Here is a 56,695-nt window from a genome sequence, read left to right on the forward strand (position 1 = left end):
TATTACTTGAAAGTGTACTAGAGCATTTTGTAAGTAGAATTTTCAAAGGTTTTAAAGTGAAATCAACCAATATTTTTAGAATTACACGCAATGCGGATTTAACGATTCATGAAGAAGGAGCTCGTGATCTTCTACTTGAAATCGAAAAAGAATTAAAAAAGCGTAAATGGGGAGCGGCTGTTCGCTTAGAGATAAAGGGAGAAGATTTAGATCAAGAGGGCCTTGATTATTTACTAAATGAGCTAGAAATCCATCATAAAGATGTATACAAAATTGATGGTCCACTCGATTTAACATTCTTATTTTCATTTGTGAAGAAGCTGCAGGATATTCGTGAAGATCTTTCTTATGAAACATTTATTCCACAGCCACCATTTGATTTACACTCTGGAGAGGATATGTTCGAGAAAGCGTTGCAACAGGATTTGCTTTTCTATCATCCGTATGAATCCTTCGAGCCAATTGTTGAATTTGTTTCACAGGCAGCGGATGATCCAGCAGTGTTAGCGATTAAACAAACGCTATATCGTGTGAGTGGAGATTCACCTGTGATCGAAGCATTAAAACGAGCGGCAGAACAAGGGAAGCAAGTTACGGTGCTTGTTGAATTAAAAGCGCGTTTCGATGAAGAAAATAATGTTCATTGGGCGAAAGAGCTTGAAAAAGCGGGTTGCCATGTCATTTACGGTATGCATAACTTGAAAACTCACAGCAAAATTACACTTGTTGTTCGTAAGCGTAATGGCAAAATTGAGCGATTCGTTCATTTAGGAACAGGGAATTATAATGATCAAACAGCTAAGCTATACACTGATCATGGTTTAATTACATCGAAAAAGAAATTCGGTATAGATGCAACGAACTTCTTTAATTATTTAAGTGGTTATACAGAAAAGCCAACTTATAATCACCTTGTAGTGGCTCCTTACAATATCCAAGAGGAATTTATTCGTTTAATTGATGAGGAGATTGCTTGTCATAAAAAGCATGGAAATGGGCATATTATGGCTAAAATGAATTCTTTAACAGATAAAACGCTAATCATGAAATTGTATGAAGCGTCTTGTGCTGGTGTAAAAGTAGAATGTATTATTCGCGGTATTTGCTGTCTTCGCCCAGGAATTCCAGGTGTTAGTGAAAATATTCGCGTGACAAGTATTGTCGGTCGCTTTTTAGAGCATAGTCGGATTTACTATTTCCACCACAATGGAGAAGGTAAAATGTATTTATCTTCAGCCGATATGATGACGCGAAATATGATTAAACGCGTGGAAATATTATTCCCGATTTTTGATGGTGTGTTAAAGCATCGTATCGTTCAATTTTTAAATTTACAGCTGAGCGACAATTCGAAAGCTCGCTATCAAGATAATGAAGGTAATTATCATTATGTTGAACGTACAGCAGGAGACGCAGTGATTGACAGTCAAACGGAATGTTTAAATGCAGCTTATCGTCTTCGTGAGGACGAAGAATAAACAGTTGTTACTAGTATAATTGACAAGAGCCAGATTCCTCACTAAACATCGTGTTTAGAGATGGGGGAATGTGGCTCTTTTAATATAGAGGGAGCTTATATGAATATTTTATTTGTCGCTGCTGGTGGGGCGATCGGAGCTGTGTTTCGTTATTTGCTAAGTGGATGGAATGAAAGCTATTTTCCCTTTGGAACCTTGTTTGTTAACATTGTAGGCAGTTTTGTTTTAGGGATGATTACCGCTCGTTTTATGAGCAGAAAAATGAACAAAAAGGATTCGCTTTTTTACGGAACAGGGTTGTGTGGCGGCTTTACGACAATGTCCACTTTTTCTGAAGAAGCCGTAGAGTTATGGCAAGCTAATCTGTTGTTAAGCGTATCTTACGTAACGATGACTGTAGCTGTCGGTATACTAGCTAGTCTAGCTGGATTAAAAGTAGGGAGGGGAGGATAATGGATCTTTTTTTAGTAGCGATTGGTGGAGCGCTTGGAGCGGCTGGCCGTTATTTGATTAGCTTGCTAGTTGTCAATGCGACTAGTTCTTTTCCGTTTGGTGCTCTTATTGTTAATTTCATAGGTAGTTTTTTACTTGGATTTGTCGTTTCTCTTTCAATAAATGATCAATGGCTCCTTGGGACTGGTGTGCTAGGAGGGTTTACAACGTTTTCAACATTTAGTGTAGAAGCAGCGATATTATACAAGGAAAGTATATCTCTTTTTGTCGTGTATGTATTGCTGACGATCGTTGGTTCGATGCTGTTATTTACCTTAGCCTTCTCGTTATGAAAGAGAAGGCAGGCACGTAAAAAGTGAATAATAATTGAATGTAACATTGTCTGAATATTCAGATGTGTGTTAATATATAAATGAGTGATTATTCATTCATTAAATGAAGGATGGGGGAATGACATTGAAAGATAAAGTGGTGATCGTCACTGGTGGATCTAGTGGGATGGGAAAATACATGGCAAAGAGATTTCTAGAAGAGGGAGCAAAAGTGGTGATTTCTGGCCGCAGTGAAGACAAGCTCCAGGCTACTAAAGGAGAGATCGATACAGGAGATGGACATTTGTTAACGGTCTCGATGGATGTGCGTAACCCAGAAGATGTACAGCGACTAGTAGAAACGACTAGTCAGCATTTTGGAACCATCGATCATCTAGTGAACAATGCGGCTGGAAACTTTATTGTTCCTGCCGAAAAACTATCAGTAAATGGGTGGAATTCGGTCATTGATATTGTGTTGAATGGAACATTTTATTGTTCTAGCGCGGTAGGGAATTACTGGATTCAACATGGAATTAAAGGGAGTATAATTAACATCGTTGCTACGTATGCGTGGAATGCCGGAGCTGGTGTGATTCATTCAGCGGCTGCAAAAGCAGGTGTTTTATCTATGACGAGAACGCTCGCAGTTGAGTGGGGGCATAAGTACGGTATTCGAACGAATGCGATTGCTCCAGGTCCAATTGAACGCACAGGGGGAGCGGACAAGCTATGGGAGTCAGAAGAAGCGGCGAAACGAACGCTTCAAAGCGTCCCTCTTCAGCGATTAGGGACACCAGAGGAAATTGCCGGCTTAGCTCTTTATTTATTTTCTAACGAGGCGGCTTATATAAATGGTGAATGTGTAATCATGGATGGTGGGCAATGGTTAAATCCCTATCCATTTTGATCGTGAGTAAGAGCCATCGTTAAAGGTGGTTCTTTTTTTGATTTTGGTATATTATCAAAAATATAAACTGTTTTACTTTTAAGTATAATATAAAGATAATCCTAGGTTAAAGGTTGAATAAATACTCGATTATATGTATAATTAAAAGGATTATTGAGTTGGAGGAAGAGTGGATGGATGCATTAGAAATTATGTCACAGCTTGATCATGTCACGCCTTTTTTTCAACCGATTTTTAGTGCGGATGAGCATAAAATCATTGGATATGAAGTGTTAGGGCGTTTTTTAGTAGGTAATGAAGCAAGAAGTTTAGGCCCTTTTTTTCATGATCAAGAAGTGCCCGATGAATACTTAATTGAGGTAGAGGATCTCATATTAAAGAAAGCGTTATCATTATATTTGCATTCAGGTATTGAAGCGAAGTTGTTTATTAATAGAAATGCTCGATTATTGAAAGAGGACTATGGAGAGCATTTATTAATTCTTTTGCAGGAATATGAAGAGAAAGGCTTGCAGTTAAGCAATATTGTCCTAGAAATTTCTGAATCAGAGTATAGTAAAGAGCTAGAACATGTACTAAGGTATTATAAAACATTTGGTATTCAAATTGCGATTGATCATATTGGTGAAAAGAGCGGAGATGTTTATAAATATACGGGTTACGCACCTAATATTTTAAAGGTGAGTTTGCAAGCATTGCGAAAAAATTCTTCTGGTCAAACGTATAAAGATATTCTATATTCGATCTCGATGCTTGCTCGAAAAATTGGTGCTTCCTTGCTGTTTGAGAGCATCGAAATGGAATATCAGCTACAATATGCGTGGAAGCACGGAGGAAGGTATTATCAAGGGTATTATTTACATGAGCCTTGTGGACATTTTCTTCAAGAGGACATCCAAAAAGAAACGCTAAAAAGAAAATGCCAGGAATTTATTCTTCATGAAAAGCGCTCGCTTGAGAGAGTATATTTATTAGCAGAATCGATTCAAACGGCTTTACAAGATGTTGTCTCAAAGTATACGAAACAAGCGATCACGAAGGAACAATTGTTAGTTGAAATTGGCGAAAAGTTTGAAGAGATGTGTTTTCGCTTATATATATGTGATGAAAATGGATTTGAACTAACTCCGAATTATTTCAAGAAGGAAGAAAATTGGATTTTTCAACCGGAGTATTTCGGTAAAAATTGGAGCTGGCGACCGTATTTTTTAGAAAATATTTTACGAATGCGGAAAAATCGGGTCGGTTTAATTTCTGATTTATATAGCGATATCGAAAAAGGTGAAATGATTCGAACATTTTCTTATGCTTTAAATGAACAGGAATATTTATTCATGGATATTTCCTATGACTTTTTATTTGAACAAGACGGCTTACTTTATTAATTTTGAATAAAATCACGAGACTAACTAATACTACCGATAAGAAGCTCGATAGGGAGTGGTGAAGTTGAGTGATTTTTTCGTTGTCTTAATCTTTGTTGGGTGCGTAGCAGTCCTTTTTTCTGTATTTTACACTGTTCGAGTATTTAAGCAGCAAGAGACAGCAAAGGAAGGATTAGATTCGTCGATCCCAGAAACTGTACAGCAACATCCATATATGAAGAATCCTATTTTTTGGTCCTATATTATCGGGTTTGGTGCTTTATTGATTTTCGTATTTTATTTAGTAGCCAATAGGTAAGCGGAGGAAAAGGAGGCTCAAGGTTGAACCTCCTTTTGACTTAAAGGTTATGTTTACTTAAGAGTTCGTTTAACCTATCCATGTCAAATCCCCGTACGATTTCGTTTTCTACAATAATGGTTGGGGTAGACAAAGATTCCCACTTGATTTGTAGCTCCTCCTTAAATATTGGATTAGACGCAATATTTCTTTCTTCATAGCGCACTCCACGGTCGTTGAAAAATAATTTGATAATATTGCATGGCGGACATTCTGGTTGGGTATACAGAATAATAGAAGCCAATACTTTCCCCTCCTATCAACTTATAAAATCCTTATTTTCAATATAAAATAAAATAAAATAGTTGGATATGAAATAGATGTATGGTATATTTCATTTGCCTATTTATTTTATAACAAAAGGATTATGTACGGTCAAAAACAAAATAAATATTTGGAAAGACAGATGAAAGGGGTCAACCGATACTATGTCACAATTAATGGGAATCGTTCAACGTTTGAAATCATTGCAAGAAGGTGGAGAAGCAGGCGAGGTTCAACAACGACTGTTCGAAGTGAACGGCAAAACTTTATGCCAGGTAAAATATTTTCCAGGAAAAGATACATTTGAACTAGAAGTATACGATAAAGATGGTAAAGGAAGTAAATATCCTTTTGATGATATCGATATGACGGCAATTGAGATCTTTGATTTATTACAAGAAGAAAAACAACAATGATTTATATGATGCCCTGCTTCATTTAATGAGCAGGGATTATTTATGTTTAATAATGGAACGAAAGTGGGTAACTTTGATATAATGAAAAAAGGGTGGAATGAATTATTTGAGGAGTAAAGCGCTTACAAAAAGAATAAAGGGGTAGTTCAATGATTTCTTTTCAAAGCAAAGATGTATTAAATACAAATATAATGGATTACATAATCCCGTCAGAAAAAGTCGCTCATGTTCAGCCGAGGAATAATCTGGAGCATGCGCTCTTAGTGCTGACAAAAAGCGGTTATACATCCATTCCGGTGTTAGATGCTAAATACCGACTGCAAGGATTAATTAGTATTCCAATGATTACAGAGGCTATTTTAGGTTTGGAAAGAATTGAATTTGAGAAGCTAGAACATATGAAAGTGGAAGAAGTTATGGCAATCGACAAACCATCGTTAACGGTCCACGATCATTTCCGCAAAGCACTTGGATTATTAATCAATCACCCTTTTTTGTGCGTTACGAATGAAGAAGAAGAGTTTCAAGGCATTTTAACGAGAAGGGTTATTTTAAAGCAATTGAATTATCATGTTGACCAGTTGAAATAAAAACTTATAAAATGATCTAATAGAGTCAGATCCCTCTTACATTATATCAAGGGGTTTGGCTTTTTGTATTTAGCCGGAGGGGATATCGATGTTATTTTCAGAGGCTCAGCTGCTAACTGTATTAGCAGAAGAAATGAATATGAGAAAAGCTGCCGAGCGTTTATTTGTCTCTCAACCTGCGCTGTCGCAACGATTACAGACGATTGAGAAGGGGTGGGGAACGAGAATATTTAATCGAACGACAAAGGGATTAACGTTGACACCAGCGGGAGAAATGATCATCCAGTTTTCAAAAGAAGTAGTGGAGAAAAGAGAAAAGGTAGTTGAAAACATCCAATCACTAGAATCGGAAGTTCATGGAACATTAAAAATCGCTTGTGCATCCATTGTTGGGCAAAACTGGCTCCCACAAGTATTGAAACGCTTTGTTGAACGATATCCTCATGCTAAAATTTCTTTAATGACTGGCTGGAGCAGTGAAATTTCTAAAGCATTATATGAAGGAGACGTACATATAGGAATCATTCGCGGCACACCAGATTGGAAAGGGAGAAAAATTCATTTATTTGAGGATAGTCTATTTTTAGTTGATCGAGAAATTAAATATGTGGATGAAATATTAACGACAGATAAGCCGTTTATTCAATTTAAAAGCGACTCAACCTATTTTCAGGAAATACAAGAATGGTGGCACCGTCACTTTCAAAGTGCGCCAAAACAATCGATTATTGTCGATCAAATTGAGACGTGTCGACAAATGGCGTTTAACGGGATCGGCTACGCGATATTGCCTGAAATTACGTTAAATGGCACATCGAGTGAAGTGTATAAAATCCCGTTGCTTGATCAAGATCAATGTCCTCTACGTCGAGATACGTGGCTTTTAGGGTACGACTCAGCCTTTGAGCTAAGACAAGTCCAAGCGTTTATTGAAGTGATTGAAGAGTTTAAACAGTAACGATGTGATCTAGTTAAAATTGCTTGTGAAATTTACTTCACTCTGTTAAATTAATAAGAAATGCAGACGAAATCGTCGGCAATACATAAGTTGTTAGAGGAGGAATACATAACATGAAAATGATGGACGCACACGAGATTATTTCCTTTATTGGAAACAGCAAAAAATCAACACCAGTAAAAGTATACGTAAAAGGTGATGTAGCAGGAATCGACTTCGGCTCATCTGCTCAAACATTCCTTGAGGGAAAATCAGGAGTTGTCTTCGGTGAATGGTCTGAAATTTCTGAAGCCATCCAACAAAATCAAGATAAAATTGAAGATTATGTCGTTGAAAATGACCGTCGCAACTCAGCGATTCCGTTGCTAGATCTTAAAGGGATTAATGCTAGAATTGAACCGGGAGCTATTATTCGTGATCAAGTAGAAATCGGTAATAATGTCGTGATCATGATGGGAGCGTCTATTAATATCGGCTCTGTCATTGGGGACGGAACAATGATTGATATGAACGCAGTTCTTGGTGGTCGTGCGACTGTCGGGAAAAACTGTCACGTAGGAGCAGGAGCTGTTATTGCTGGCGTTATTGAGCCGCCATCTGCTAAGCCAGTTGTGTTAGAAGATGATGTATTAATCGGAGCGAATGCCGTTATTTTAGAAGGTGTGACGGTAGGAAAAGGTTCTGTTGTTGGGGCAGGAGCGATCGTCACGACAGACATTCCTCCATACTCTGTGGCAGCAGGTGCACCAGCAAAAGTCATTAAGCAAATCGATGACAAAACAAAGTCTAAAACAGAAATTATGCAAGAGCTTCGTAAACTATAAGAGGCTAAGAATCGATCAGGCGTGGGCTTTTTAGCTCACGCCTGTTTTTAAATAAAGAGAGGGATCAATATGACAATTAATCAATTTATTCAAATTAGAAGAGATCTTCATCAAATACCAGAGCTTGGATTTCAAGAAGTAAAAACTCAGCGTTACTTATTAGATTATTTGCAAGCTTTGCCCCAAGACCGATTGGAAATTAACACATGGAAAACAGGAATATTAGTGAAAATCAAAGGGAAAAACCCTTCACGTACGATTGGATATCGAGCGGATATCGATGGGTTACCGATTACTGAGCAAACGGAATTGTCGTTTAGCTCCACACATGAAGGAGCGATGCATGCATGTGGTCATGATCTGCATATGAGTATCGGGCTCGGTGTGTTAACTCATTTTGTGGAAACAGAAATCAATGATGATCTAGTGTTTATATTTCAGCCGGCCGAGGAGGGTCCTGGTGGTGCGGCACCAATGATGGAAAGCGAGATGATGCAGCAATGGATGCCAGATGAAATCTATGCACTTCATATTGCGCCTGAATACCCAGTTGGTTCGATTGCTACGAAACCTGGTCTGTTGTTTGCTAATACATCAGAACTATATATTGATTTAAAAGGAAAAGGTGGTCATGCGGCGTATCCTCATGAAACGAAGGATATGGTTATTGCGGCGGCTCATTTAACAACCCAGCTGCAAACGATTGTCGCAAGAAATATCGACCCGCTCGATAGCGCTGTAGTGACAATAGGAAAGATTACTAGTGGAACGGTTCAAAATATTATTGCAGAGACCGCTAGAATGGAAGGTACGATTCGCACCCTTTCTGCTGAAGCGATGCAGAAGGTGAAGAAACGGATAGAATCGTTAGTAAAAGGCATCGAATATGGATTTGATTGTGAAGCTACGATCGATTATGGAAGCAATTATTATCAAGTAAATAATGATCAAGCAGTTGCGGATCGTTTCATAAGTTTTATGGAAGAAAAAGAAGGGGTTCAATTAGTTATTTGCAAAGAAGCAATGACAGGTGAGGACTTCGGTTACATGCTGAAGGAGATACCGGGGCTGATGTTCTGGCTCGGAGTCGGCTCAGAATATGGTTTGCATCATGCAAAGTTAAACCCAAATGAAGAGGCGATTACCTTTGCAATAGAAGCAATCACAAGCTATTTTCACTATTTGTCCGATCAAGGTTAAGTCGAGCATTTTTATTTTGCTCGTTACATCGATCATGATACACTAATAACTTAAAGGATTCGGTAAAATAAGTGGTGTTATGCTTCTATTCAATGGATTTCACTTTCGTGTATCCAACAGAAATCCTATTGTGATCAGATCGCTATGATTTAATTTTTTATTAGTGGAGGAATTTTTGTGAAAAAAGAGTTTGTTGTCATTGGTTTAGGTCGTTTCGGTGGAAGCATTTGTCGAGCTTTAGCAGAACAAGGGATGGAAGTGATGGCCATTGATGTCGATGAGGATCGGGTCAATGAATTTGCTTCGATTGCTTCTCATGCCGTCGTAGCGGATACAACAGATGAATCCGTTTTAAAAAGTTTAGGGATTAGAAACTTTGATCATGTAATTGTTGCTATTGGAGAAGATATTCAGTCCAGTATTTTAACTACGCTTATATTAAAGGAAGTAGGCGTGCAGCAAGTTACAGCAAAAGCACAAAATGACTACCATGAAAAAGTATTAAGAAAAATTGGTGCTGACCAAGTGGTGCATCCGGAACGCGATATGGGCAAACGAATTGCCAATAATATGATTTCAAATAATGTATTAGATTACTTAGAGTTATCCGACGAACATTCCATCGTAGAAATTGTTGCCAATGAATTATTGGCAGGTAACTCGATTATAGGTTTGGATATTCGGGCGCGATATGGCATTAATATTGTGGCGATTAAAAGAGGGCGAGAAGTGATTGTTTCTCCTGATCCGGCAGAACCTATTCAAAAAGGCGACTTATTAATTGTAATTGGGGCCGATTCAGATATTGGTCGTTTTGAGAAGAAAGTAATGAATGGATAATAAGCAAAAAGGATGCATGTTTCTTTGCATCCTTTTTGTCGATTTATTTTATACTTCCATAATAATTGGTAAGATCATTGGGCGACGCTTCGTTTTTTCATAAAGAAACGGAGCTAACGTATCAATGATTTCATTTTTGATCTCGGACCATTGAGATGTTTTCTTGTTTAGTACTTTATGAATATGTTTATTGAGCATACTTTGTGCCTCATAAATTAAGTCACCTGACTCCCGCATATAAACAAATCCACGAGAAATAATATCTGGGCCTGCTTCTACTTTGTAGTCCTTCATATTGATGCTGACGACAACAATCACAAGTCCTTCTTCAGATAAAATTCGGCGGTCACGCAAGACAATATTTCCAATATCGCCGATTCCACTACCATCAATGTAGACAGAGCCAGAAGGAATTTTCCCTGAGATTTCAGCAGAATCCTTACTCAACGCTAAGACATCCCCATTATCCATAATAAAACAATGATCTTCTGGTACTTCACAGTCAACCGCATGTTGAATATGAACCTTCTGCATGCGATATTCCCCGTGAATCGGCATAAAGAATTTAGGCTTAATTAAGCGGAGCATTAGCTTTTGTTCTTCTTGTCCCCCATGACCAGAAGTGTGAATATCACTTAATGGTCCGTGAATGACTTCAGCTCCTGCACGGTAAAGCATATTGATCGTTCGGTTCACGCTAATCGTATTTCCAGGGATAGGGGAGGAAGAAAAGACGACCGTATCTCCAGGCTGTATTTGTATTTGACGATGCGTACCATTGGCAATTCTAGATAAAGCAGCCATAGGCTCCCCTTGGCTTCCTGTACATAGAATCGTTACTTTATTAGCGGGTAAGCGATTTAGTTGTTGCGTATCCACAAACGTATTTTTTGGACAGCGGATATAGCCTAGCTCTTGACCGATGTTGATGGCAGCTTCCATACTACGTCCAAAAACGGCTACTTTTCGGCCGTTCTCTACAGCAGCTTCTACTACTTGCTGGAGACGATGGATGTTTGAAGCAAAGGTCGCAAAAATAATTCTTCCTTCTACTTTACGGAAAACATCGTGGATGCTTTCGCCAACGCGGCGTTCAGACATAGTGAAGTTAGGCACTTCACTATTTGTGCTGTCAGATAATAGGCAAAGGACGCCTTCTTTTCCGATTTCAGCCATTTTAGTTAGATTTGCAGGTTCTCCAACCGGAGTGAAGTCGAATTTGAAATCTCCTGTATGAACAATGTTCCCAGGAGGCGTTTTCACAACAATTCCATAGGAGTCCGGAATACTATGCGTCGTACGGAAGAAAGTAACGGATGTCTTTCTAAATTTAATCACATCATCTTCGTGGATTTCATGAAGAGTCGTTTGACGAAGCAGTCCGTGTTCTTCTAGTTTATTTTTGATTAATCCAAGAGCAAGTTTTCCACCGTATATAGGAATATTCACTTGGCGAAGTAAGTAGGGAATCCCACCGATGTGATCTTCGTGTCCATGAGTAACAAATAATCCTTTAATTTTATCTACATTTTTTTCTAAGTAGGTATAATCGGGTATGACGTAATCAATCCCTAGCAGTTCGTCTTCTGGGAATTTGATTCCCGCATCAATTAAAATAATTTCATCTTGAAATTGAACTGCATACGTATTTTTTCCGATCTCGCCCAAACCGCCTAGGGCGAACACCGCTGTTTGATCATTTTTAACAAATTTCATAAGTTAGAGCTGCTCCAATTTAAAGTTTGGAGATTGTTTTTCGTACTCTAAATAAGAATTTTCGATCTTTTGAACGAATTCAACATTATATGGGCGGTTTTTTAATGCGTGACGAACTTCACGTTCAGAGTTTGCTTCTGTATAAAGCACTCTAGTGTGCTCCCGTACTGGTACTTCGTGTTTCTGTTCTTGATAATATACTTTAAAAATCATTGTGTTCTCTCCTTATCCGAAATGTATATCTAAACTGGTTCCCCAGTTCTTATAAATACCGTCATTTGTTAATTATATTATATAGAATGTCCAATACTTTTTCATGTGTTAAGCTTTAGATGCACATAGTTTAGATAGCATTTAGTATGGACAATTATTATTGTTTTACACAAAGACAGCCCTTCATAAAGGAAGGGCTCAACCATTCTTTATTATGCGATTGATTTTCTTCTGAGCATATCTTTCCACTGTTTTGCAAGCTTCTTCTTTAGCTTCTTTAACATAGTGGATCACTCCTTACTCATATTTTACCACAACACTATCCAAATATAAAGCAAAACAGGAAATGGCCGTGGTGGCTGTATGTATAGTATGCTATGTGTAAAGCACTTTTTATTAATGGTAAAATAAGGTGTATTTCGTTGACTTTCCGTGCGAATTGGGTTAGTTTTGATTCGAAAGACCTTATGAATAATAGAGGAAATAAAAGGAGTCGTCAAGATGACTAAAATCGTTTTTTTTGATATTGATGGAACACTTCTAAATCATGAGAAACAGCTTCCTGCGCGAACAAAAGAAGCGGTTAAATTGCTACAACAGAAAGGGATTTATACTGCAATTGCGACTGGAAGAGCTCCATTTATGTTTGAAGCTTTGCGAAAAGAATTGGATATCGAGTCGTTTATTAGTTTTAATGGGCAGTATGTTGTCTTTGAAGGAGAAGCTGTTTATTTGAACCCTTTACATATCGACCCTTTAAGGAAGTTAGTAGCTCAAGCAGAAGAGAAAGAACATCCACTTGTATTTATGAATGAATCAACGATGAGATCGAGTCATCCGGAACATACGCATATTGAAACGAGTTTCAGAAGCTTAAATTTTCCTCATCCGAAAGCTCAATTAGATTTTTATCAGCAAAATGATTTATATCAAACACTACTGTTTTGTAACGAAGAGGATGAAATGAATTATCGGGAGCAGTTTCCTGAATTCACATTCATTAGATGGCATCCTTATTCTCTTGATATTGTGCCGGTCGGAGGATCAAAGGCAGTAGGGATTGAGAAAATGCTAGAACGCCTTCCGTTTGAGTTGGAAGATGTGTATGCATTTGGAGACGGATTAAATGATATTGAAATGTTACAAGCAGTAGGAACGGGTGTGGCGATGGGAAATGCTCATCCGATTGTGAAGGAACAAGCGAATATGGTGACGGCAGATGTAGCTGATGATGGCATATTTTTAGCTTTGGAGAAGCTTGGACTTATTTAATCATAAAAAAACAGCCAGACGTCTGGCTGTTTTTTGTTAACGTTCGATGGGTGTAGCGCCTTCTTGTGCTTGGAAGGGGTTCTTTGGATCGATATGATCATAAAACATTACGCCGTTTAAATGATCAATTTCATGTTGAAATACGATCGCTGGCATTCCTTTTAAACGAAGCTTGATTTCTTCTCCTGCAAGAGTAGTTCCCTTTACAGTAATTCTTGCATAACGGTGGACATAGCCCGGAACGTCGCGATCAACAGATAAGCAACCTTCTCCTATCGCTAAATAAGCTTTTTCGACTGAATGGCTGACAATACGTGGATTGAATAAGGCATAGCTTAATAATTGATCGTTGTCATCACGTACTTGCACCGCAATCATGCGCTTTGAAACACCGATTTGTGGAGCGGCTAATCCGACACCTGGGCGCAATCCGTGTTTATTTGCTATTTCAGGGTCTTGACTATTTTGAACATATTGAATAAGGCTGGCTAATATTTGACGGTCTTCTTCGCTGGCAGGAAGAACGACTTCTGCTGCTTTTTCTCGTAAAGTAGGATGGCCTTCACGGACAATATCTTTCATCGTAATCATATTTTGAACCTTCTTTCTTTGTATCAATGGTTATCGATAGTTTATCAAATAAATGTTATTTTGTTAATGAAAGTGTGAACACTTAAGAAAATAGTGAATAACTGAGCAATATGTTGGTTAGTTTTCTTTTATGGAGGCAAGAGTATTTGTGGGGATAGAAATTTGCGGAATCTACTCTATAACAGGTCGGAATTTTCAGTTTTTTTATAGTACAGTATACTTTTTAGAAGTAATACAGTTGTTTTTGTGGAAACATTTCATTTATTTTGAACGAACGAATCATCCGTTTATTTTATTTGACTTCCCGCTGCTCAGTATTATAAACTATTGACTGTATACTAGGGGTTGTACTAGTTATACGTAATACGTTAATTAGTACAGAAGCGACTCGGTTCTCTCAAGGAATTATTCGTATGTATTGTAGGGACGAGTTGCACAATAAACATACACACTATTTAGAAAACGAAAGGGTAGGTGGCTTTCATGAGTGCTAAGAAAAAAGTACCATTCGATGCGAAGAAAACGCTCGAAATGATTGAAGATCAATTTGAAATGGTTCAAATTTTAAACGAAAAAGGCGAGATTGTTAATGAAGAAGCGATGCCACAATTAACGGATGATCAGCTTCAAGAGTTAATGACTCGCATGGTATATACACGAGTATTAGACCAGCGCTCGATTTCTTTAAATCGTCAAGGTCGCTTAGGATTCTATGCGCCAACAGCTGGACAAGAAGCATCACAAATTGCTTCTCATTTTGCTTTAGAAAAAGAAGATTGGATTTTGCCGGGATATCGTGATGTTCCTCAAATCATTTGGCACGGACTACCATTATATCAAGCGTTTTTATTCTCACGCGGACATTTCCATGGCAACCAAGTGCCAGAAGGAGTCAACGTATTGGCGCCACAAATTATTATCGGTGCTCAATATGTCCAAAATGCTGGAGTGGCATTAGGTCTTAAAAAGCGTGGAAAGGAAGCGGTTGCAGTTACATATACAGGCGATGGCGGTTCATCACAAGGTGATTTCTATGAGGGAATCAACTTTGCAGGTGCCTTTAATGCTCCTGCCATCTTCATTGTGCAAAACAATCAGTTTGCGATTTCTACTCCACGAGAAAAGCAAACAGCAGCTAAAACGATCGCTCAAAAAGGGATCGCAGCTGGAATTCCAAGTGTGTTAGTAGATGGAATGGACCCACTTGCGGTTTATGCGGTTGTACGTGAAGCACGCGATCGCGCGCTTAACGGTGAAGGGCCTACATTAATTGAAGCAATGTGTTATCGTTACGGTCCACATACAATGGCGGGGGATGACCCAACACGTTATCGTACGTCGGATCTTGACAATGAATGGGAAAAGAAAGACCCATTAGTACGTTTCCGTAAATTCCTTGAAGGCAAAGGTTTATGGAGTGAAGAAAAGGAAAATGAAGTCATTGAGCGTGCGAAAGAAGAAATTAAACAGGCGATCAAAAAAGCGGATGATACGCCAAAACAAAAGGTAACCGACTTAATGTCGATCATGTATGAAGAAATGCCACAAAATTTACAAGAGCAATTCGAATTATATAAAGAGAAGGAGTCGAAGTAAGCCATGGCCCAAATGACAATGATCCAAGCAATTACGGATGCTTTGCGCACGGAACTAAAGAATGATGAAAATGTATTAGTCTTTGGGGAAGACGTAGGAGTAAACGGCGGGGTTTTCCGTGCTACAGAAGGTCTTCAGAAAGAATTTGGCGAAGATCGTGTGTTTGATACGCCGCTAGCTGAATCTGGAATTGGTGGCCTTGCTGTTGGTCTTGCTTTAGAAGGCTTCCGACCTGTACCTGAAATTCAGTTTTTCGGATTCGTTTATGAAGTAATGGATTCTGTCAGCGGACAATTAGCGCGTCTTCGCTATCGCTCTGGAGGAACATATACGGCTCCTGTAACGATTCGTTCTCCGTTCGGTGGAGGCGTTCACACACCTGAACTGCACGCAGACAGCTTAGAAGGATTAGTTACGCAACAACCAGGATTGAAAGTGGTTATCCCTTCGACTCCTTACGATGCAAAAGGTCTATTAATTTCTGCTATTCGCGATAACGATCCTGTTATTTTCTTAGAGCATATGAAATTATATCGTTCTTTCCGTCAAGAAGTACCTGAAGAGGAGTACACAATTCCACTAGGTAAAGCAGAGGTAAAACGTGAAGGAACTGATTTATCGATTATTACTTACGGAGCGATGGTACATGAATCCATTAAAGCCGCAGAAGAGCTTGAAAAAGAAGGCTTCTCTGTAGAAGTAGTGGATTTACGTACAGTACAACCGCTTGATATTGAGACGATCATTTCATCTGTTGAAAAAACAGGTCGTGTGATTGTTGTCCAAGAAGCACAGAAGCAAGCGGGTATTGCGGCTAATGTTGTAGCAGAAATTAATGAACGCGCAATTCTTAGCCTTGAAGCACCTGTTTTGCGCGTAGCGGCTCCAGATACGGTTTTCCCATTCTCGCAAGCAGAGTCTGTATGGCTCCCTAACTATAAGGATGTCATTGAAACAGCGAAGAAAGTACTTACTTTTTAATCCGTAAAAAATATAATTCGATATTAATGGGAGGTAGAAGACTTTGGCTTTTGAATTTAGATTGCCTGATATCGGTGAAGGTATCCATGAAGGAGAAATCGTTAAATGGTTTGTTAAGCAAGGCGATAAAGTGCAAGAAGACGATGTGCTTTGTGAAGTGCAAAATGATAAAGCGGTAGTGGAAATCCCTTCTCCAGTTGCTGGTACTGTAGAAGAAATTTTAGTAGACGAAGGTACGACAGCGATCGTTGGAGATGTCCTTGTTAAATTTGATGCTCCTGGATATGAGGACTTAAAGTTTAAAGGAGATCATGAAGAGAAAGCAGAAGCAAAAGAAGAAGTGACACCAGAAGTGGACACAACACCAGAAGCGGCACAGCAAGAAGGGATAGATCCTAGTCGTCGAGTGATCGCGATGCCTTCTGTTCGCAAATATGCTCGTGAGCGTGAAGTAGATATTCGACAAGTAGCTGGAACAGGCAATAACGGGCGTGTGTTGAAGCAAGATATTGATGCTTACCTATCTGGTGGACAAAATGTTGCGACAGCGACACCGGAAGCTCCAGTTGTAGAAGTGAAGGAAGAACAAGTAGCGCCAGCTGAAGAGACAAAAGCGGCAGCAAAAGTTGTTCTACCTGAAGGAGAATTCCCTGAAACTCGTGAGAAAATGAGCGGTATTCGTAAAGCAATTGCTAAAGCAATGGTGAATTCGAAGCATACGGCTCCACACGTTACATTAATGGACGAAGTAGAAGTAACGGAATTATGGGCTCATCGCAAGAAATTTAAAGATATCGCAGCAGAAAAGGGCATCAAGCTGACGTTCCTTCCATACGTAGTGAAAGCTTTAACGAGCGCTTTGCGTGAGTACCCTGTATTGAACACTTCTCTCGATGATGCAGCAGGAGAAATCGTTCAAAAGCACTATTACAATATCGGAATTGCGGCTGACACAGATAAAGGCTTGCTAGTGCCGGTTGTAAAAAATGCGGATCGTAAATCGATGTTTACCATTTCGAATGAAATCAATGAACTAGCTGGCAAAGCTCGTGACGGCAAATTGGCTCCAGATGAAATGAAAGGTGCTTCTTGTACAATTACGAATATCGGCTCAGCTGGTGGACAATGGTTTACACCGGTTATTAATCACCCGGAAGTAGCAATTCTTGGAATTGGAAGAATTTCTGAGAAAGCTATTGTAAAAAATGGTGAAATTGTAGCTGCACCTGTGTTAGCATTATCATTGAGCTTTGACCACCGCATGATTGATGGAGCCACTGCTCAAAATGCGCTTAATCATATTAAGCGATTATTAAATGATCCAGAACTTTTATTAATGGAGGCGTAGGACAAATGGTAGTAGGAGATTTCCCAATCGAAACGGACACTATAGTAATTGGTGCAGGACCTGGTGGATATGTAGCAGCGATTCGTGCTGCACAACTAGGACAAAAAGTAACAATCGTAGAGAAAGCCAACCTTGGCGGTGTATGCTTAAACGTTGGTTGTATCCCTTCAAAAGCATTGCTTACTGCAGGACATCGTGTAGAGCAAGCAAAACATTCTGATGATATGGGGATTGTTGCAGAAAATGTAACAGTGGACTTTGAAAAGGTGCAAACATGGAAAGCTGGCGTTGTCAAAAAATTGACAGGTGGAGTCGAAGCACTTTTAAAAGGAAATAAAGTTGAAATCGTTCGTGGTGAAGCGTACTTTGTTGATGCAAATACTCTTCGCGTAATGGATGAAAATTCTGCTCAAACATATAATTTCAAACATGCAATTATTGCAACCGGTTCTCGACCGATTGAAATCCCTAACTTCAAATTCTCTGACCGCGTGCTGGATTCTACTGGCGCTCTTGGCTTGAAAGAAATTCCAAGCAAAATGGTCGTTGTAGGCGGTGGGTACATCGGTGCTGAGTTATCTACAGCATATGCAAACCTTGGTACAGAAATTACAATTCTTGAAGGTGCAGCAGAGATTTTAAGTGGCTTTGAAAAGCAAATGTCTGCGCTTGTGAAGCGTAACTTAAAAGCAAAAGGCGTGAACATGGTCACGAAAGCGATGGCAAAATCAGCAGAAACAACAGACAATGGTGTCGTTGTGACTTATGAAGCTAATGGTAAAGAAGAAAAAATCGAAGCGGATTACGTGCTAGTAACAGTTGGTCGTCGTCCTAACACAGATGAGCTTGGACTTGAGCAAGCAGGCGTGAAATTAACAGAGCGTGGCTTGATCGAAATCGACAAGCAATGCCGTACGAGCGTTGCCAACATCTTCGCGATCGGTGATATCGTACAAGGTCCTCCATTAGCTCATAAAGCTTCTTATGAAGGTAAAATTGCAGCTGAAGTGATTGCGGGCGAAAAATCTGAAATTGATTACTTAGGAATTCCAGCTGTCTGCTTCACTGAGCCAGAACTAGCGACTGTTGGTTATACAGAAGCAGAAGCGAAAGAAGAAGGAATCGAAATCGTTGCTGCGAAATTCCCGTTTGCTGCAAATGGTCGTGCCCTAGCTCTTAACAGCACAGACGGCTTTGTGAAACTTGTGACTCGTAAAGAAGATGGCTTGATTATCGGCGCGCAAATTGCGGGTGCAGGCGCTTCTGATATGATCTCTGAACTTGGTCTAGCGATCGAAGCAGGGATGACAGCAGAAGATATCGCAATGACGATTCATGCTCATCCAACTTTAGGTGAAATTTCTATGGAAGCTGCTGAAGTAGCGATCGGAACACCTATTCATATCGTAAAATAATGTTTATTTAAAAAATAAGACTGTCTAAAACGACAGTCTTATTTTTTTTTTGGACAAGTTAGTATTAATAAGCTGAGGCTCACTCATATAATTAAAGCAGTCTGTGATGAAATGAGTGGATGATCAATATGGCTTATTACGTTGTTTTTATCATTCAATGGATGATTTGGAGCTTTTATTCTCTGGCTCGTTGGTTATCAAAAGGAGATTCAGCAGAGTTTCATTGGTTGTTATTTTTGATGTTTTTCTATTTATGTATCGTAGTCGCTCGACAACTCCTTGATCATAAGCGGAGCTACATGATGACCGTTATGATTCTGTTATCCTATTTTTCTTTCCGATGGCTCATGGCGTTATTTTTTCAATAATAGTAGCGAAATAGGATAGAAAAAAATAAATGTGACATACAATTTAGGCTTGAAAAATGAAATGTGTTATATTATTATAAATACAAATATAAACCGCTTACGAAATAAAGGAGAGGGTGTTGAGCATGGGGACTATTGTTTGTAAGTCTTGCTTAGATACAATTGAACATTTTGAAGACGAAAAAGTATCTGTTTTATACTCACACTGTGGCTGTGAAGAAGAAATAGAGCTAGAAGATTAATTCAATAAGAGATCAAGATACAAAAAGAGGCGATTTCCATAGTAGGAATCGCCTTTTTTTATTCAAAAAGGTATTAACTAATCGCTTTTCGTTCTCGAATGACTCGCAGTGTTTTTAATTCGAAGTCTTCGGGGCCTTGAACAGGTAATCCTGCCTCGAAATTTTTGCTAATATACGTTAGGTTTTCTTCGGTAATAATTTCTCCTGGAATAAAGATGGGGATTCCTGGTGGATACACCATCACAAATTCAGCACTAATGCGGCCAGTTGCTTCGGTAAACGGAACAACTTCTGTTTCAGCATAAAAAGCATCCCTTGGAGAGAGCGCAATGACTGGAATGTCAGGTAATAATACTTCCGTATGGGACGATCGGTTACCTTTCGTACATTGATCTGCTAATTGACAGAGTGCGCGGACTAAAGTTTCAGCGTCTTTTTCCGTATCTCCAGGTGTGACAATGCAGAGTAAATTGTAAAGGTCGGATAGTTCCACTTCAATATTGTAATGTTCCCTTAACCAAACTTCTGCTTCATGACCTGTGATACCGAGAGCTTTCACAGAGATAATCAATTTCGTTGGATCATAGTCAAAAGTAGCTTTCGTACCGAGAATTTCTTCTCCTACGCAATATAAGTCATCAATCTCGTTAATTTGTGTGCGGATTGACTGAGCTAATTGAATCGCCTGGTCAATGATCGCTTTTCCTTGTGTAGCTAATTGTCTTCTAGCTGTGTCCAGAGAAGCGAGCAGGATGTAAGATGTTGATGTCGTTGTCAGCATGCTCAAAATCGTTTGAACACGTTGGACAGATATAAGTCCTTCCTTCACATTGAGGATCGAGCTTTGCGTCATTGATCCGCCAAGTTTATGAACGCTTGTCGCAGCCATATCAGCACCTGCTTGCATTGCGGAGAGCGGTAAGTCATCGTGGAAATGAATATGTACCCCATGCGCTTCGTCAACAAGTACAGGTACATCATAGGAATGAGCGATTTCCACAATTTGTTGTAAGTCTCCTGAAACACCAAAGTAGGTTGGATTAATGACGAGGATTCCCTTCGCATCAGGATGTTTCTCTAATGCACGCTGAACAGCATCTACTGTGATTCCATGAGAAATACCAAGCTCTTTATCGACCTCTGGGTGGATAAAAATCGGGATCGCTCCGGAAAATACGATGGCTGTCATGACGGACTTATGCACATTTCGAGGAACGATGATTTTTTCACCAGGACCGCAAACGGTCATCACCATCGTCATAATGGCACCGCTCGTTCCTTGAATGGAGAAAAAAGTGTGATCAGCTCCAAAGGCTTTTGCCGCTAAATCTTGAGCTTGTTCGATGATTCCTTTCGGCTGATGAAGATCATCAAGTGGAGCGATATTAATTAAATCAATTGACAAGGCATTTTCGCCGATGAAATCACGGAACTCGGGGTCCATGCCATGCCCTTTTTTATGTCCAGGTATGTGGAACTGTACCGGATTTTTCTTTGCGTGCTCTAATAAGCCCGTAAATAATGGTGTTTCAAATTGGGACAACTTACCTTTCACCTCTTTTATCACTTTATTGATCATTTAATTAATCGACATTTTTTGCATAAAACAAGAGAATTATAGCATGTTGACATAGCTTTGCCTAGAAAGTTTTTAAATATTCTTAGTAGAAAAAAGGATTTACGCTTTCAAAGAGAGAAATGAAAAAAAGAGGAGGGTGATGGTGATGAACTGGGAAACGAGAATTACGAAATTGTTAAATATTCAATATCCGATCATTCAAGGAGGGCTAGCACACTTAGCTTATTCCGATTTAGCTGCAGCTGTGTCTAATGCTGGTGGACTCGGGCAAATTACGGCGATGTCTTTGTCAGATCCTGAACAGTTACGAGATGAAATTAAAAAAGTACGTTCAATGACTGATCGACCGTTCGGTGTCAACTTTTCTATCGGCCAGCAAAGGCGACCATTTACTGCTTATTTAGATGTGGCGATTGAAGAAAAAGTACCGGTCATTTCTATGACTGGTGGAAATCCTGCTCCGTTATTTCAACGGCTTGAAGGGACGGGAATTAAAACGCTTGTGCTTGTCGCTGCTGTGAGACAAGCGCAAAAAGCAGAGGAGCTTGGAGCCGATGCGGTTATGGTTGTTGGACAAGAGGGCGGAGGACACCTCGGGCGGAGTGATGCAGGGACGTTTGTTCTCGTTCCTAAAGTTGTAGAAAGTGTCAATATCCCTGTCATTGCATCTGGAGGCATCGGGGATGGGCGCGGATTGATGGCGGCGCTCTCTTTAGGGGCAGAAGGCATTGAAATGGGCACGCGATTCATTGCGACGAAAGAATGTGTGCATGCCTCTGAACTGTATAAAAAGGCTTTGATTGAAGGAAGCGAAAATGATACAGTGGTCATTAAGCGCTCTCTCGGGGCGCCAGCACGCGCCATTGCCAATAGCTGGACAGATAAAATTTTGGCGATTGAAGAAGAACATGGCGACTATGAAAGCTTGAAAGAGTACATAAGTGGAGTCGCAAACAAGCGTTACATTCATGAGGGAAAAGAAGAGGAAGGTTTCGCTTGGGCCGGACAGGTGATGGGGTTAATTCATGATGCCCCACCCGTGAGTGAGCTAATCGACAAGATGATTGCGGATGGTGAAGAAATTCGCAAAAAATGGGGAACATCGTAAGAAAAGACAAAAGAAGGTGAAGTACATGGAATATTCTTATCCTTTTTCAACGGATTGGACGACAGAAGAAGTAGTAGATGTCATTAAGTTTTTTGAAGCGATCGAAAACGCTTATGAGAAAGGCATTAATAAACAAGAACTGATGACAGCTTATCGCCGTTTTAAAGAAATTGTCCCAAGTAAGGCGGAAGAAAAAAAGCTCTGCAATGAATTTGAAGAGGTAAGTGGCTATTCTTCTTACCATGCCGTGCAAAAAATGAAAGCAACTGAAGATGGAGAGAGAATTAAAATGAAGTAACAATGAAAGAGGCTGACCAATCGTCAAAAAACGATTCGTCAGCCTCTTCATTTGTTTAAGATAATTTGTATAGGGGTATTAATTTGACAAACGTATCATAAACTGTGTCAAGAAATTCTGTTCCGTTCATGCGAATGACGTCGTCCTTATGTAGATGGAGGCCACAAAGTATTTCGGCTTTTTTCACCGATTGGAGACGCTGAAATAGCTGGAGTAGCTGTTCGTCTGATAAATCCACCATCTTAGTAGCTGCCGGTTTTGTGTGATCGTCTGACCAGACAAAATGACTAGGAATTGTTTCGCGGATTGAGTCTATATTTTTTTCAAGCAGGGAGCCAATTTCAGCTTTTCGAGGTGCTTCATAAATAACAGCATACCAAATAAACACATGAGTCCCCCATAAGCCAATTTGAAAGTGAGGATGTTTTTTGTAGCCGCGCTTATTATTAGCAAAGGCTACCCACGTGTCATCTGGTGGATTAACTGTACGACGAGCATGTTTTGCTACATGATAAAACATTTCATCTCCAGCTAACTGACCCAATTCTTGTGAAAAAAAAGCCCCTAAAGCTTCTAGTTTCGGTCTGATATGTTGTTGTAGAGCGTCCATTCTGGGTTGTAATCCAGCAATTGAGAACACTTGAAAATCATCTGTTGTAAAACCGGTAAATTCCATGAAATATCCTCCTTGAGTTGTTCGTCCATATCATATCATAAAAAGGAGTGCTTGCATGATGAAACAAGTGGTGAATGGTCTGATTAAACAAACACAAACGAAACAAAGACTAGCTGTGATCCGTCTCGAACTTGATTATGAGTTAGCCGTCCTATTTGAAGCGATGCAAAAGAAAGATCGAATCCAAATCGAGAAATCGAAAGAGATATTGCAGAGGTTATGGGAGAAGCTGCAAAAAAATGATGAACAATAGCTACAAAGAAGTAGAAAAGTGAAAAAATGAGAAAATGGGCTCGTCTATCCAATTAGCGAGTCTATTTTTATTTGAAAAAGTGGCATTATATACTATAATGTCAAATAAGTTAAAAAATTTCATTTGGTACATTATGTCCGCGTTGGAGGAATGGTCATGGCAAATTGGACGGAAATAGATCGGTATGCAAAGCAATGGATTGCGGATGCTGGGGAGGCAATTCGAGACTCATTTATGCATTCTTTAAGCATACAAACAAAATCAAACCCTAATGACTTAGTGACAAATATGGATAAAGAAACGGAAAAATATTTCATTTCCAATATTCGTCACACCTACCCTGACCATGGCATTTTAGGAGAAGAGGGGCAGGGCGATCAACTACACTCACTAGATGGAGTTGTGTGGATTATTGATCCGATTGACGGCACAATGAACTTTATCCATCAGCAGCGTAACTTTGTCATTTCTATTGGGATTTATGAAAATGGAGTCGGACGATTAGGTTATATTTATGATGTTACTCATGATGAGCTTTATTTTGCGGAAAGAGGGAAGGGCGCTTATATGAACGAAGTGAAGTTGCCACCTTTGAAACAAGTTCCGATTCATCAAGCTCTCATTGCGGTTAACGCCACATGGTTAGTGAAAAATGCCTACTTTGATCAACATAAGCTCGCGTCTTTAGCGACTGCTGTTAGAGGAACCCGTTCGTACGGTTCGGCGGCGTTAGAATTGGCTTACGTGGCATCGGGGAGAATAGATAGCTATTTAACGATGAGGCTTTCTCCTTGGGATTTTGCGGCTGGAAAAATTATTGTCGAGGAAGTTGGTGGAGTGGTGACTACTTTGCTTGGAGAGGAGTTGGACATGCTTTCTGTCAACAGTGTGTTTGCTGGAGAAGCAAGCCTGCATTCGGACATACTGGACCAATTTTTATTGCCGACGAAATAAGGCTGTCCGGCAGTAGCCGTACTCTTCTATAAATTAAGAGGAGTACGGCTACTAGCTTTAGGACAGCCTTTTACATAGCAGCTTTTATAATTTACCTGCTCTGCGCATTTTTGCTTTTGTTGAAAAACCAAACCCCATCACCGCAAAAAGGGCAACCGTACATCCGATGGTTCCGCTCATGCTGCTTTCAGCGATGGCGATTCCTATGCCGATCATGCAGGAAGCTGCTGCTAGCGCGAATAGAAAAAATACCCATTTGAAATCTTTCAAGATCTGTCACTCCTTTTCCTCTTTATTTTACAATAAAAAAATGATTTGACAATCCTAATTAACAAATAGGAATTCATGTTGACTTATGATATAATAATTCAGTTATTGAAGGATAATATCGAAATTGAGATGCTTATATTAGTCAGGAGGAACTAATTTGAATACAAGAAACGATTTGAAAAACATTGCGATCATTGCTCACGTTGACCACGGAAAAACAACGCTTGTTGATCAATTATTGAAACAGTCTGGGATTTTTAGAAGCAATGAGAACATTGAAGAGCGCGCAATGGATTCAAATGACATTGAAAGAGAGCGCGGCATTACGATTTTAGCGAAGAATACTGCGATCCAATATAAAGATACGAAAATCAACATTTTAGATACGCCAGGACATGCTGATTTCGGTGGAGAAGTTGAGCGAATCATGAAAATGGTAGACGGTGTATTGTTAGTCGTTGATGCGTATGAAGGTTGTATGCCACAAACGCGATTTGTACTAAAGAAAGCGTTAGAGCAAAATTTGCGCCCGATCGTGGTTGTGAATAAAATTGACCGTGACTTTGCTCGTCCGGCAGAAGTGATAGATGAAGTTCTTGAGTTATTTATCGAGCTTGATGCGAATGATGAGCAACTTGAGTTCCCAGTTATTTATGCATCTGGTATTAATGGAACAGCGAGCACAACACCGGATAAGCAGGACGAGAACATGGAAGCTTTATATGAAGCGATTGTACAACACATTCCTTCTCCAGTAGATAACAAAGAAGAGCCGCTACAATTCCAAGTCGCTTTACTTGACTATAATGATTATGTTGGTCGTATCGGAATTGGTCGTGTATTCCGCGGAACGATTCAAGTAGGCCAGCAAGTCGCTTTAATGAAGCTAGATGGCACGGTGAAATCTTTCCGTGTAACGAAAATCTTTGGCTTCATGGGTCTGAAGCGTATGGAAATCCAAGAAGCTCATGCCGGCGATTTAATTGCTGTATCTGGTATGGAGGACATTAACGTTGGGGAAACGGTTTGTCCGATTGAACATCAAGAAGCGTTGCCGATTCTTCGTATTGACGAACCAACATTGCAAATGACTTTCCTTGTCAACAACAGTCCGTTTGCTGGTCGTGAAGGAAAATTTGTGACAGCGAGAAAAATTCAAGAGCGTCTGGAAGCTCAGCTTGAAACAGATGTCAGTTTGCGAGTAGAAAATACTGATTCTCCAGATGAGTGGATCGTGTCTGGGCGTGGAGAGCTACATTTGTCGATTTTGATCGAAAATATGCGTCGTGAAGGCTACGAATTACAAGTATCGAAGCCGGAAGTTATCGTTAAAGAAATTGACGGTGTTCGTTGTGAGCCGATGGAGCGCGTTCAAATTGATGTGCCTGAAGAGTATACGGGCTCTGTTATCGAATCATTAGGGTCGCGAAAAGGCGAAATGATTGATATGATTAATAATGGAAACGGCCAAGTTCGTCTTGTGTTTAACGTTCCAGCTCGTGGATTAATTGGTTATACGACTGAATTTTTAACGATGACTCGAGGGTACGGAATCATTAACCATACATTTGATAGCTATCAGCCAATGCAGCAAGGACGTGTTGGTGGCCGCCGTCAAGGAGTACTTGTTTCTATGGAGTCAGGAAAGTCTTCTCAATATGGTATTATGCAAGTTGAGGACCGTGGAACGATCTTTGTAGAACCAGGTACGGAAATTTATGGTGGAATGATTGTTGGTGAGCATACTCGTGAAAATGACTTAACCGTTAATATTACGAAAATGAAACAAGCGACAAACGTTCGTTCAGCTACGAAAGATCAAACAACGACGATGAAAAAACCAAGAATTATGTCTCTAGAAGAAGCGTTAGAGTATTTAAATGAAGATGAGTATTGTGAGCTTACGCCTGAATCGATTCGTCTTCGTAAAAAAATTCTTGATAAGAACGAGCGAGAAAGAGCTGCGAAAAAGAAGAAATACGAAGAAAATTAAGCGTTAAGGGGGAGGTAGGAAGTGGAAGCGTTAAGTCCACTGCTGGGCGCCTTAATTAAAGTAATAGGGGTAAAGGGAGCTGTTTGGGTATACTGGTTGATCATCATAACCTTGTCGATTTTAGTATACAATCTCGGTTTCGCTAAGAAGCTATCGCTTGGAAAGAATATCATTGTTTATATTTCCTTGATCATTGGTTCCTTACTTTTATTAATTCTTTCTTACCAATTGCCAGTCGTTGAGAGTTTATTTGTAGCCGCATTAGTTCTTGGGATATATAAAATTAGATTACGCATGCATAAAAAAGAAAATGAAGTGTGAAAAAGGACCGCGTCTAGCGGTCCTTTTTGTATGCAGAGAATCACAGCAATTCTTTTTCTTTGCCAGAGCGGTAAATGTGGAATTGGCCAGTGGCAATTCGTGCTCTTGTTTTTTCGGCAATTCGATTGTCGCATTCTGGACACATGTATGTGTGAATAGGGCGATTTCTTAATCTTTTTGCGATCAGTAAATTATCATCAATTTTCTCGATTTTCTCGCATAAAATACATTTAACTCTCATTTGTAACCACCTCGTGCTTTTTCCTTAGTATATCATGACTGTCTGTAAACATCTTCATATGAAAGAAGAAGGGATTCATAAAATTCGGAAGTGACACAAAATTGATGTATAATGGAATTAAATAAGGAGGGGATTCATTTGGTTAATCGTTTGGAAACACAATTAATTCCTGTGTTGTTTGAAGCGTTACAAAATGACAGGTTTGTGAATGTAGCAACGATAGACCACGAAACTAATGGACCAATGATTTACGCAATTTCCTGGATTTATGCGGTGGATGAAAGTACGCTTCGTTTTGCTGTCACTAGTCGCTCGCGGATGATTGAAAATTTAGAAAAAAATACAGTTATAAGCATTAACCTCATTGCAAATGAATCTACATATACGATTACAGGTCAAAGTCGGATCTTAACGAAGCAGGCGTCATCAGTTCCGTTGAAGGTGTCGATTGTTGAAGTTCGCATTGAAGAAATACGTGATGTGATGTTTTACGGAGCCAAAATAGTCTCCGAACCTACTTATGAGAAAACATACGATATAGTCGCTGCTGAAAAGCTAGATCGACAAGTGATGGATGCACTAAAAAAAGGAACTGAATCATAGTTCAGTCCCTTAGTTTTTATATGATTATTTATAGTGGTTAGATTGTTCCTCTTGTTGTTTTTCTAACTGTCGATCTTCATTTGGTGCAAGCTTTGTTTTCGGGTGCTCCGTCACTTTGTCAGCATCGTTTGTTTCAGTTAAATTTTCAGGGATTTCAGGGATGGTCCGTCCAGCAATGTCAGCTAGTTCATTGGCTAACCCTTGAAGTGGTCGACCGTTGTTAATATCTGCTCTTATTTCCTTTAGCCTTGCATATAAGTCGGGATCAGCAACAACGAGAGCATTTGCTCCAAACGGTTGATTTTTTAATGCTTCAGCAACGGTGTATTTGATGGAGCCAACTTCCGAGCGATCAAGATTAGCATCTACATCAATGCCAACGATCGCGTAATCACCTACTGCGACTGCTGTCGCATTCTTTACTCCAGGCATGTCTTCTGCGGTTTTGGCCAAACGGTTAGATGCTTGCTGGATAGAAAGACGTTGTTCTTCATTCATTTGATCGTTCTTAACATTCACTTGATAAGGTTGAGAATTGTGTCGGTTATCCTCGGTTTCTAAGCCCACTTCTTTTTCCTGGGCACAACCGATAAGTGCGAATAAAGTGAGGAGAATAACAATGTTTTTCAATATGGTCACCTCTTGATTATTTTGATAAGCTTTTTCTATTTCTATTGTGCGAATTTCGTCTATTCTTATGCATTAGCACATATATATTTACCAGCCCAACTGTAAGAACGCAACAAAGCTAATCTTCATATAATAAAAAAAGATGAAAAGCAGGAGGCGTCTCGTTGAGTAAAATTTATGTTTTAGATACTAATGTCTTATTACAAGATCCATACGCTATTTTTTCATTTAAAGATAATGAAATCGTGATTCCAGCTGTCGTTTTAGAAGAATTGGACTCGAAGAAAAGGTATATGGATGAAATAGGAAGAAATGCTAGACTTGTATCGAAAATCATTGATAAACTACGGGAAAGCGGAAAGCTTCATGAAGGCGTGCCGTTGGATAATGGAGGGAGCTTGCGGATTGAATTAAATCATCGCTCTTTTCAAAAGCTACAAGATATTTTTATTGAAATGACAAATGATAATCGCATATTGGCCGTCGCTAAAAATTTATCCTTGGAAGAAGAAGAGAAGGAAAATGGACGTCCTGTCATTTTAGTCAGTAAAGATACGCTAGTTCGAGTGAAGGCAGATGCAATTGGCTTACAATCTGAGGATTTTTTAAGTGATCGAGTCATTGAAATGAGCGATATATATACAGGTTTTTTAGAAATATATGTGTCGAAAGAGACATTAGATTTGTTTTATCAAAAAGGAGAGCTAGCTCTTTCAGAAGTAGCGAACCACCCTTTCTACCCTAATCAGTTTTTATTATTAAAGGATGCGTTAGGAAGTTCTTCCTCAGCTATAGCGATGGTAGATGGAAAAGGAAAGCACATGAAAAAACTGTTGCATGATGAGGAAATCGTTTGGGGGATCAAGCCTCGAAATGTGCAACAAGTGATGGCGATCGAGCTACTAATGAGACCTGACATTCCACTCGTTACGATGGCCGGTAAAGCAGGGACAGGCAAAACGTTAATCGCTTTAGCGGCGGGGTTGTTTCAAACAGAAGACTTGCAAATGTTTAAAAAATTACTCGTTGCTCGACCGATTGTGCCTGTTGGAAAAGATATTGGCTATTTACCAGGAGAAAAACAGGAGAAATTGCGACCGTGGATTCAGCCGATTTATGACAATTTAGAGTACTTATTTAATACGAAAAAATCGGGAGAAATTGACCAAATTCTTGCAGGATTAAATTCGGTGGAAGTGGAAGCACTTACCTATATTCGTGGTCGGAGCATTCCCGAACAATACATTATTATTGACGAAGCACAAAATTTAACGAAGCATGAAGTGAAAACCATTTTAACGAGAGTGGGAGAAAAAAGTAAAATTGTATTAATGGGTGATACGGCACAAATTGATCATCCGTACTTAGATGAGTATAATAATGGCTTAACCTATGCGATCGAAAAGTTTAAAGATCAAGCCGTTGCTGGTCACATTAAACTGATGAAAGGTGAAAGGTCTGGCTTAGCTCAATTAGCTGCTGATTTATTATAGTGTGAAATAATACTTTATACCGACTTGATTCCTGTTAGAATATGTGGATGTAGAGAACTCAATTTGCTCTGTATACCACATATTACTATTCGGGATCAAGTTTTTTGTTTGTTTATGTCGAAAAAAATTCAATGATGAATGGAAAATGTGTTAAAATAAACTACTGAAAGCGGTATAAGAAATTGTAATATATCATATCTAAGGTTATCGCGGTAGATGGGAGTTATCGGCAAATGAGACTAGTCGCTGTTTCAACATTAAAAGAGCATGTTAAGTTAGCTAAGCCAGTATATAATGAGGCTGGTCAAATTCTTATTGGACATGGGATTCCACTTACGAAGCAAATGATATTGCGGCTTCAACAACTCGGCATTACATTTGTTTACATGGAAGACGAAAAAACAGAAGATATTGTGTTTCGTCCTGCCGTGACAGAAAAAGCGCGCCAGGAAGCTCTCAGTCTAATGAAGCAATCATTTGAAGATGTAGCGAATGTGAAAAACTTCAACAGTAAGTTTTCATTTGACAAAATGGAGAGGCAGTTTAAGAGCGTCATACGTGAGATGCTTGATCAAATAAAGGGACATAAGGAAGCCGTTTCCTTGCTTTCTGACGTATGTGCACACGACAATTATATTTTAGCTCATTCCCTCAATGTCACGATCTATACGTTAGCCCTTGGTTTAAAGCTACAATTAAAATCTCGACAACTAGAAGAGGTTGGTCTTGGAGCGATGTTGCATGATGTTGGAAAAGTACTTGTTCCTCATTCTATTTTAACGAAGCCTTCGCGACTGACAGCTGAAGAATATGAAGAGATCAAAAAGCATGCTGAACATGGATTCAATATTTTAAGGCAGGAACATAGTATTCCACTCACAGCTGCCCATTGTGCTTACCAGCATCATGAAAGACTGAATGGCACGGGTTATCCTCGAGGTATTACAGGTGATCAAATACATTTATATGGGAAAATTCTAGGTATTACAGATGTGTACGATGCTGTTACCTCAAATCGAGTATACAGACAGGCGATGCTTCCTTCAGAAGGTCTAGAAATACTATATGCAGGAGCGGGAACTCAATTCGATGCAGGAATGGTAGAAGCATTTCGCAAGTCAATTGTTGTCTATCCAAACGGCTTAACCGTTCATTTGCATGACCATCGAAAAGGGGTTGTGCTAAGGCAGACGCCTCATGTTAGCGACCGCCCTGTGTTATTAATATTAGAAGAAGAAAACCATGAATTAGATAGGCCGTATGAATTAGATTTATCTAAGGAATTAACAGTAATGATCAGCGAAACAGATACGACTTTATTAGGAAAACAGAAATAAAAAAAGGACGTCTCACAAGTGGATGAGGCGTCCTTTTTTGCATGGAAAGCGAAGCGGCAGATGCAGGGGAATAACGGCATTTTTGAATCGGAATTATCGTGTCAATAGCTTGCTAATGATCAATCAATTCGAAAGGCTTTTACGTAACGAATTGGATGTTCGCGATTAGAGCCATCTTTATATAACACATGAACAGGGCCGTCTTCTCGAAGTGGTTTCCCTTGTTTCGAAAAAGCTAACAACATATTGTTTGCTTCATGCAATGGGAGTTGTTCTTCCCCATTTTCCGTTTCAATGATGATTATAGTCGCTTCTTCATTGGGCTCCGCATTGTTTAAAAAAGGTTCAAGTGGTATAGCGAAAGTTCCGTTTAGCATTTGTTCTTTTAGAAATTTCTTCTCAGATTTAATCGTAGGTGGTGAAACGGCTCCTTCACGAATTTCTTTATCCCAAAACTGAGAAATATTTTTTGTGTACTCTTCCTCTTCGGAAAGTTTTTCGGTTTCATTCGTATCAAAATATGTATCTAAATCAATCCGGCGATCGTCAAAAATCCATACACCTGGATCTAGTGTCACGGAAAATTTCACTTTTCCGTAAATAGGCATAATGTTTTCCATTGTCATTCCTCCTTGCGTGTAGTAATTGTTCAAAGTAAAGTATAGCTCTTAATTGTTTTCTTGTCAGGAGACAAATGCAAAATCCCTTGCAAAATAGTCCGATTAACGATAGAATTTTAAATTATAGCTATTCCATTGCACGGAACAGGGGGAGTGTACACATGGCGTCTGAAATGAAAGTCGATCACAGGGAAAAAGCCTACTCTCTATTAGAAGCAGACGCAGAAAAGATTTTGCGCCTCATTAAAGTTCAAATGGACAACTTAACAATGCCCCAATGTCCTCTTTATGAGGAAGTGCTTGATACTCAAATGTTTGGCTTATCCCGTGAAATAGATTTTGCTATACGTTTAGGATTAGTGGATGAACAAGATGGAAAAGAGTTGATTGATTCCTTAGAAAGAGAATTATCAGCTCTCCATGAGGCATCTACTAAAAAATAAACGTGAAAGAAACTCAAACGGATATTTTCCATGTTTGAGTTTTTTTACATCAAATAATACATCCCAACGGTAGTAAGATGTAAAAGGGATGAGGTGAAGGTTTATGTGGAAAAAAATTCTCAAATCTTATGATTATTCTTTAATTGCTGTATTTATTTTATTATGCCTTTTTGGGTTAACGATGATTTATAGTGCAAGTTCGGTAGTCGCTGTTCAAAAATATGACTATGCAAGCGATCATTTTTACAATAGACAGAAAATATTTTTACTGCTTTCTATGGTTCTTTTCGTTGCTACAGCGGCGTTTCCATATAAAGCGTATAAAAATAGTAAATTCCTATTTATTAGTTTGTTTGGCATTCTTGCTGTCTTGATTTTACTACTGTTTTTTGGGAAGACGACGAACAACGCTCAAAGCTGGTTTCGTTTAGGTGGGTTGAGCATTCAACCGGCCGAGTTTGCTAAGCTAGTGATCATTATCTACATGTCAGCCGTCTATGCGAAAAAACAAAAATATATTAATTCATTTAACAAAGGAGTTATTCCTCCTATTGTGTTTCTAGTTGTTACTTGTATGGTGATCGCTGTTCAGCCTGACTTTGGTACAGCGTTTATTATATTTCTTATCGGATGTACCATTATTGTTTCCTCAGGGATGAAATTTAAAAGTGTGTGGAAGCTAATTGTTTTAGGTTTGATGATTGCCGTCATTCTTTCGCCTATGGTAATCTGGAAAAAAGATCAAATTTTCACAAATGAAAAAATCAGCCGCTTTACCGGGCATTTTGATCCTTTTAAGCATGAAGAAAGTCATGGCTATCAACTTGTGAATTCTTATCTCGCGATTGGTTCAGGTGGAGTAACTGGATCAGGCCTTGGACAAAGCGTACAAAAACTTGGCTATTTACCGGAACCGCATACAGATTTCATTATGGCTGTTATTGCTGAAGAACTAGGTGTGTTTGGTGTGATCTTTGTCCTTGGTGGGTTAAGTTTTATTGTTTTGAAAGGAATTTATATTTCTGTAAAATGTAGAGATCCGTTTGGTTCGATGATGGCTGTCGGTATTTCTAGTATGATTGCCATCCAAGCTGGTATTAACCTTGGAGGTGTGTGTGGGCTGATTCCGATCACTGGAGTAACCCTCCCATTTATTAGTTATGGTGGGACATCCCTTATGTTGCTCGCTATTTCCATGGGGATATTAGTTAATATTTCCATGTTTAATAGATTTGAAAGTTTTTATAAAAAATAATAGTTGTAAACAGGCGGTTATTTCGAAATAAAAAGGTTCAATTTATTGAACCTTTTTATATATATTTATTTGCTTAATAGGGGAGAGATGATTATGAGACAAATCAGTAAAGTACTGGTTGCGAACAGAGGAGAAATTGCGATCCGCGTGTTTCGTGCCTGTACAGAGCTACATATTCGTACCGTAGCTATTTATTCAAAAGAAGATTCAGGTTCTTATCATCGTTACAAAGCGGATGAGGCGTATTTAGTTGGTGAAGGAAAAAAGCCGATCGATGCATACTTAGACATTGAGGGCATTATTGAAATTGCTAAACAGGCAGAAGTAGATGCGATTCATCCGGGCTACGGTTTTTTGTCAGAAAATATCGAATTTGCAAAACGTTGCGAAGACGAGGGGATCATTTTCATCGGTCCTAAATCCAAGCATTTAGATATGTTTGGTGATAAAGTAAAAGCAAGAATGCAAGCTCAACTTGCCGACATTCCAGTGATTCCAGGAACTGATGGGCCAGTCGAAAGCCTGGAGGAAGTAGTGGAGTTTGGTAAGAAATTCGGTTTTCCGCTGATGATTAAAGCAGCTCTAGGCGGTGGCGGACGCGGCATGCGTATTGTGAAAAGCATCGATGAAGTGAAAGAGGCGTTTGATCGAGCTCGATCAGAAGCGAAGGCTGCTTTTGGGAACAGTGAAGTATATGTGGAGAAGTTTGTTGAAAACCCTAAGCATATTGAAGTGCAAATTTTAGGTGACAACGACGGAAATATCGTTCACTTGTACGAGAGGGATTGCTCTGTACAAAGACGTCATCAAAAAGTAGTGGAAGTCGCACCTTGTGTGTCCATATCTACTGATTTGCGAAATCGCATTTGTGATGCGGCTGTCAAACTGATGGAAAATGTAGATTACTTAAATGCTGGAACGGTTGAATTCCTTGTAGCAGGAGAGGAATTTTACTTTATTGAAGTGAATCCCCGCGTGCAAGTAGAGCATACGATTACGGAAATGATTACTGGTATTGATATTGTCCAATCACAAATTTTGATTGCGGAAGGACATGCTCTCCATAGTGATAAAGTGGGGATTCCTGCTCAAGAAGAGATTGTCACTCATGGATATGCTATTCAATCTCGTGTGACGACAGAAGATCCGTTAAATGGATTTATGCCTGATACGGGAAAAATTATGGCCTATCGCTCTGGCGGAGGTTTCGGTGTACGTCTAGATGCCGGGAATGGGTTCCAAGGAGCCATCATTACTCCTTATTATGATTCACTTTTAGTCAAAGTTTCTACTTGGGCACTCTCTTTTGAGCAAGCGGCTTCGAAAATGATTCGTAACTTGCAAGAATTCCGAATTCGAGGAATTAAAACGAACATTCCATTTTTAGAAAATGTAATGCGCCATGAGAACTTTGTGACTGGGAATTATGATACGTCTTTCATCGATACGACACCTGAACTGTTCAGTTTCTCGAAAAGGTTAGACCGTGGAACCAAAATGCTTAGCTACATTGGCAATGTTACGATTAATGGTTTTCCGGGGATTGAAAAGAAGAAAAAGCCTGTATTTGAAAAACCGTTTATTCCTAAAGTGAAATATTCTGAGCCGATCACTCCAGGAACGAAGCAAATTCTGGATGAAAAAGGTGCAGATGGCTTAGTAGAGTGGGTCAAATCTCGCCCTGAAGTGCTGTTAACGGATACAACGTTCCGCGATGCTCACCAATCTCTATTAGCAACTCGTGTAAGAACTAATGATTTAACGCATATTGCTGAGCCGACAGCTAAGTTACTTCCTGATTTATTTTCTATGGAGATGTGGGGAGGGGCGACATTTGATGTGTCATACCGCTTCTTGAAAGAGGACCCTTGGAAACGTCTGAGCACATTAAGACAGCAAATCCCTAACGTATTATTCCAAATGCTGCTTCGGGCGTCTAATGCCGTCGGTTATACGAACTATCCGGATAATGTGATTCGTGAATTCGTGACTCAATCAGCTGATTCTGGAATTGATGTATTCAGAATATTCGATAGTTTAAACTGGGTCAGAGGGATGGGAGTAGCGATTGATGCGGTTCGACAAACAGGAAAAATTGCAGAGGCATCCATTTGCTATACGGGTGATATTGATGATCCAACTCGTACAAAATACGATATTGATTACTACAAAGCGATGGCAAAAGAATTAGAGAATCAAGGAGCTCATATTCTTGGCATTAAAGATATGGCAGGATTGTTAAAACCACAATCAGCTTATCGCTTAATTTCTGAATTGAAAGAAGCAGTTGACATTCCGATTCATCTTCACACGCATGATACGAGTGGAAATGGAATATATATGTACGCTAAAGCGATCGAAGCAGGTGTAGATATCGTCGATGTGGCGTTAAGTACGATGGCCGGATTAACGTCTCAACCAAGTGCAAGTACGCTTAAGTATGCGCTTAAAGGAACAGATAGAGAACCGACTGTTAATATCGACGCGCTTGAGCAGTTATCTCAATACTGGGAAGGTGTTCGTAAATATTATCAAGATTTCGAAAGTGGTATGTTAGCGCCTCATACGGAGATCTACAAGCACGAAATGCCTGGTGGACAATACAGCAATCTACAGCAACAAGCAAAAGCAGTAGGTCTTGGTGAGCGTTGGGAAGAAGTAAAAGATATGTACAGTCGAGTCAACTTAATGTTTGGAGATATTGTCAAAGTGACTCCATCTTCTAAAGTGGTTGGAGATATGGCTCTGTTCATGGTCCAAAATGATTTGTCTGAAGAAGATGTTTTGACAAAGGGAGAGAAAATAGATTTCCCAGACTCTGTTATTGAATTGTTTGAAGGTTACTTAGGACAGCCTTATGGAGGATTTCCTAAGCAGCTTCAACAAGTGATATTAAAAGGAAAAGCGCCAATCACGGTTCGCCCGGGGGAATTGTTGAAAGCTGTCGATTTTGATGCCCTTCGTCAGCAACTTACGCAGGAGTTGGGACGTCAGGTGACCAGCTATGATGTCGTTGCTTACGCATTATATCCGAAAGTCTTTGTGGATTACACGAAAACGATCGATCAATTTGGAGATGTATCCAAACTTGATACACCAACATTTCTGTATGGTATGCGACTTGGAGAGGAAATTGAAGTAGAGATTGAAACAGGAAAAACACTAATTGTGAAGCTTGTTTCGATTGGACAACCACAAGCAGATGGAACGCGTGTCGTTTACTTTGAGTTGAATGGTCAGCCTCGTGAAGTCGTGATTAAGGATGAAAGTGTGAAATCGGCTGTTGCATCGAGAATAAAAGCGGACCCTAAAAACGAAAGCCATATTGCAGCGACGATGCCTGGAACGGTCATTAAAGTGATTGCAGAAAAAGGCGAAAAGGTCAATCATGGAGATCATTTAATGATCACTGAAGCGATGAAAATGGAAACAACCGTTCAAGCGCCGTTTACAGGCGTTGTGAAAAATATTTACGTACAAAACGGTGAAGCGATTTCAACAGGTGATTTACTCATTGAATTAGAAAGATAAAATAGAAAATGCAGTAGGCAACAGCCTACTGCATTTTCTATTATTTTTCATTTAATTTGCTTCTTGATATTAAAAGAATAAAATAACACAATAATCCGAATAAACAGGAAATAAACAATGCATGAGCCAAGGCGATATACAGATTTAATCGAGTATAAATGATGAAAGCTCCTGCAATGACTTGAAGAAGAACTAATAGAAAGGCAATAATCCAGCCCCAGTAGATTACACGTTGATGTTTATAGTTTTTTATAGCGATAAAAGTGATGTAAGCAATCCAAATAAAGATTAGCCCTGCAGCTAGTCGATGGCCCATTTGAATCCATTGATACATATTGAGTGAAAGTCCTGGTGCGCTGTTTACACAGAACGGCCAGTCGGGGCAAGTAAGACTAGCCTCTGTATGGCGGACAAGAGCTCCCGTATAGACGACTAGATAACTATATAAAGTGACTCCGATTGTATGCCATTTCATTCGTTTGTCAATAATGATAGAGAAAGCGTCAAACTTTTGATCTACTTCAAAAATTAGCAGTGTTAATAGTAGAACAGCCGCAAAAGAAATGAGTGAGATGCCAAAATGTAGTGCAAGCACAAAATCAGATTGCCCCCATAGAACAGCCGCAGCGCCGATCAACCCTTGAGCAACTAAAAAGAAGAAAGATAAAAACGCAAGGAATTTTGTTTCTCTTTTATGCCCGATCATTCGCCAAGACGCGACAGAAAGCGCTAACACTAGTAATCCAACGACACCTGAAACAAGTCGGTGTGCTAATTCAATAATCGTTTCAACGGTTATATCATCAGGGATAATTTGCCCATGGCAAAGCGGCCATTCCCGTCCGCAACCAAGCCCAGCGTCCATTTTGGTGACTAAAGCGCCTCCAAGTAGGACAAGAAGCATACCGAACGTTGTTAATACGGCTAACCATTTTAGCGAGCGTTGCATATGATCACCTACTTATGTAAAATTAACTTTTTGAATAAAAAGAATACATCTTCTCGATAATACAGAAGATAGTGGTAAAAGACAACTTGTAAATTTTTATGAAAATGTTATGCTTGATGGGTTAAATTAACTGATTTCCCTTGTAATTTCTATTCCATTCTTGTTATTTATTATCCAACAAACCAAAAATGATAGAAATAGTACTTGATTACCGGACACAAATTCGACATAATTAGTTCAAGATGTATTCACAAAAAAATGGATAGATATGTTTTAATATTGAATTGATAGGCATTTTAGAAAAGTAAGAAAATTATCACGTGGGTTATTTTAACTGTCGTATAAAAGAGGGAGTTCTTTCTTGTTAAAGAAATCCATATATAAGCTCATGTTCATTTTAGAAATTCAGAAGAAAGAGGGGGTTAATTAAGCTATGAGAGATAGGCTAACTAAATGGCGTCTTTTCTCGGTATTTACCGCATTGGCGCTCGTTCTGTCTGGCTGTGGTGAACCGTTCCTTTCCGCATTAGTACCGGGGGGAGAAGTTGCTCAACAACAATATGATTTAATGCTTTTGAGTACGATCATCATGGTTGCTGTAATTGTAGTCGTTTTTGTTATTTTTATTATCGCTATTTTCCGCTTCCGTCGTAAAAAAGGCGACGAAAACAAAATTCCTAAACAGGTAGAAGGCAGTCATTTATTAGAAGTTATTTGGACGGTTATTCCGATCATCCTTCTTTTAGTTCTTGCAGTGCCAACAGTTAAAGCGACTTTTGACCTTGCAGATGTCAAGGAAATGGATAAGAAGAATGCAAAGGGCGAGCGCGATGCACTTGTTGTAAACGTACGTGCAAGCTTGTATTGGTGGGAGTTTGAATATCCAGATCAAAAGGTAATTACTGGACAAGACTTAGTTGTGCCAACGGATCAAAAGGTTTACTTTAACTTAAAAGCATCTGACGTTAAACATTCATTCTGGATTCCAGCAGCCGGTGGAAAGATGGATACGAACGTAGATAACGTTAACCAATTTTGGCTTGAATTTGACAATGAAAAGTCTAAAGATGCACAAAACCTTTTCTATGGTAAATGTGCAGAGCTTTGTGGACCTTCACATGCTTTAATGGACTTCAAAGTAAAAGCGGTTCCACAGGACGAATTTAAGCAGTGGATGGATGATATGAAAACAGCGAAAGAAGAGACACCGACTGATGCTACTGCGGCAAAAGGTCAAGAGCTTTTCAAACAAAACTGTTTAAGCTGTCATGCGGTTACTCCACAAGATGCACGTCCGGAACAAGCGAGACTTGCCCCGAACTTAGCAACATTTGGAGAGCGTTCTCGTGTTGCTGGTATTTTAGAGCATAACGAGGAAGAGTTGAAAAACTGGATGCGTGATCCTGAGAAATACAAGCCTGGTAACAAAATGACAGGCACATATGAAGAGTTATCTGAAGATGAACTAGATCAATTAGCAGCATACTTAATGAGCTTGAAAGTACAAGATTAATAAACGATCGAAAAAGGGGGTAAAATCGTTGAGTACCATTGCGCAAAAACGAGGTTTCGTAGCTACGATTTGGGATTATTTAACTACGGTTGACCATAAGAAAATTGCGATTCTTTACTTAATTGCAGGCGGTATCTTCTTCCTTATGGGTGGCGTTGAAGCCATGTTAATTCGGATTCAGCTTGCTAAACCAAATAATGATTTTGTGAGTGCTGGTTTATTTAATGAACTTTTGACTATGCACGGAACAACCATGATCTTCTTAGCAGCTATGCCATTGCTATTCGCCTTTATGAATGCGATTATGCCGCTTCAAATTGGAGCTCGTGACGTTGCGTTTCCTTTCTTAAACGCACTAGGTTTCTGGTTATTCTTTTTCGGGGGATTATTTTTAAACTTATCATGGTTCCTTGGTGGAGCTCCTGATGCAGGTTGGACATCTTATGCTTCTTTATCACTTGCATCGGAAGGACATGGAATAGACTTCTATGTGCTAGGCTTACAAGTATCAGGTTTTGGTACGTTAATAGGGGGGATTAACTTCCTCGTTACGATCATTAACATGCGTGCTCCTGGTATGACTTACATGAGAATGCCTTTATTTACATGGACAACATTTGTGGCGTCTGCACTGATTTTATTCGCATTCCCACCGTTAACAGTCGGTATGTTCATGTTAATGTTTGATCGGTTATTCGGTTCTAACTTCTTTAATGTAGCAGCTGGTGGTAACACAATTATTTGGGAGCATTTCTTCTGGATTTTTGGTCACCCTGAAGTGTACATTCTAATCTTGCCAGCTTTTGGTATTTTCTCTGAAATTTTCTCAACGTTCTCAAGAAAGCGCTTGTTCGGATATTCTTCTATGGTATTTGCAACCGTATTAATCGGTTTCTTAGGCTTCATGGTATGGGCTCACCATATGTTTACAACTGGTATGGGTCCTGTAGCGAATGCAATCTTTGCGGTAGCTACAATGGCGATTGCGGTGCCTACGGGAATTAAGATCTTTAACTGGTTATTAACAATTTGGGGCGGTAGTATTCGCTTCACTACGCCGATGTTATACGCTGTAGCCTTTATTCCATCTTTCGTTGCTGGTGGTGTAACAGGGGTTATGCAGGCAGCAGCACCAGCAGATTATCAATATCATGATTCATACTTTATCGTAGCTCACTTCCACTACGTCATTGTTGGTGGAGTTGTGTTAGCCTTATTAGCAGCAACTCACTTCTATTGGCCGAAAATGTTTGGAACAATGTTAAATGAAAAACTAGGCAAAGTAACATTTGTGCTATTCTTTGTTGGTTTCCATTTAACGTTCTTTATTCAACATTTCTTAGGTTTAATGGGGATGCCACGTCGCGTTTGGACGTTCCTACCAGGTCAAGGACTTGATACAGGAAACTTTGTTAGTTCAATAGGAGCAGCATTCATGGCAGCAGGTGTTATCGTGTTACTATTCAACGTTGTAGTGACATCTGTGAAAAACGAAAAAGTTGGAAACGACCCTTGGGAAGATGGTCGTACACTTGAATGGGCAATTGCTTCACCGCCACCGTTCTACAATTTTAAACAAACACCACTTGTTCGAGGGTTAGATACTTATTGGATTGAAAAGATGGAAGGCAATAAAGGAATTACACCAGCTGAACCACTGGGTGACATCCATATGCCTAACGGATCATTCGTACCATTTATGATTTCTCTCGGTTTATTTATCGCCTCTTTCGGAGCAATGTACTATGTAGATAATGAACCATGGGCGCTTCCAGTGTTAATTGGTGGATTGGCAGTTACATTCCTGTCTATGTTCTATCGTTCAGTGAAAGACGATCATGGATACCATATCCATAAAGAAGACTTAATAGATGAGAAAGATAAGGGGGTTAAAGCATAATGCAGGTTGAAGAAAAATTCACACCCCAAACTTGGCCAGAATCACCTGAGCAAGCGACCCTTGAAGGGAAAAATAAATTCCTTGGATTTTGGTTCTTTCTAGGAGGAGAGACGGTTTTATTCGCTTCCCTCTTCGCAACGTACCTGGCGTTAAAAGATAAAGTTCCAAGTCCAGATCACGTGTTAGCGAAAGATCTATTTGCGTTACCTTTAGTATTCGTTATGACAATGCTGTTATTAACGAGTTCATTAACGAGCGTGTTTGCGATGTATCATATGAAAAATTATAACTTCAAGCGTATGCAAGCTTGGTTATTATTCACGGTTCTTCTTGGTTTAACTTTTTTAGCTTGTGAGATTTACGAATTTAATCATTATTATCACGAGTATAATCACACGTTCACAAGCAGTGCATTCAGTTCAGCCTTTTACACATTAGTCGGTTTCCATGGAGCTCACGTAATCTTCGGGTTATCATGGATTATTGTTTTAATGGTTCGTAATGCAAAGCGTGGATTAAACCTATACAACGCACCTAAGTTTTATTTAGCAAGCCTTTACTGGCATTTCATTGACGTTGTTTGGGTGTTTATCTTCACTGTAGTATACTTAATGGGAGTGGTGGGATAATTGATGGTGAATAATCAGTCAAATTCAAACAACTCAAGAGTCGATTACGAATACCGACGTAAAAAAAATGCTGAAGAAATGAGAATGCAAGTCGTAAGTTTTACTTTAATGATTTTCTTCACAGTTGTTGCATTTGTAGCTGTTGCAGCGGACTTTTCTAAATGGTTTATCGTTCCATTTATCCTTTTGCTTGCATGCGTTCAAGTAGCATTTCAATTGTATTACTTCATGCATATGAGCCATAAAGGTCATGAGGCACCTTCCTTTTTCTTATGGTCGGCTATAACGATCGCGTTTGTAACAGTGTTAGCGTTTGTAACGGTTGTATGGATTTAATGAGAAAGCTAGCCTTTAGGGGGCTGGCTTTTTAAGTTGTTCGGTAATTGTTTACTTGTACAATGTCATCAACTTGTCAATTGCTAACATTGATAGGTAGCGGAGGGAAAGGTATAATTATTAATAGAGATCTCAAAAACGATCGAGGTGAATAAATAATGCCAATAGGGATTTTTGGATTTCCAGCTTTATGGAGCCCTTTGTTTATGGTAGTTCTCGCCTTCATTTCTGTTTTGTTTTTCTTAATAACGGTGAAATGGAGAAAGGATTTTAAAGAAAGTGAGCCATTAACGATACGTCAAGCAGCCTTATTTGTAACAGCAATCCTTGTGTTATATGCTGTCAAAGGTTCTCCTATTGACTTACTAGGTCATATTATGTTTTCTTATCATATGGTTCAAATGGCCGTTCTTTATTTAGTTGTACCACCACTACTTATTAAAGCGATACCTTGGTGGGTTTGGAAAGTGGTTATCAATTTGCCTGTGATCAAACAGGTATTTCATTTATTTACAAAACCCCTCGTTGCGTTAATTTTCTTTAATGGGATGTTTTCGTTCTACCATATCCCTTTGATTTTTGATTATATTAAAATGAGTGAATCACTTCATGGCTTATACACATTTGTTTTGTTTATTTTTGCTATCTTCATGTGGTGGCCATTAGTGAATGAAATACCAAAGAGAAAACAACTAGCTGGTATTAGAAAAGTAGGTTATATTTTTGCTAATGGTATTTTACTGACTCCAGCCTGTGCTTTAATTATTTTCGCCTCTACACCGCTATATGTGACATATAGTGATGCGAGTTCTTGGCTCAAAGCAATGGAGTTATGTGTACCGGTAACGACGTTGCAAGGGTTGAATTTAAGTGGGCCTGAACTGTTTTCAAATATGCCCGTCGTTGAAGATCAACAACTCGGCGGTATTATTATGAAAATCATTCAAGAGATTGTTTATGGCTATATTCTGGCTATCGTCTTTTTTGAATGGTATCGAAAAGAGCAACGTGATGAAGAGACAATTACACAAGAAGCGTTGGCTCGTCATCAATCTAATTTAATTAAGTAATTTTGTAAAAGGGGTAACTTAAACATGAGTTGTCCCTATACATATGGAAGAGAGGATACACTATGTCTTTACCTATCCTGCCTACAATTAGTACATCATTTATCGTGTTAAGCGCGATTTTCGTTGCGATTGGTTGGGCGCAAATCAAACAGAGAAAAATTGAACAGCATAAGAAAACGATGTTAACGGCAGCTGTTTTTGCGCTGATCTTTTTCATTATTTATGTGAGTCGGACAGTTTTTGTGGGGAATACGGCATTTGGAGGGCCGGATGAGATTAAAATATATTATACAGCCTTCTTAATTTTTCACATCATTCTAGCGACAACAGGTGCTGTTTTTGGCATTGTAACCCTTCTTACGGGTTTAAAAAATAATTTAATTAAGCATAAAAAACTAGGACCGATCACTAGTGTCATTTGGTTTTTTACAGCGATTACAGGTGTTGCCGTTTATTGCCTTTTATATGTTTTTTATAAAGGTGGAGAGACAACGTCGGTTATTAAGGCAATATTAGGATTTTAAGCAGGGGGAATACTCCTGCTTTTTCTATTTGTTTAAAAAGAAAAAGCGCTAGGGGTTTTTCCTAGCACTTTTTAAAAATGGAGTTAAATAACGAAGGGAGTAATTTCGTTTTTAATATCTACTAGTAGTTTTTCGCAAGTTTCCACTAGAGATTTCGGGAAGTGTTCATTGTCGCCATACTCTATTCCATGAGGATAATAATGCTTTCCTAATAAAGGAGTCATTAGTTGAACAACAGCTTCTCCACCGTCGATATCACCTTCAGTAGCGAAGCCTAAGACACGTAAATAGTATGTACCTTCTTTTAATTCAAATTTGCGATCAAACGTGACTCTTTCATAATCCCATTGCCCAGCATGAACCAATCCATGTGAGCTTAAAACATACTCTAAGCGGTTAAAATCTAGTTGTAAATTTTCCAAACCAGTATTTTCAAATTTCATAACAGATCCCCTCCTGAGTTTCTTCGCATATACCCTTATACATAGCTTACTTACGCACTTACTTCATTTTAATAATAGTCTAAAAATAAGTTTCTTGCAATGTATTGAAGGGGATGAAAAGGCTCATTTTCCCGCGATTATTTAAAGCTTGTTGAAGGAGAGACTTATGGGCGTGGAAACAGATCACCTTCTGATGTGGTTATTATCTTCTCGTATGCTTCTATTTAGATAAAGTGTTATAATATCAGTATAAAATGGGGATTCTGTTTGTATAGATGAAAGGAAGGGAGGGGTATATCCTGAGGTCAGCAATTAGAATATTAATCGTGATGTCTATCATCTTAATTGTTGGTTTATACACGAATCAAGCGATGGAAGAAAAGAAATTCCTTGAAAATTCAACCAATATCTCTCCTCCAAAGCCAGATTATAGTATAGAAGAAGAGTCGAAAAGTCAATCAGAGCCTGCTCAGGGGGCTAAGAAACCTGAAACAGGAGTCGGAGCGCTTTTAGGAAAAGAAGCTAACGTATTAATTAAGACGTATGGTGAGCCTATCCGAAAAGACTTGTCTGCTTACGGATACGAGTGGTGGATTTATAAAAAAGATCATCAGTATGTTCAATTTGGTGTAGAAGGAAATAAGATCGTAACGGCTTTTGCTACAGGTGAAACAGATGTGGCTCCTTTCAAGATCGGACAACCATCGGCTGAAATTTTTCGCACTAATTTATTGAATACAGAAATTGTTATTAATATGAAAGAAGGAACGTACCGTTTTGAATTGTCGGAGGAGGACTTTAACATTCGTCCACTGATTCCGTTAGGCGATATTTACGCGCAATTATATATTGATAAATTTACTGGAACGCTTTCTAGTGTTCGTTTTTTAACAAAAGATAGTTTGCTTAAACATCGACCATATGAAATGGTCTATCGTGGGGATTTGCCAGTTGTTCCTGAACCACCATCGTCTGCATGGGCGAAGATTCAAGCAGGAAGCGAACAACAAATATTAGACTTAACAAATATGATTCGTGTTCGATTCGATCTCACTCAATTGATGTGGGCGCCAGATGTAGCAGATGTGGCTAGATCACATAGTCAGGAGATGTTTGAAAAGCAATATTTTGCACATGAATCTCCTTCTGCAGGTGATTTAGGTGACCGGTTAACGAAAGCGAATATCGCATTTCAAACAGCGGGTGAAAATATTGCGGCTAATTATATAGACGGACCAGCTGCTGTGGAAGGCTGGCTTAATTCGGAAGATCATCGAGAAGCGCTATTAGAAGAAGAGTACTCGCTTTTAGGAGCGGGCGTTTATCGCAAATATTATACGCAAAATTTCGTCACGAAAAGGTAGCCATTTAGGCTGCCTTTTTATGATGAATTCTTTTTCACTTTTTATCCTCTAGCCCATAAAGTAATAGTAGCAAATTTATTGGGCGAGGGATGCTACATGGGGAAGAATACATTACATCCAGAAGTACAACGATTTAAAAAGTATATGAGTGAGCAACCAAAATTAAAAAGAATGGTAAGGGAAAGAAAGAAAACGTTACAACAATTGTTTGAAGAGTGGTATGAAGTTGGTGAAGTGGTTGATGAAGAAGGACAGGAGAGAGAAACAGAAGTGGCTTCTAGTTGGAGCGAAAAGATAGTGGAGACGATTGCGTCATTGGATGCAAATAAGTGGAATAGTTACGTGGCTGAATGCCAATCGATATTGGAAACGATTCAGTTAATACTTGCTGACTTGGTCGATCAGCGGAAAGGTAAAAGTGATCCACTTTGGCCTTCGAAAAGGAGGGATTTAGATTGAGGCAGGGAGTTATGGAAAAAATCAATAACAATAAAGAGTGGTTAGCTTATTTAAGGAAAGAGCCTATTTGGTATCGACTGTTAAGTAGAAATCCGTACGATTTGGAGAAATTTGAACGGGCGAGCCTTCATTATTATAAAAAAACGTTTCCTCATCAAGTAGAACGAGTCAATGATGGGCTGTTATTAGCTTCAGCTTTATTTTCGATGATGAATTCGCAAATATCCACACCAACTACAAATTCGACAGAGTCACCAAAAAATGATCAATAAAAATACCTCCTTTTGTTCACACTAAAATAAAAAGATGAGGAGTGTAGAACATGAGGGTATGGATTGTAGCGATGGTTTTCATGATGTTAACTGGTTGTAAGCTCAATTTTCCTGAGCCAGAAGCGTTATCAACCGTTCCTGAAGTGAAAGAAGTGGAAGCAGAAGGGACAAAAAATCATAGTTGGACGGTCAGTCATACGTTAAAAGGACAACAGGTATTGGTTGAATGTGTTGTGGAGAATGTTTCGTTTTCAACTGAAGGAAGACAAGGTAAGGTAATCGGGCATGCAGCGGTTTATATAGATGGAGCATTTTACAAAAAATATGATACGGCTGCTTTTATCGTCAAAGGTTTAACTCCAGGTAAACATACAATCGATGTGAAGCTTGTAGATAAGAGCAATCAGCCTCTCGGATACGAGAAAACCTTTCAAGTAACCATTCCGTAAATATTTTTCTTTTGAGAGGAATATGTTAATATAATGGAATGGAGGTGGGCATATTGCTTACAACTACATTAGAAAAGATTCATACAATGGAGCAAGCGGAGCAGCTCGGCCAAATGGTCTTGCTTTCAGATATTGCTGAAAAGTATCGAGTATGCTATTCGCTTTTATATACAATCCCAAAAACACGGGAAAAGATACAAAGGTTCAGTCGCTTAAAAGACCTTTATGAGGAAGTCCAACGTTTCGGTCGTTATCATCCAGACTATAGCCGTGTAATGAAAGAAATTCGAGAGGCAAAGCGTGACATGGATTTAGATGAGAATGTGGCGGCTTTCCGCGTGGCAGAGAAAGAGTTGCAAACATTATTAGATGAAATAAGTGAGCTTTTAGGCCGGTCTGTGTCACAGTCGATTAAAGTGCCTACCGGTAACCCGTTCTTTTCCACAGGCTCTAGCTGTGGTGGAGGCTGTGGAAGCGGTGGAGGCTGCGGCTGTTCAGCATAGATGCGCTCGGATTCAGTGAATCGTAGTTGCTAATACTTTTCCTTCTGTGCTAGACTTAATGAAAAAGTACTTATCTGAGGGAGATTATATGTTTATCGAACGGCAGGCTGTGATTGTTTGGCTTCATCATACGAAGCCCGTTAAATCGTTGCGTAAATATGGAAATGTACACTATGTATCAAAGCGAATGAAGTATGCAGTCGTTTATTGTAACCAAGAAGAGATAGAGAAGGTTATGGAGAAATTGAACTCTCTTTCATTCGTAAAAAAAGTAGAGCCGTCTTTTAAACCATTTTTGAAAACTGAATATGAAAATTCTAAGCCAGATAAAGCGAAAGAATATGATTATAAAATCGGCGTTTAAAAAAAGCAGGAATCTTTCCTGCTTTTTTTAATTTAACGGTGGAATATAGTGATTTAATCTCAAGATTCCAATCAAATATTGATAATACAATGTTTTTTCTGCAAACACGGTAGAAGGCTTCACATCAAATTGAATGATTACTTTATTTAACGATTCAGCAACTTCTTGAAATAAATCAAAGCGCTGACTAGGGGTAGAAACCGGATGAGGAATTCCTTCTCGACAGATATACAGTGGTTGAAAGCTGCCTGGATTTGTCGGCTCTAGCACAACGATAAGTGAAGTGACAGGTCTGTCTTCTATAATCGAATGCAAGGCGAGCATATGGCGCAAACGGTGTTTATTATTTTGAGCGATCTCGATGAGTTCATATAAATCTGAATACCCCTCACCAAGCTCGATAAATCGCTGGATCAAAAGATACCCTCCATTCTTTTAAGAAAATTCCTTATTCATTGTACCGTTCTCTATCATAAAGCTCAACCAAAAAGATCGTTAAATCCTTTTTCTGGTAGGTGATTCGATGACCTTTCACGAAAAAGACAATAAATATGAATAAAAAATAGCTTTTTTAATCAGGAATTTGCTATCTTATAGTTGTGAATATATGACTAGTTAGGGTGAAATGGATATGGTGAAAAAATCCTTGTTATTTAGTTTACTTTTAATGATTATTTCCGGGGGAATAATATTTTTACAATGGAATGGATATAAAGGAAGTTCTAAAGTGCTTGATGACAATGAGCTTGAACAAGAAATTCAAATCGTTTATTCAGAGAAAGGGTTTGCTATTCAACAAACCTTTCATCATTTACAAATCGATAAGCCGCAAACGCTTATTTTTCCTATTGATGCTAAAGAGATGCGCTGCGAGACGAAGGAAGGGGAATGCTCTTTAAACGGACTAAGTGCCTTAATCACTCCGAAAGATCACACATTTACCGTTTCATATACGTTACATTCGCCTCCTGCTAAGTCTTCGATGTTATTGACGAATTGGTTTGTGAAAGTGAAGGAAGCAGAAATTGAAAAAACATCTATTTACTTAACAGATAAGAAATTGAGAACAGGTAACTGGTATTCAGGGTTGAAAGATACAGGCGGACAAAAAAAGAATCTGATCAACTATTATGAGTTTCAAGGAAATGGAGGAGCGGATGCACTTTATTGGCAATCAAGTCCGTTAGTTAAAGTGAAAGCAGGAGTAAATGTAGCTTTATATATGCCATCTGAAATAAAAGCTCCTATGGATTCATTAAAAAACTTAGCCATTCCTAAGCGAAAAACCATCATTGTAACGAATCAGCATCCGGCTTATTCATCTGATCATTTTCATATTTTAAACAATAGTAAGCAGTTGGCAGAGCTCATTAACACGATCCAATTAAACGATATGAAAAATAAGTATCGTTTTAAGGAATCGGAGGAGTGGTTGGCGGAAGTAATGATCTCCCTTGAACTGAACCATGCCTTTGGTTCTCAAAAATCACAAAAAATGTATCAGTCTTTGCAACAGCAATTAACACCTGAAGAACAAGCAGCATACAAAGCTGAGATTTTGCAGATGAAGGACGAGGCGATGACAGCAGAGCAATTAGATCGAATGTTGTCTAGGGTGAAAGGGCTAGAAACGCATTTCTTTCAGGAAAACCATAAGGCGAAGGATGTAACTAAGTCGTTAGTTTTTAAAGATACTCGTTCTGTCATAGTGAATGGAAAGGTAATGACATTTAAAGCGATTAATCAAAAAGGAGCCTTGTTATTTCCGTTTCAGCCGACATTACGTCAACTTGGATTTGATGTGAAGGTACTTTCTAATGGTCGGTCGTTACTTGTTAACAAAGGTGCAGATACGTATCGTTTTGATCTTGATCACCATCGTTTTATTGTGAATGAGGAGGATTATGGACTATATGAGAATGCGCTAGTTACTTATAACGGTGAACTATACATTGAAGATAGTTGGCTTCAAAAAATATTTTTAGTTGCTGTTAGTGAACAAAATGATCAAATTCTCATTGATTTGCTTGATTTGTAAAAAAACAAAAAACCTGCTGAGAACATTCAGCAGGTTCCTTCTATTGTCAACAGTTAGACAGAAGGAAAAGGGAGAGGAGAAACCGGAGAAAAGGCATATGGGGAATTATGCTTTCTCCGTGATCGACAACATCCCGAGTGATGTTGTTGTTAATAGTATGACCCGCTTTCCGTTTTTTAAACTAGTAATGAAAGAAATTAGTCAAATACGAAGAAATGGAAATCATCTAGATTCAGTCATAGAATTGTGTTAACATGGATGAGAAAATCTTTATGAATGGTGAATGAATGATGAGAGTTATTTCAGGTGAGCAAAAAGGAATCCCATTAAAGGCCGTGCCGGGTCGAGATACGAGACCAACAACGGATAAAGTAAAGGAAGCCATATTTAATATGATTGGTCCTTATTTTTCTGGTGGACTCGGGCTTGATTTGTTTGCTGGTAGTGGCGGATTGGGGATCGAAGCATTAAGTAGAGGTTTTCAGAGCATGATCTTTGTCGATCGTGACATGAAAGCGGTTCAAACGGTGAAGGGGAATGTAGAGAAGTGCGGCTATGCTGATTGTTGTGAAGTGTATCGAAATGATGCCGAGAGAGCGCTTAAAGCGATTACGAAACGAGAACTTGTTTTTGATGGAATCTTTTTAGATCCGCCATACAAAAAACAGCAACTAGAGAAGCTTCTGAAATGGATTGAAGAGAAAAGGTTGTTAAATGCTGGTGGGTTTATCGTTTGTGAGCACGGCTCTGATATTTTTTTGCCGGAGATGATCGGGCAATTGCAACAAGTAAAAATAGAGACATATGGTATCATTCGTGTGTCAATTTTTGAATGGTCAGATAAATAAGGGGGAGCGTTAATGGCAAGTATTGCAGTATGTCCGGGAAGTTTTGACCCAATTACAAATGGACACTTAGATATTATTCAAAGGGGAGCGAAAATTTTTGATAAGATTTACGTGGTCATTTTAAGTAATTCTTCTAAAGCGCCACTTTTTTCAGTGGACGAAAGGTTAGAACTCATTAAGACAGTTACAAAGCATTTGCCGAATGTAGAAGTGGATCACTTCAACGATTTGTTGGTAGAGTACGCAAAAAGCGTAAATGCCAATGCTATTTTGCGCGGTTTGCGAGCTGTATCAGATTTTGAATACGAAATGCAAATTACTTCCATGAACAGAGTGCTAGATAATCATGTGGAAACTTTTTTCATGATGACCAATAGTCAATATTCCTTCTTAAGTTCAAGCATCGTCAAGGAAGTAGCTAAGTACAATGCTAATATCTCAGACCTAGTTCCAAAAGAAGTGGAAATCGCGTTAAAAAAGAAATATCAACATACTTAACATAAACACCTAGTTTCTCTAGTCGATCGCCGAGAAACTAGGTGTTTTTTTATTGTTTTTTTGTACGTATGTACAAAATCGTATACGTTGTTAACATCATAATCGTAATTAGCGGCCCGTATTGTTTGAGTAAAATGATCATGTCGTTCACAGGTGACTGCTGGAGGTTCATGACAGGTAGAGAATGAAGAGTTCCGCTGTTTTTAACTGAACGTTCATAAACAGGCTGCCAAAGAATGAAGGCGATAAAAGCAGAGTATAAGCCGTGAAGAATTCTAGCAAAAAAGAATGGACGAAAACGAATATCTGATTCCGCTAAAATACTTGCCACTTGTGCTTGCACGCTTAACCCGCTAAAGGCCAAGATAAAGCTTGTGACAATACTTTGTTGTAAAAGGGTACTATCTTGAACTTGGCTAATCATTTGACTTCCAAGTGTAATTTCAAATATACCAGCAACAAAAGGAATGGTGAGCTCAGAAGATAGCTGAAGCCATCGGAAGACTTCCGATATTCCAGCAGCTAATAAAGAAGTAATATGCAAATGAAACAATAGCTTGTTAATGACAGAAAACAGAATAATAAATCCGCCAATCATGAGCAATGTTTGAACAGAAGAAAGAACAGAGTCCCCCATTAATTGCCCGATCGGCCGCTGATCCTTTAGGCGAGCTTGATGCATAGCAGAAAAGGCGTTGTAGAAAGAGAAGGGGCTAGTATCCCCTGCTTTTTTCTTTTCGTTCCCTCCGTAGAATCGCATCGTCAATCCGACAAGGAAGTTTCCTAAATAATGAGCACTGGCAAGCAAAATACCTAAATGAGCGTTGTAAAAAAAGCCAATAGACACCGCTCCGAAAATAAATAAAGGGTTAGAAGAGTTCGTAAAGCAAACGAGCCGTTCAGCTTCTAGTTGAGTTAGTTCTCCGTTTAGTCTTAAGCGTGTGGCCAGCTTAGCTCCTGAAGGAAAACCAGAAGCCATGGCCATTGCCCAGACAAATCCACCTGCTCCTGGCACTTTAAACAGCGGACGCATCAGCGGTTCAAGCAACACGCCAATAAAGCTGACAACTCCAAGTCCAATCATCATTTCTGATAAAATAAAAAAAGGAAGTAACGAGGGGAAAACGATTTCCCACCACATATTTAATCCTCTAATTGATGCTTCGAAGGAGACCTTTGGGAATAGGATTAACGAGAAAGCAAACAGACTAATGAAAAATGCTAAAAGCAGGGTTTTTATTTTGGAAGCGGTCAACCTTCATTCCCTCCTATCCTGTACATAGACAGCTCCACTCTGGGATTCACGATATAATTCAGGTACAATATGATTAATTCAAAACCATTTATACACTTGTCCTGTTTTTTTCAATATACTCATATCATTTAGAAATAGACCATAGCTTATTAGGAAATCCTGAGATGGAGGGGAAAAATTTGCAACAACCAAAAATCGGAGTAGCTCTTGGCTCAGGGGGAGCTAGAGGGTTTGCCCATATCGGCGTTTTGAAAGCATTAACAGAGGAGAATATTTCAGTTGATATGATCGCAGGCAGCAGCATGGGGTCGCTTGTCGCGAGTTTATATGCAGCAGGGCAAGATATGGAGCAGCTATACAAACTATCGAAAGCGTTTAAAAGAAAATACTTTCTTGATTTTATCTTTCCAAAAACGGGGTTCATTGCTGGAAAGAAAATAAAAAGCTTTATTCAAGTATTGACTCATGGGAAAAATATTGAGAATTTAAATATTCCTGTGGCCATTGTCGCAACAGATATTCGAATGGCGGAGAAGGTCGTGTTTAAGGAGGGGGCTGTAGCAGATGCTGTTCGAGCTAGCATTGCGATTCCTGGGATCTTTGTTCCTGAAAAAATAAATGGACGCCTGCTTGTTGACGGCGGTGTGATTGATCGCGTACCAGTTTCCGTTGTGAAAGAGATGGGGGCAGACATCGTGATTGGAGTAGATGTCTCTTCTGTCAAAAAAAATGCTGAGATCCAAACCATTTTTGATGTGATTATGCAAAGCATTGATATTTTACAATTGGAAATTATTGAAAGTAGGCAAATTGCTTCGAATGTGATGATTCGTCCACCTGTAGAAATGTATAGTTCGAAAGCGTTTACGAATATTCAAGATATTATTGCCGCAGGAGAGCAAGAAGCAAAAAAGAGAATGCCTGATATTATCGAACAGATTGAGAAGTGGAAGGAGTTGCATCATGAACAATAAACGAACTTCAGTGACCTTTTTTTTGTTATTAATTATTATTGCGATTTCCTTCATTGAGCTTCCCTATTATGTCATGAAACCTGGGGATGCTCATGAGCTGGCGCCAATTGTGAAAGTAACGGGAGGCAACGAAGCGGAAGGTGCGCTCATGTTGACGACAATTAAAATGGGAGAGGCGACACCGATCTCTTATGCGCTGGCTCAATGGCTTGATTATGAAGAAATAGTTCCCATCGACAATGTCCGTAGTCCTCACGAATCAGATCAAGAATATAATATTAGACAAACGTATTTAATGGATAGCTCTCAACAGCAGGCAATTCAAGTTGCTTTTGATGCGGCGAACAAGCCTTATAAATACATTTATGAAGGAATTTATGTGTTGAGTGTTTTTCCGGGAATGCCAGCAGAAGGAATCGTTCAGGCGGGGGATAGGATTGTAGCTGTTGATGGAAAGAAGCTCGAATCATCTAAGCAGTTTACCGATTATGTGCAAGCTAAACAGTCAGGTGAGGCAGTAACGATCCAATTTGTGAGTGACGGGAAAGAAAAAAAGAAAAAGATTGCATTAAAAAACTTTGCCAATAACAGCAACAAAGCAGGTATTGGGATTAGTTTAACGGATCAAAAAAAATTAATTAGCACACCGGAAGTACAATTGAAAACAGAATCAATAGGTGGGCCTTCAGCCGGTTTAATGTTTAGTTTAGAAATTTATAATCAATTGACCGAGCAAGATATTACGAAAGGTAGAAAAATTGCTGGTACAGGCACGATTGACTCAGATGGGAACGTCGGTCGTATTGGTGGAATTGAACAAAAAGTAGTGGCTGCTGATCGTGCGGGAGCGGAGATGTTTTTTGCACCAAATGATGAAATCACAGCGGAATTAAAAAGAAACATTCCCGACATTAGGCCTAATTACGATGAAGCTGTTGAAATGGCGAAGGAAATAGGAACAGATATGAAAATTATTCCTGTGAAAACCTTTCGCGATGCCTTAGACTACTTGATAGCTAGTTAAAATCAATGAGCTGACCTTTATGAAAAAAGTGTCAGCTCATTTTTTTATGGCAGCAAAATAGGAGGCTGGGTAAATTCGCTATTTAAGAGATGAGGCGTTTGCACACCTTGCATATATACATCAGATGCTTTTATATCTAAAGCGAGTAACTTTTTATGAGAAGCCGCCCGAGCAATAAGAGGGAGTGAGAGTTCTTTTTTGACGCTTTTCATATACTCACGTCCCCGTCCATTCATTCCTAATAGGCGAATATAACGGACAGATGCCATCGCTTCTTTCATTTCTTCTTTCGTTGTGTTCGTAAGGATGTGGACGAGCATTCGTTGAATTCGTGTCCAAGTGTAGCGTTTTGTTTTAACTTGTTCCATAAAATCGATAAAGCTAGTTGCATGGCGAGCGGTTTCTTTTAAACGGAATTCGATCCCTTCTGTTATTTCATAAATCGATTGTAGCTCCTCGATAGAAGCGGATAGCAGCCGATATTTTAATAACGGCCAGTACATGTTCCAGCTGTGGAAGATATGATGTTCATGATGATATTGTGTCAGTTCCATCAATGTACTTTCAGGGACAAATTTCTTAATCGCTGATACATGTTTAGAATCTGCTATTTCTTTACGTATGCCTGTCGCACTGGCGATGCTGTCAAATGCTAAGCTTTCATCGTGGTAGCCAGCTTGCTGGCGTTTAATCGTAAGCGGCTGCATTGGATCTGTCAATCGATCATTCGCTTGTACATAATGATAACCTAAAATATTGTTAGGCATCGATAAATCAAGTGGTAGAGAATCGTGAAATAGTTGTTCTCTTGCTAACGTCTGTGCTTTCGGAAAGCTATACCCTTCCTTCATATAGGAATGAATCAATGGATTTAAAGCTGGAGACGCCGACTTGATCATTTCTAAAGTATCTAGAAAAGGCTCAACTTGCCCATTTTCACTACCGAAGCAAAAGGAATCACAAGCTAATTCCTTTAAAATCGAAATGGCTCCAAAAGAAAAAATTTCAGCTTTTTGCGTCGAGAAGGCATAAGGTAATTCAACAACGAGGTCAACCCCATTTTGAAGTGCCATTCGGGTGCGCGTCCATTTATGGATGAGGGCGGGCTCTCCTCGCTGCAAAAAATGTCCGCTCATCACAGCGATCACGACATCAGCGTTGGCTGCTTCTCGTGCTTTTTGAGCATGATATAAGTGGCCGTTATGAAAAGGATTATACTCAACAACAATACCAACTGTTTTCATTTAATCGTTCCTCTGTTATAGTTATTTAATATTGATAATGTTATTATTGTCATTTACTGTGTTTTAGTTGTCAATAGCTCAGCTTTTCGTGTCTAGCTCCAGGCGCTATCGGCTCGAGGTCAAAAGCCAATCCGTCCAAAAGGTTAAAGAGCAACCTTTCAGCCGACTTGTCTTTTGCTTGTCGCCGATGGACAAGCGCCTTCCGCTTTTCGGTGTTGTCTAGCTCCAGCGGACAGACTCTCGGACATAAGCCGTCCCATCTGTGTGGCAAAGAGCGCCACTTTGACGGTTCGTCTGATGTCGTCGAGTCTAAACATCCGCTTTCGCTTTTCGGTGTGTAAAGAAAATATATTGACAAACGTTTTTGTGAAAGCTATAATTACTTTTGTTGCCTTGAGGTGATAGTGATGAAATGGTCGATTATTCAATTACAAAAGTTTCGTGATAAAGGTTTGACTCTTGATGAGCTTGTAGATATGAGCGTTTTGAAGAGTCGAGATCCTCAAATTCGAAATGTAGCTCCTGTTCATGTAACAGGGCGTGCGGACATCAGTCCAGAGAAAGTTACATTTCATTTGCGAGTGAAAGGTCAAATGATTTTACCTTGTTCGCGAACACTTGTTGATGTGCAATACCCGTTTGATTTTCAAATGACTGAAACATTTTTATTGAAGCCATCTTTGTTCAGTGAATATGGGGATGAAGATGAGATTCATAAGGTGCAAG

Annotated in this window: 64 protein-coding genes (2 of these 64 only partly in view); 49 read left to right on the top strand and 15 right to left on the bottom strand. The window is 39.2% G+C overall.

Annotation, left to right across the window (positions count from 1 at the left end):
* The 6 genes from ACSVDJ_RS06125 to ACSVDJ_RS06150 all read left to right on the top strand — a co-directional run.
* On the top strand, window positions 1–1,478 hold the 3' portion of the coding sequence (locus ACSVDJ_RS06125) for an RNA degradosome polyphosphate kinase (protein WP_439169406.1). It extends 625 nt beyond the left edge of the window; the window shows 1,478 of its 2,103 coding nt (coding positions 626–2,103); its start codon lies off the left edge, out of view; its stop codon occupies window positions 1,476–1,478.
* Window positions 1,479–1,577: 99 nt separating this feature from the next.
* A complete protein-coding gene (gene crcB / locus ACSVDJ_RS06130; RefSeq protein ID WP_439169405.1) occupies window positions 1,578–1,931 on the top strand; it encodes a fluoride efflux transporter CrcB in 354 nt (117 codons plus the stop codon).
* Complete coding sequence (locus ACSVDJ_RS06135; RefSeq protein WP_439169403.1) at window positions 1,931–2,263, top strand: fluoride efflux transporter FluC; 333 nt, start codon at window positions 1,931–1,933, stop codon at window positions 2,261–2,263. The genes crcB and ACSVDJ_RS06135 overlap by 1 nt, the downstream gene beginning before the upstream one ends.
* Window positions 2,264–2,387: 124 nt before the next feature.
* Window positions 2,388–3,152, top strand: a complete 765-nt coding sequence (gene fadH / locus ACSVDJ_RS06140; protein WP_439169748.1) for a 2,4-dienoyl-CoA reductase — start codon at window positions 2,388–2,390, stop codon at window positions 3,150–3,152.
* Between the two features lie 173 nt (window positions 3,153–3,325).
* Entirely contained in the window at window positions 3,326–4,537 is a 1,212-nt protein-coding gene (locus ACSVDJ_RS06145) for an EAL domain-containing protein (RefSeq protein WP_439169402.1), read from the top strand.
* A 64-nt stretch (window positions 4,538–4,601) separates the two neighbouring features.
* The gene (locus ACSVDJ_RS06150) at window positions 4,602–4,835 is read left to right on the top strand and encodes a hypothetical protein (RefSeq protein ID WP_439169401.1); all 234 of its coding nucleotides are present in this window, start codon (window positions 4,602–4,604) and stop codon (window positions 4,833–4,835) included.
* 40 nt (window positions 4,836–4,875) lie between these two features.
* Here the strand turns inward: ACSVDJ_RS06150 and ACSVDJ_RS06155 are convergent, their stop codons facing one another.
* Entirely contained in the window at window positions 4,876–5,118 is a 243-nt protein-coding gene (locus ACSVDJ_RS06155) for a glutaredoxin family protein (protein WP_439169400.1), read from the bottom strand.
* A 184-nt stretch (window positions 5,119–5,302) separates the two neighbouring features.
* Here ACSVDJ_RS06155 and ACSVDJ_RS06160 point away from each other — a divergent pair, with 184 nt between their 5' ends.
* The 6 genes from ACSVDJ_RS06160 to ACSVDJ_RS06185 all read left to right on the top strand — a co-directional run bounded on the left by ACSVDJ_RS06160 (window position 5,303) and on the right by ACSVDJ_RS06185 (window position 9,966).
* On the top strand, window positions 5,303–5,554 hold the full coding sequence (locus tag ACSVDJ_RS06160; RefSeq protein WP_094834885.1) for a YkuJ family protein: 252 nt from the start codon (window positions 5,303–5,305) through the stop codon (window positions 5,552–5,554).
* A 149-nt stretch (window positions 5,555–5,703) separates the two neighbouring features.
* Window positions 5,704–6,144, top strand: coding sequence for a cyclic-di-AMP-binding protein CbpB (cbpB, locus tag ACSVDJ_RS06165; protein WP_439169398.1), 441 nt, complete (start codon window positions 5,704–5,706; stop codon window positions 6,142–6,144).
* An 88-nt stretch (window positions 6,145–6,232) separates the two neighbouring features.
* Window positions 6,233–7,102, top strand: a complete 870-nt coding sequence (ccpC, locus tag ACSVDJ_RS06170; protein ID WP_439169397.1) for a transcriptional regulator CcpC — start codon at window positions 6,233–6,235, stop codon at window positions 7,100–7,102.
* 113 nt (window positions 7,103–7,215) lie between these two features.
* Window positions 7,216–7,926 (top strand): 2,3,4,5-tetrahydropyridine-2,6-dicarboxylate N-acetyltransferase, encoded by a 711-nt coding sequence (dapD, locus tag ACSVDJ_RS06175; protein WP_439169396.1) that lies wholly within the window; start codon window positions 7,216–7,218, stop codon window positions 7,924–7,926.
* A 69-nt stretch (window positions 7,927–7,995) separates the two neighbouring features.
* Window positions 7,996–9,126 carry an N-acetyldiaminopimelate deacetylase gene (locus ACSVDJ_RS06180; protein WP_439169395.1) on the top strand — a complete coding sequence of 377 codons (1,131 nt, stop codon included), beginning with the start codon at window positions 7,996–7,998 and terminating at the stop codon, window positions 9,124–9,126.
* A gap of 177 nt (window positions 9,127–9,303) precedes the next feature.
* Window positions 9,304–9,966, top strand: coding sequence for a potassium channel family protein (locus ACSVDJ_RS06185; RefSeq protein ID WP_439169394.1), 663 nt, complete (start codon window positions 9,304–9,306; stop codon window positions 9,964–9,966).
* Between the two features lie 48 nt (window positions 9,967–10,014).
* On the opposite strand, the gene rnjA is transcribed toward ACSVDJ_RS06185, so the two are convergent.
* Together rnjA and rpoY are read right to left on the bottom strand one after the other, a co-directional pair.
* Window positions 10,015–11,682: a ribonuclease J1 gene (gene rnjA, locus ACSVDJ_RS06190; RefSeq protein WP_439169392.1), complete on the bottom strand. Its 1,668-nt coding sequence runs from the start codon at window positions 11,680–11,682 to the stop codon at window positions 10,015–10,017.
* 3 nt (window positions 11,683–11,685) lie between these two features.
* Window positions 11,686–11,895 (bottom strand): DNA-directed RNA polymerase subunit epsilon, encoded by a 210-nt coding sequence (gene rpoY, locus ACSVDJ_RS06195; protein ID WP_439169391.1) that lies wholly within the window; start codon window positions 11,893–11,895, stop codon window positions 11,686–11,688.
* 501 nt (window positions 11,896–12,396) lie between these two features.
* On the opposite strand from rpoY, the gene ACSVDJ_RS06200 reads away from it, so the two are divergent.
* Window positions 12,397–13,167: a Cof-type HAD-IIB family hydrolase gene (locus ACSVDJ_RS06200; RefSeq protein ID WP_439169390.1), complete on the top strand. Its 771-nt coding sequence runs from the start codon at window positions 12,397–12,399 to the stop codon at window positions 13,165–13,167.
* Window positions 13,168–13,203: 36 nt separating this feature from the next.
* Here the strand turns inward: ACSVDJ_RS06200 and def are convergent, their stop codons facing one another.
* Window positions 13,204–13,758 (bottom strand): peptide deformylase, encoded by a 555-nt coding sequence (gene def, locus ACSVDJ_RS06205; protein ID WP_439169389.1) that lies wholly within the window; start codon window positions 13,756–13,758, stop codon window positions 13,204–13,206.
* Window positions 13,759–14,241: 483 nt separating this feature from the next.
* Here def and pdhA point away from each other — a divergent pair, with 483 nt between their 5' ends.
* The 6 genes from pdhA (at window position 14,242) to ACSVDJ_RS06235 (ending at window position 19,708) form a co-directional block, all read left to right on the top strand.
* Window positions 14,242–15,354, top strand: coding sequence for a pyruvate dehydrogenase (acetyl-transferring) E1 component subunit alpha (pdhA, locus tag ACSVDJ_RS06210; protein ID WP_439169388.1), 1,113 nt, complete (start codon window positions 14,242–14,244; stop codon window positions 15,352–15,354).
* A gap of 3 nt (window positions 15,355–15,357) precedes the next feature.
* Entirely contained in the window at window positions 15,358–16,335 is a 978-nt protein-coding gene (locus tag ACSVDJ_RS06215) for an alpha-ketoacid dehydrogenase subunit beta (protein ID WP_439169387.1), read from the top strand.
* 43 nt (window positions 16,336–16,378) lie between these two features.
* Entirely contained in the window at window positions 16,379–17,683 is a 1,305-nt protein-coding gene (locus tag ACSVDJ_RS06220; protein WP_439169386.1) for a dihydrolipoamide acetyltransferase family protein, read from the top strand.
* A 5-nt stretch (window positions 17,684–17,688) separates the two neighbouring features.
* Window positions 17,689–19,098 carry a dihydrolipoyl dehydrogenase gene (gene lpdA, locus ACSVDJ_RS06225; protein ID WP_439169385.1) on the top strand — a complete coding sequence of 470 codons (1,410 nt, stop codon included), beginning with the start codon at window positions 17,689–17,691 and terminating at the stop codon, window positions 19,096–19,098.
* A 128-nt stretch (window positions 19,099–19,226) separates the two neighbouring features.
* Window positions 19,227–19,466 carry a hypothetical protein gene (locus tag ACSVDJ_RS06230; protein ID WP_439169384.1) on the top strand — a complete coding sequence of 80 codons (240 nt, stop codon included), beginning with the start codon at window positions 19,227–19,229 and terminating at the stop codon, window positions 19,464–19,466.
* Window positions 19,467–19,591: 125 nt separating this feature from the next.
* Entirely contained in the window at window positions 19,592–19,708 is a 117-nt protein-coding gene (locus ACSVDJ_RS06235; RefSeq protein ID WP_094834900.1) for a GapA-binding peptide SR1P, read from the top strand.
* 73 nt (window positions 19,709–19,781) lie between these two features.
* Here the strand turns inward: ACSVDJ_RS06235 and ACSVDJ_RS06240 are convergent, their stop codons facing one another.
* Window positions 19,782–21,251 carry an aminotransferase class I/II-fold pyridoxal phosphate-dependent enzyme gene (locus ACSVDJ_RS06240; RefSeq protein ID WP_439169747.1) on the bottom strand — a complete coding sequence of 490 codons (1,470 nt, stop codon included), beginning with the start codon at window positions 21,249–21,251 and terminating at the stop codon, window positions 19,782–19,784.
* Between the two features lie 181 nt (window positions 21,252–21,432).
* Between ACSVDJ_RS06240 and ACSVDJ_RS06245 the strand changes: the two genes are divergently transcribed.
* The gene (locus ACSVDJ_RS06245; RefSeq protein ID WP_439169383.1) at window positions 21,433–22,395 is read left to right on the top strand and encodes an NAD(P)H-dependent flavin oxidoreductase; all 963 of its coding nucleotides are present in this window, start codon (window positions 21,433–21,435) and stop codon (window positions 22,393–22,395) included.
* A gap of 25 nt (window positions 22,396–22,420) precedes the next feature.
* Window positions 22,421–22,693, top strand: coding sequence for a UPF0223 family protein (locus tag ACSVDJ_RS06250; protein ID WP_439169382.1), 273 nt, complete (start codon window positions 22,421–22,423; stop codon window positions 22,691–22,693).
* A gap of 55 nt (window positions 22,694–22,748) precedes the next feature.
* Here ACSVDJ_RS06250 and ACSVDJ_RS06255 read toward each other — a convergent pair whose 3' ends face one another.
* Window positions 22,749–23,369 carry a YktB family protein gene (locus ACSVDJ_RS06255; protein WP_439169381.1) on the bottom strand — a complete coding sequence of 207 codons (621 nt, stop codon included), beginning with the start codon at window positions 23,367–23,369 and terminating at the stop codon, window positions 22,749–22,751.
* A gap of 58 nt (window positions 23,370–23,427) precedes the next feature.
* On the opposite strand from ACSVDJ_RS06255, the gene ACSVDJ_RS06260 reads away from it, so the two are divergent.
* Entirely contained in the window at window positions 23,428–23,622 is a 195-nt protein-coding gene (locus ACSVDJ_RS06260; RefSeq protein ID WP_439169746.1) for a YkzI domain-containing protein, read from the top strand.
* A gap of 156 nt (window positions 23,623–23,778) precedes the next feature.
* On the top strand, window positions 23,779–24,576 hold the full coding sequence (locus ACSVDJ_RS06265; protein WP_439169380.1) for an inositol monophosphatase family protein: 798 nt from the start codon (window positions 23,779–23,781) through the stop codon (window positions 24,574–24,576).
* 84 nt (window positions 24,577–24,660) lie between these two features.
* Here the strand turns inward: ACSVDJ_RS06265 and ACSVDJ_RS06270 are convergent, their stop codons facing one another.
* The gene (locus ACSVDJ_RS06270) at window positions 24,661–24,846 is read right to left on the bottom strand and encodes a YlaF family protein (protein ID WP_439169379.1); all 186 of its coding nucleotides are present in this window, start codon (window positions 24,844–24,846) and stop codon (window positions 24,661–24,663) included.
* A gap of 157 nt (window positions 24,847–25,003) precedes the next feature.
* Here ACSVDJ_RS06270 and typA point away from each other — a divergent pair, with 157 nt between their 5' ends.
* Both typA and ACSVDJ_RS06280 read left to right on the top strand, forming a co-directional pair.
* Entirely contained in the window at window positions 25,004–26,839 is a 1,836-nt protein-coding gene (gene typA / locus ACSVDJ_RS06275) for a translational GTPase TypA (RefSeq protein WP_439169378.1), read from the top strand.
* Between the two features lie 42 nt (window positions 26,840–26,881).
* A complete protein-coding gene (locus ACSVDJ_RS06280; RefSeq protein ID WP_439169745.1) occupies window positions 26,882–27,160 on the top strand; it encodes a YlaH-like family protein in 279 nt (92 codons plus the stop codon).
* Window positions 27,161–27,200: 40 nt separating this feature from the next.
* Here the strand turns inward: ACSVDJ_RS06280 and ACSVDJ_RS06285 are convergent, their stop codons facing one another.
* Window positions 27,201–27,401 carry a YlaI family protein gene (locus ACSVDJ_RS06285; protein WP_439169377.1) on the bottom strand — a complete coding sequence of 67 codons (201 nt, stop codon included), beginning with the start codon at window positions 27,399–27,401 and terminating at the stop codon, window positions 27,201–27,203.
* 138 nt (window positions 27,402–27,539) lie between these two features.
* Here ACSVDJ_RS06285 and ACSVDJ_RS06290 point away from each other — a divergent pair, with 138 nt between their 5' ends.
* Window positions 27,540–28,004: a pyridoxamine 5'-phosphate oxidase family protein gene (locus ACSVDJ_RS06290; RefSeq protein ID WP_439169376.1), complete on the top strand. Its 465-nt coding sequence runs from the start codon at window positions 27,540–27,542 to the stop codon at window positions 28,002–28,004.
* 24 nt (window positions 28,005–28,028) lie between these two features.
* Here the strand turns inward: ACSVDJ_RS06290 and ACSVDJ_RS06295 are convergent, their stop codons facing one another.
* Window positions 28,029–28,643, bottom strand: coding sequence for a YhcN/YlaJ family sporulation lipoprotein (locus ACSVDJ_RS06295; protein WP_439169375.1), 615 nt, complete (start codon window positions 28,641–28,643; stop codon window positions 28,029–28,031).
* 155 nt (window positions 28,644–28,798) lie between these two features.
* On the opposite strand from ACSVDJ_RS06295, the gene ACSVDJ_RS06300 reads away from it, so the two are divergent.
* Window positions 28,799–30,127 (top strand): PhoH family protein, encoded by a 1,329-nt coding sequence (locus tag ACSVDJ_RS06300; protein ID WP_439169374.1) that lies wholly within the window; start codon window positions 28,799–28,801, stop codon window positions 30,125–30,127.
* A 233-nt stretch (window positions 30,128–30,360) separates the two neighbouring features.
* Complete coding sequence (locus tag ACSVDJ_RS06305; RefSeq protein WP_439169373.1) at window positions 30,361–31,464, top strand: HD-GYP domain-containing protein; 1,104 nt, start codon at window positions 30,361–30,363, stop codon at window positions 31,462–31,464.
* Window positions 31,465–31,583: 119 nt separating this feature from the next.
* Here ACSVDJ_RS06305 and ACSVDJ_RS06310 read toward each other — a convergent pair whose 3' ends face one another.
* Entirely contained in the window at window positions 31,584–32,084 is a 501-nt protein-coding gene (locus ACSVDJ_RS06310; RefSeq protein ID WP_439169372.1) for a peptidyl-prolyl cis-trans isomerase, read from the bottom strand.
* Between the two features lie 161 nt (window positions 32,085–32,245).
* Here ACSVDJ_RS06310 and ACSVDJ_RS06315 point away from each other — a divergent pair, with 161 nt between their 5' ends.
* The 3 genes from ACSVDJ_RS06315 (at window position 32,246) to pyc (ending at window position 37,313) form a co-directional block, all read left to right on the top strand.
* Window positions 32,246–32,527 carry an Fpa/YlaN family protein gene (locus ACSVDJ_RS06315; protein ID WP_439169371.1) on the top strand — a complete coding sequence of 94 codons (282 nt, stop codon included), beginning with the start codon at window positions 32,246–32,248 and terminating at the stop codon, window positions 32,525–32,527.
* A 103-nt stretch (window positions 32,528–32,630) separates the two neighbouring features.
* Window positions 32,631–33,782 (top strand): FtsW/RodA/SpoVE family cell cycle protein, encoded by a 1,152-nt coding sequence (locus ACSVDJ_RS06320; protein ID WP_439169370.1) that lies wholly within the window; start codon window positions 32,631–32,633, stop codon window positions 33,780–33,782.
* Between the two features lie 93 nt (window positions 33,783–33,875).
* Window positions 33,876–37,313, top strand: coding sequence for a pyruvate carboxylase (gene pyc, locus ACSVDJ_RS06325; protein ID WP_439169369.1), 3,438 nt, complete (start codon window positions 33,876–33,878; stop codon window positions 37,311–37,313).
* Between the two features lie 40 nt (window positions 37,314–37,353).
* Here the strand turns inward: pyc and ACSVDJ_RS06330 are convergent, their stop codons facing one another.
* Window positions 37,354–38,262, bottom strand: a complete 909-nt coding sequence (locus ACSVDJ_RS06330; protein ID WP_439169367.1) for a COX15/CtaA family protein — start codon at window positions 38,260–38,262, stop codon at window positions 37,354–37,356.
* A gap of 433 nt (window positions 38,263–38,695) precedes the next feature.
* On the opposite strand from ACSVDJ_RS06330, the gene coxB reads away from it, so the two are divergent.
* The 6 genes from coxB to ACSVDJ_RS06360 all read left to right on the top strand — a co-directional run bounded on the left by coxB (window position 38,696) and on the right by ACSVDJ_RS06360 (window position 44,234).
* Window positions 38,696–39,775, top strand: coding sequence for a cytochrome c oxidase subunit II (gene coxB, locus ACSVDJ_RS06335; RefSeq protein ID WP_439169366.1), 1,080 nt, complete (start codon window positions 38,696–38,698; stop codon window positions 39,773–39,775).
* Between the two features lie 28 nt (window positions 39,776–39,803).
* Window positions 39,804–41,675: a cytochrome c oxidase subunit I gene (gene ctaD / locus ACSVDJ_RS06340; protein WP_439169365.1), complete on the top strand. Its 1,872-nt coding sequence runs from the start codon at window positions 39,804–39,806 to the stop codon at window positions 41,673–41,675.
* A complete protein-coding gene (locus ACSVDJ_RS06345) occupies window positions 41,675–42,304 on the top strand; it encodes a cytochrome (ubi)quinol oxidase subunit III (RefSeq protein WP_439169363.1) in 630 nt (209 codons plus the stop codon). The genes ctaD and ACSVDJ_RS06345 overlap by 1 nt, the downstream gene beginning before the upstream one ends.
* A 3-nt stretch (window positions 42,305–42,307) precedes the next feature.
* Complete coding sequence (gene ctaF, locus ACSVDJ_RS06350; RefSeq protein ID WP_439169362.1) at window positions 42,308–42,640, top strand: cytochrome c oxidase subunit IVB; 333 nt, start codon at window positions 42,308–42,310, stop codon at window positions 42,638–42,640.
* A gap of 158 nt (window positions 42,641–42,798) precedes the next feature.
* On the top strand, window positions 42,799–43,710 hold the full coding sequence (ctaG, locus tag ACSVDJ_RS06355) for a cytochrome c oxidase assembly factor CtaG (RefSeq protein ID WP_439169361.1): 912 nt from the start codon (window positions 42,799–42,801) through the stop codon (window positions 43,708–43,710).
* Between the two features lie 62 nt (window positions 43,711–43,772).
* Window positions 43,773–44,234, top strand: a complete 462-nt coding sequence (locus tag ACSVDJ_RS06360) for a DUF420 domain-containing protein (protein WP_439169360.1) — start codon at window positions 43,773–43,775, stop codon at window positions 44,232–44,234.
* A gap of 83 nt (window positions 44,235–44,317) precedes the next feature.
* Here ACSVDJ_RS06360 and ACSVDJ_RS06365 read toward each other — a convergent pair whose 3' ends face one another.
* On the bottom strand, window positions 44,318–44,677 hold the full coding sequence (locus ACSVDJ_RS06365; protein WP_439169359.1) for a YugN family protein: 360 nt from the start codon (window positions 44,675–44,677) through the stop codon (window positions 44,318–44,320).
* A gap of 329 nt (window positions 44,678–45,006) precedes the next feature.
* Here ACSVDJ_RS06365 and ACSVDJ_RS06370 point away from each other — a divergent pair, with 329 nt between their 5' ends.
* From ACSVDJ_RS06370 to ACSVDJ_RS06395, 6 genes are all read left to right on the top strand, one after another.
* Window positions 45,007–46,041 carry a CAP domain-containing protein gene (locus ACSVDJ_RS06370; protein WP_439169358.1) on the top strand — a complete coding sequence of 345 codons (1,035 nt, stop codon included), beginning with the start codon at window positions 45,007–45,009 and terminating at the stop codon, window positions 46,039–46,041.
* 96 nt (window positions 46,042–46,137) lie between these two features.
* On the top strand, window positions 46,138–46,500 hold the full coding sequence (gene ylbD, locus ACSVDJ_RS06375) for a spore coat protein YlbD (protein WP_439169357.1): 363 nt from the start codon (window positions 46,138–46,140) through the stop codon (window positions 46,498–46,500).
* Between the two features lie 11 nt (window positions 46,501–46,511).
* On the top strand, window positions 46,512–46,772 hold the full coding sequence (locus ACSVDJ_RS06380; protein ID WP_518620270.1) for a YlbE-like family protein: 261 nt from the start codon (window positions 46,512–46,514) through the stop codon (window positions 46,770–46,772).
* A 50-nt stretch (window positions 46,773–46,822) separates the two neighbouring features.
* Entirely contained in the window at window positions 46,823–47,221 is a 399-nt protein-coding gene (locus tag ACSVDJ_RS06385; protein ID WP_439169354.1) for a hypothetical protein, read from the top strand.
* 38 nt (window positions 47,222–47,259) lie between these two features.
* Window positions 47,260–47,724, top strand: coding sequence for a YlbF/YmcA family competence regulator (locus tag ACSVDJ_RS06390; RefSeq protein WP_439169353.1), 465 nt, complete (start codon window positions 47,260–47,262; stop codon window positions 47,722–47,724).
* 88 nt (window positions 47,725–47,812) lie between these two features.
* A complete protein-coding gene (locus tag ACSVDJ_RS06395) occupies window positions 47,813–48,088 on the top strand; it encodes a YlbG family protein (protein WP_203362205.1) in 276 nt (91 codons plus the stop codon).
* Window positions 48,089–48,115: 27 nt separating this feature from the next.
* Here the strand turns inward: ACSVDJ_RS06395 and ACSVDJ_RS06400 are convergent, their stop codons facing one another.
* Window positions 48,116–48,505, bottom strand: coding sequence for a DUF7147 family protein (locus tag ACSVDJ_RS06400; RefSeq protein ID WP_439169352.1), 390 nt, complete (start codon window positions 48,503–48,505; stop codon window positions 48,116–48,118).
* Window positions 48,506–48,719: 214 nt separating this feature from the next.
* On the opposite strand from ACSVDJ_RS06400, the gene ACSVDJ_RS06405 reads away from it, so the two are divergent.
* The 3 genes from ACSVDJ_RS06405 (at window position 48,720) to coaD (ending at window position 51,472) form a co-directional block, all read left to right on the top strand.
* Window positions 48,720–50,126: a stalk domain-containing protein gene (locus tag ACSVDJ_RS06405; RefSeq protein ID WP_439169351.1), complete on the top strand. Its 1,407-nt coding sequence runs from the start codon at window positions 48,720–48,722 to the stop codon at window positions 50,124–50,126.
* Window positions 50,127–50,416: 290 nt separating this feature from the next.
* Entirely contained in the window at window positions 50,417–50,974 is a 558-nt protein-coding gene (gene rsmD, locus ACSVDJ_RS06410) for a 16S rRNA (guanine(966)-N(2))-methyltransferase RsmD (RefSeq protein WP_439169743.1), read from the top strand.
* A gap of 12 nt (window positions 50,975–50,986) precedes the next feature.
* Window positions 50,987–51,472, top strand: coding sequence for a pantetheine-phosphate adenylyltransferase (gene coaD, locus ACSVDJ_RS06415; protein WP_439169350.1), 486 nt, complete (start codon window positions 50,987–50,989; stop codon window positions 51,470–51,472).
* Window positions 51,473–51,521: 49 nt separating this feature from the next.
* Here coaD and spoVV read toward each other — a convergent pair whose 3' ends face one another.
* On the bottom strand, window positions 51,522–52,727 hold the full coding sequence (gene spoVV, locus ACSVDJ_RS06420; RefSeq protein WP_439169349.1) for a dipicolinic acid transporter SpoVV: 1,206 nt from the start codon (window positions 52,725–52,727) through the stop codon (window positions 51,522–51,524).
* Between the two features lie 179 nt (window positions 52,728–52,906).
* Between spoVV and ACSVDJ_RS06425 the strand changes: the two genes are divergently transcribed.
* Both ACSVDJ_RS06425 and ACSVDJ_RS06430 read left to right on the top strand, forming a co-directional pair.
* Entirely contained in the window at window positions 52,907–53,701 is a 795-nt protein-coding gene (locus tag ACSVDJ_RS06425) for a patatin-like phospholipase family protein (RefSeq protein ID WP_439169348.1), read from the top strand.
* Window positions 53,691–54,725, top strand: a complete 1,035-nt coding sequence (locus tag ACSVDJ_RS06430) for a SepM family pheromone-processing serine protease (protein ID WP_439169347.1) — start codon at window positions 53,691–53,693, stop codon at window positions 54,723–54,725. Before ACSVDJ_RS06425 ends, ACSVDJ_RS06430 begins: the two co-directional genes overlap by 11 nt.
* Before the next feature lie 44 nt (window positions 54,726–54,769).
* Here ACSVDJ_RS06430 and ACSVDJ_RS06435 read toward each other — a convergent pair whose 3' ends face one another.
* Window positions 54,770–55,969: a nucleotidyltransferase gene (locus tag ACSVDJ_RS06435; protein WP_439169346.1), complete on the bottom strand. Its 1,200-nt coding sequence runs from the start codon at window positions 55,967–55,969 to the stop codon at window positions 54,770–54,772.
* A gap of 407 nt (window positions 55,970–56,376) precedes the next feature.
* On the opposite strand from ACSVDJ_RS06435, the gene ACSVDJ_RS06440 reads away from it, so the two are divergent.
* Window positions 56,377–56,695: the 5' portion of a YceD family protein gene (locus ACSVDJ_RS06440; RefSeq protein WP_439169345.1), read on the top strand. 209 nt of this gene lie beyond the right edge of the window; only the first 319 of its 528 coding nucleotides appear in the window; its start codon is at window positions 56,377–56,379; the stop codon falls past the right edge of the window.

This window comes from Bacillus sp. Hm123 (assembly GCF_051842975.2).
In the GTDB taxonomy this organism is placed as follows: domain Bacteria; phylum Bacillota; class Bacilli; order Bacillales; family Domibacillaceae; genus Bacillus_CE.

Bases quoted from the DNA above. Each gene is read 5' to 3' on its own strand.
- ACSVDJ_RS06160 (WP_094834885.1), top strand. From the start codon at position 5,303: ATGTCACAATTAATGGGAATCGTTCAACGTTTGAAATCATTGCAAGAA.
- ACSVDJ_RS06315 (WP_439169371.1), top strand. From the start codon at position 32,246: ATGGCGTCTGAAATGAAAGTCGATCACAGGGAAAAAGCCTACTCTCTA.
- ACSVDJ_RS06385 (WP_439169354.1), top strand. From the start codon at position 46,823: ATGAGGGTATGGATTGTAGCGATGGTTTTCATGATGTTAACTGGTTGT.
- ACSVDJ_RS06215 (WP_439169387.1), top strand. From the start codon at position 15,358: ATGGCCCAAATGACAATGATCCAAGCAATTACGGATGCTTTGCGCACG.
- ACSVDJ_RS06345 (WP_439169363.1), top strand. From the start codon at position 41,675: ATGCAGGTTGAAGAAAAATTCACACCCCAAACTTGGCCAGAATCACCT.
- ACSVDJ_RS06305 (WP_439169373.1), top strand. From the start codon at position 30,361: ATGAGACTAGTCGCTGTTTCAACATTAAAAGAGCATGTTAAGTTAGCT.
- def (WP_439169389.1), bottom strand. From the start codon at position 13,758: ATGATTACGATGAAAGATATTGTCCGTGAAGGCCATCCTACTTTACGA.
- ACSVDJ_RS06435 (WP_439169346.1), bottom strand. From the start codon at position 55,969: ATGAAAACAGTTGGTATTGTTGTTGAGTATAATCCTTTTCATAACGGC.
- ACSVDJ_RS06380 (WP_518620270.1), top strand. From the start codon at position 46,512: ATGGAAAAAATCAATAACAATAAAGAGTGGTTAGCTTATTTAAGGAAA.
- ACSVDJ_RS06255 (WP_439169381.1), bottom strand. From the start codon at position 23,369: ATGGAATTTACCGGTTTTACAACAGATGATTTTCAAGTGTTCTCAATT.
- ctaF (WP_439169362.1), top strand. From the start codon at position 42,308: ATGGTGAATAATCAGTCAAATTCAAACAACTCAAGAGTCGATTACGAA.
- ACSVDJ_RS06145 (WP_439169402.1), top strand. From the start codon at position 3,326: ATGGATGCATTAGAAATTATGTCACAGCTTGATCATGTCACGCCTTTT.
- coxB (WP_439169366.1), top strand. From the start codon at position 38,696: ATGAGAGATAGGCTAACTAAATGGCGTCTTTTCTCGGTATTTACCGCA.
- pyc (WP_439169369.1), top strand. From the start codon at position 33,876: ATGAGACAAATCAGTAAAGTACTGGTTGCGAACAGAGGAGAAATTGCG.
- ACSVDJ_RS06395 (WP_203362205.1), top strand. From the start codon at position 47,813: ATGTTTATCGAACGGCAGGCTGTGATTGTTTGGCTTCATCATACGAAG.
- cbpB (WP_439169398.1), top strand. From the start codon at position 5,704: ATGATTTCTTTTCAAAGCAAAGATGTATTAAATACAAATATAATGGAT.
- coaD (WP_439169350.1), top strand. From the start codon at position 50,987: ATGGCAAGTATTGCAGTATGTCCGGGAAGTTTTGACCCAATTACAAAT.
- dapD (WP_439169396.1), top strand. From the start codon at position 7,216: ATGAAAATGATGGACGCACACGAGATTATTTCCTTTATTGGAAACAGC.
- ACSVDJ_RS06235 (WP_094834900.1), top strand. From the start codon at position 19,592: ATGGGGACTATTGTTTGTAAGTCTTGCTTAGATACAATTGAACATTTT.
- ACSVDJ_RS06360 (WP_439169360.1), top strand. From the start codon at position 43,773: ATGTCTTTACCTATCCTGCCTACAATTAGTACATCATTTATCGTGTTA.
- ACSVDJ_RS06405 (WP_439169351.1), top strand. From the start codon at position 48,720: ATGGTGAAAAAATCCTTGTTATTTAGTTTACTTTTAATGATTATTTCC.
- ACSVDJ_RS06260 (WP_439169746.1), top strand. From the start codon at position 23,428: ATGAAACAAGTGGTGAATGGTCTGATTAAACAAACACAAACGAAACAA.
- rpoY (WP_439169391.1), bottom strand. From the start codon at position 11,895: ATGATTTTTAAAGTATATTATCAAGAACAGAAACACGAAGTACCAGTA.
- ACSVDJ_RS06430 (WP_439169347.1), top strand. From the start codon at position 53,691: ATGAACAATAAACGAACTTCAGTGACCTTTTTTTTGTTATTAATTATT.
- ACSVDJ_RS06330 (WP_439169367.1), bottom strand. From the start codon at position 38,262: ATGCAACGCTCGCTAAAATGGTTAGCCGTATTAACAACGTTCGGTATG.
- ACSVDJ_RS06250 (WP_439169382.1), top strand. From the start codon at position 22,421: ATGGAATATTCTTATCCTTTTTCAACGGATTGGACGACAGAAGAAGTA.
- ACSVDJ_RS06265 (WP_439169380.1), top strand. From the start codon at position 23,779: ATGGCAAATTGGACGGAAATAGATCGGTATGCAAAGCAATGGATTGCG.
- ACSVDJ_RS06230 (WP_439169384.1), top strand. From the start codon at position 19,227: ATGGCTTATTACGTTGTTTTTATCATTCAATGGATGATTTGGAGCTTT.
- ccpC (WP_439169397.1), top strand. From the start codon at position 6,233: ATGTTATTTTCAGAGGCTCAGCTGCTAACTGTATTAGCAGAAGAAATG.
- ACSVDJ_RS06285 (WP_439169377.1), bottom strand. From the start codon at position 27,401: ATGAGAGTTAAATGTATTTTATGCGAGAAAATCGAGAAAATTGATGAT.
- rsmD (WP_439169743.1), top strand. From the start codon at position 50,417: ATGAGAGTTATTTCAGGTGAGCAAAAAGGAATCCCATTAAAGGCCGTG.
- crcB (WP_439169405.1), top strand. From the start codon at position 1,578: ATGAATATTTTATTTGTCGCTGCTGGTGGGGCGATCGGAGCTGTGTTT.
- ACSVDJ_RS06320 (WP_439169370.1), top strand. From the start codon at position 32,631: ATGTGGAAAAAAATTCTCAAATCTTATGATTATTCTTTAATTGCTGTA.
- lpdA (WP_439169385.1), top strand. From the start codon at position 17,689: ATGGTAGTAGGAGATTTCCCAATCGAAACGGACACTATAGTAATTGGT.
- ACSVDJ_RS06135 (WP_439169403.1), top strand. From the start codon at position 1,931: ATGGATCTTTTTTTAGTAGCGATTGGTGGAGCGCTTGGAGCGGCTGGC.
- ctaG (WP_439169361.1), top strand. From the start codon at position 42,799: ATGCCAATAGGGATTTTTGGATTTCCAGCTTTATGGAGCCCTTTGTTT.
- ACSVDJ_RS06365 (WP_439169359.1), bottom strand. From the start codon at position 44,677: ATGAAATTTGAAAATACTGGTTTGGAAAATTTACAACTAGATTTTAAC.
- ylbD (WP_439169357.1), top strand. From the start codon at position 46,138: ATGGGGAAGAATACATTACATCCAGAAGTACAACGATTTAAAAAGTAT.
- ACSVDJ_RS06180 (WP_439169395.1), top strand. From the start codon at position 7,996: ATGACAATTAATCAATTTATTCAAATTAGAAGAGATCTTCATCAAATA.
- ACSVDJ_RS06370 (WP_439169358.1), top strand. From the start codon at position 45,007: ATGTCTATCATCTTAATTGTTGGTTTATACACGAATCAAGCGATGGAA.
- ACSVDJ_RS06390 (WP_439169353.1), top strand. From the start codon at position 47,260: ATGGAGGTGGGCATATTGCTTACAACTACATTAGAAAAGATTCATACA.
- rnjA (WP_439169392.1), bottom strand. From the start codon at position 11,682: ATGAAATTTGTTAAAAATGATCAAACAGCGGTGTTCGCCCTAGGCGGT.
- pdhA (WP_439169388.1), top strand. From the start codon at position 14,242: ATGAGTGCTAAGAAAAAAGTACCATTCGATGCGAAGAAAACGCTCGAA.
- ACSVDJ_RS06310 (WP_439169372.1), bottom strand. From the start codon at position 32,084: ATGGAAAACATTATGCCTATTTACGGAAAAGTGAAATTTTCCGTGACA.
- ACSVDJ_RS06245 (WP_439169383.1), top strand. From the start codon at position 21,433: ATGAACTGGGAAACGAGAATTACGAAATTGTTAAATATTCAATATCCG.
- ACSVDJ_RS06200 (WP_439169390.1), top strand. From the start codon at position 12,397: ATGACTAAAATCGTTTTTTTTGATATTGATGGAACACTTCTAAATCAT.